Source organism: Sandarakinorhabdus sp. (assembly GCF_987265915.1).
In genome coordinates this window covers 2,252,018-2,306,864 of the sequence record NZ_OZ503948.1, presented here as the reverse complement: position 1 = coordinate 2,306,864, position 54,847 = coordinate 2,252,018, and the positions used below count along the sequence as shown (strand labels likewise).

The 54,847-nt window shown below is 65.2% G+C and carries 58 protein-coding genes and 2 tRNA genes (2 of these 60 cut by a window edge); 28 read left to right on the top strand and 32 right to left on the bottom strand.

All coding sequences use genetic code 11. The features are described 5' to 3' along the window. Positions 1–32 carry the start of a transglutaminase-like domain-containing protein gene (locus tag AC6UUM_RS11395; protein WP_500802395.1) on the bottom strand. 817 nt of this gene lie to the left of the window's left edge, so 32 of the gene's 849 nt are visible here — the first part of the coding sequence; it begins with the start codon at positions 30–32; its stop codon lies off the left edge, out of view. 348 nt (positions 33–380) lie between these two features. Here AC6UUM_RS11395 and AC6UUM_RS11390 point away from each other — a divergent pair, with 348 nt between their 5' ends. Both AC6UUM_RS11390 and AC6UUM_RS11385 read left to right on the top strand, forming a co-directional pair. Continuing rightward, positions 381–569: a CsbD family protein gene (locus AC6UUM_RS11390; RefSeq protein WP_500802394.1), complete on the top strand. Its 189-nt coding sequence runs from the start codon at positions 381–383 to the stop codon at positions 567–569. Between the two features lie 115 nt (positions 570–684). After that, the gene (locus AC6UUM_RS11385) at positions 685–4,731 is read left to right on the top strand and encodes a CheR family methyltransferase (RefSeq protein WP_500802393.1); all 4,047 of its coding nucleotides are present in this window, start codon (positions 685–687) and stop codon (positions 4,729–4,731) included. Positions 4,732–4,978: 247 nt separating this feature from the next. Here the strand turns inward: AC6UUM_RS11385 and AC6UUM_RS11380 are convergent, their stop codons facing one another. Both AC6UUM_RS11380 and AC6UUM_RS11375 read right to left on the bottom strand, forming a co-directional pair. Then, positions 4,979–6,556, bottom strand: coding sequence for a hypothetical protein (locus AC6UUM_RS11380; protein ID WP_500802392.1), 1,578 nt, complete (start codon positions 6,554–6,556; stop codon positions 4,979–4,981). A 173-nt stretch (positions 6,557–6,729) separates the two neighbouring features. After that, positions 6,730–6,803, bottom strand: a tRNA-Gln gene (locus AC6UUM_RS11375). Positions 6,804–6,992: 189 nt separating this feature from the next. Here AC6UUM_RS11375 and AC6UUM_RS11370 point away from each other — a divergent pair. From AC6UUM_RS11370 to aac(3), 6 genes are all read left to right on the top strand, one after another. Next, the gene (locus AC6UUM_RS11370; protein WP_500802391.1) at positions 6,993–8,090 is read left to right on the top strand and encodes a Ppx/GppA phosphatase family protein; all 1,098 of its coding nucleotides are present in this window, start codon (positions 6,993–6,995) and stop codon (positions 8,088–8,090) included. Next, a complete protein-coding gene (locus AC6UUM_RS11365) occupies positions 8,087–8,788 on the top strand; it encodes an RlmE family RNA methyltransferase (protein WP_500802390.1) in 702 nt (233 codons plus the stop codon). The genes AC6UUM_RS11370 and AC6UUM_RS11365 overlap by 4 nt, the downstream gene beginning before the upstream one ends. Positions 8,789–8,825: 37 nt before the next feature. Further along, the gene (locus AC6UUM_RS11360; protein ID WP_500802389.1) at positions 8,826–10,472 is read left to right on the top strand and encodes a M28 family peptidase; all 1,647 of its coding nucleotides are present in this window, start codon (positions 8,826–8,828) and stop codon (positions 10,470–10,472) included. Positions 10,473–10,561: 89 nt separating this feature from the next. Continuing rightward, entirely contained in the window at positions 10,562–11,536 is a 975-nt protein-coding gene (locus AC6UUM_RS11355; RefSeq protein WP_500802388.1) for an agmatine deiminase family protein, read from the top strand. Positions 11,537–11,954: 418 nt separating this feature from the next. Next, positions 11,955–12,821 carry an N-carbamoylputrescine amidase gene (gene aguB, locus AC6UUM_RS11350; RefSeq protein ID WP_500802387.1) on the top strand — a complete coding sequence of 289 codons (867 nt, stop codon included), beginning with the start codon at positions 11,955–11,957 and terminating at the stop codon, positions 12,819–12,821. Then, entirely contained in the window at positions 12,821–13,645 is an 825-nt protein-coding gene (gene aac(3) / locus AC6UUM_RS11345; protein ID WP_500802386.1) for an aminoglycoside 3-N-acetyltransferase, read from the top strand. Before aguB ends, aac(3) begins: the two co-directional genes overlap by 1 nt. On the opposite strand, the gene AC6UUM_RS11340 is transcribed toward aac(3), so the two are convergent. From AC6UUM_RS11340 to AC6UUM_RS11330, 3 genes are read right to left on the bottom strand one after another with little or no spacing between them, the layout of a single operon-like run. Beyond that, positions 13,636–13,992, bottom strand: coding sequence for a PIN domain-containing protein (locus AC6UUM_RS11340; RefSeq protein ID WP_500804960.1), 357 nt, complete (start codon positions 13,990–13,992; stop codon positions 13,636–13,638). The genes aac(3) and AC6UUM_RS11340 overlap by 10 nt on opposite strands. 20 nt (positions 13,993–14,012) lie before the next feature. Next, on the bottom strand, positions 14,013–14,309 hold the full coding sequence (locus AC6UUM_RS11335; RefSeq protein ID WP_500802385.1) for a hypothetical protein: 297 nt from the start codon (positions 14,307–14,309) through the stop codon (positions 14,013–14,015). A gap of 10 nt (positions 14,310–14,319) precedes the next feature. Continuing rightward, a complete protein-coding gene (locus AC6UUM_RS11330) occupies positions 14,320–15,000 on the bottom strand; it encodes a uracil-DNA glycosylase (protein WP_500802384.1) in 681 nt (226 codons plus the stop codon). A gap of 29 nt (positions 15,001–15,029) precedes the next feature. On the opposite strand from AC6UUM_RS11330, the gene folK reads away from it, so the two are divergent. The 10 genes from folK (at position 15,030) to AC6UUM_RS11280 (ending at position 24,056) form a co-directional block, all read left to right on the top strand. Beyond that, positions 15,030–15,518: a 2-amino-4-hydroxy-6-hydroxymethyldihydropteridine diphosphokinase gene (gene folK, locus AC6UUM_RS11325; protein ID WP_500802383.1), complete on the top strand. Its 489-nt coding sequence runs from the start codon at positions 15,030–15,032 to the stop codon at positions 15,516–15,518. 19 nt (positions 15,519–15,537) lie between these two features. Beyond that, positions 15,538–15,614 (top strand) — tRNA-Lys (locus AC6UUM_RS11320). Positions 15,615–15,686: 72 nt separating this feature from the next. Continuing rightward, the gene (locus tag AC6UUM_RS11315) at positions 15,687–17,096 is read left to right on the top strand and encodes an amidohydrolase family protein (RefSeq protein ID WP_500802382.1); all 1,410 of its coding nucleotides are present in this window, start codon (positions 15,687–15,689) and stop codon (positions 17,094–17,096) included. A 14-nt stretch (positions 17,097–17,110) separates the two neighbouring features. Continuing rightward, a complete protein-coding gene (locus AC6UUM_RS11310; RefSeq protein WP_500802381.1) occupies positions 17,111–17,899 on the top strand; it encodes a dienelactone hydrolase family protein in 789 nt (262 codons plus the stop codon). A gap of 29 nt (positions 17,900–17,928) precedes the next feature. After that, the gene (locus AC6UUM_RS11305; protein WP_500802380.1) at positions 17,929–18,366 is read left to right on the top strand and encodes an FKBP-type peptidyl-prolyl cis-trans isomerase; all 438 of its coding nucleotides are present in this window, start codon (positions 17,929–17,931) and stop codon (positions 18,364–18,366) included. Positions 18,367–18,392: 26 nt separating this feature from the next. After that, positions 18,393–19,535 carry a patatin-like phospholipase family protein gene (locus AC6UUM_RS11300; RefSeq protein WP_500802379.1) on the top strand — a complete coding sequence of 381 codons (1,143 nt, stop codon included), beginning with the start codon at positions 18,393–18,395 and terminating at the stop codon, positions 19,533–19,535. Positions 19,536–19,647: 112 nt separating this feature from the next. Further along, positions 19,648–21,006: an NADP-specific glutamate dehydrogenase gene (gene gdhA / locus AC6UUM_RS11295; RefSeq protein WP_500802378.1), complete on the top strand. Its 1,359-nt coding sequence runs from the start codon at positions 19,648–19,650 to the stop codon at positions 21,004–21,006. Between the two features lie 25 nt (positions 21,007–21,031). After that, positions 21,032–21,520: a DUF4188 domain-containing protein gene (locus AC6UUM_RS11290; protein ID WP_500802377.1), complete on the top strand. Its 489-nt coding sequence runs from the start codon at positions 21,032–21,034 to the stop codon at positions 21,518–21,520. A gap of 3 nt (positions 21,521–21,523) precedes the next feature. Then, complete coding sequence (locus AC6UUM_RS11285; protein ID WP_500802376.1) at positions 21,524–23,170, top strand: acetolactate synthase large subunit; 1,647 nt, start codon at positions 21,524–21,526, stop codon at positions 23,168–23,170. 43 nt (positions 23,171–23,213) lie between these two features. Beyond that, the gene (locus AC6UUM_RS11280; RefSeq protein WP_500802375.1) at positions 23,214–24,056 is read left to right on the top strand and encodes a diacylglycerol/lipid kinase family protein; all 843 of its coding nucleotides are present in this window, start codon (positions 23,214–23,216) and stop codon (positions 24,054–24,056) included. Here AC6UUM_RS11280 and AC6UUM_RS11275 read toward each other — a convergent pair. The 12 genes from AC6UUM_RS11275 to pgsA all read right to left on the bottom strand — a co-directional run bounded on the left by AC6UUM_RS11275 (position 24,053) and on the right by pgsA (position 31,301). Continuing rightward, complete coding sequence (locus tag AC6UUM_RS11275; protein ID WP_500802374.1) at positions 24,053–24,628, bottom strand: NAD(P)H-dependent oxidoreductase; 576 nt, start codon at positions 24,626–24,628, stop codon at positions 24,053–24,055. The genes AC6UUM_RS11280 and AC6UUM_RS11275 overlap by 4 nt on opposite strands. Then, positions 24,625–24,816, bottom strand: a complete 192-nt coding sequence (locus tag AC6UUM_RS11270) for a hypothetical protein (RefSeq protein ID WP_500802373.1) — start codon at positions 24,814–24,816, stop codon at positions 24,625–24,627. The genes AC6UUM_RS11275 and AC6UUM_RS11270 overlap by 4 nt, the downstream gene beginning before the upstream one ends. 17 nt (positions 24,817–24,833) lie before the next feature. Beyond that, the gene (locus AC6UUM_RS11265) at positions 24,834–25,250 is read right to left on the bottom strand and encodes a type II toxin-antitoxin system HicB family antitoxin (protein ID WP_500802372.1); all 417 of its coding nucleotides are present in this window, start codon (positions 25,248–25,250) and stop codon (positions 24,834–24,836) included. A gap of 31 nt (positions 25,251–25,281) precedes the next feature. After that, entirely contained in the window at positions 25,282–25,470 is a 189-nt protein-coding gene (locus AC6UUM_RS11260; protein ID WP_500802371.1) for a type II toxin-antitoxin system HicA family toxin, read from the bottom strand. Between the two features lie 60 nt (positions 25,471–25,530). Then, the gene (locus AC6UUM_RS11255; protein WP_500802370.1) at positions 25,531–25,746 is read right to left on the bottom strand and encodes a hypothetical protein; all 216 of its coding nucleotides are present in this window, start codon (positions 25,744–25,746) and stop codon (positions 25,531–25,533) included. Positions 25,747–25,794: 48 nt separating this feature from the next. Then, positions 25,795–26,067, bottom strand: coding sequence for a hypothetical protein (locus AC6UUM_RS11250; protein ID WP_500802369.1), 273 nt, complete (start codon positions 26,065–26,067; stop codon positions 25,795–25,797). A gap of 82 nt (positions 26,068–26,149) precedes the next feature. Then, positions 26,150–29,143 carry an Eco57I restriction-modification methylase domain-containing protein gene (locus AC6UUM_RS11245; protein WP_500802368.1) on the bottom strand — a complete coding sequence of 998 codons (2,994 nt, stop codon included), beginning with the start codon at positions 29,141–29,143 and terminating at the stop codon, positions 26,150–26,152. A gap of 164 nt (positions 29,144–29,307) precedes the next feature. Then, on the bottom strand, positions 29,308–29,694 hold the full coding sequence (locus AC6UUM_RS11240; protein WP_500802367.1) for a type II toxin-antitoxin system VapC family toxin: 387 nt from the start codon (positions 29,692–29,694) through the stop codon (positions 29,308–29,310). A gap of 3 nt (positions 29,695–29,697) precedes the next feature. After that, entirely contained in the window at positions 29,698–29,961 is a 264-nt protein-coding gene (locus AC6UUM_RS11235; protein ID WP_500802366.1) for an AbrB/MazE/SpoVT family DNA-binding domain-containing protein, read from the bottom strand. Positions 29,962–30,037: 76 nt separating this feature from the next. After that, entirely contained in the window at positions 30,038–30,502 is a 465-nt protein-coding gene (locus tag AC6UUM_RS11230; RefSeq protein ID WP_500802365.1) for a molybdenum cofactor biosynthesis protein MoaE, read from the bottom strand. Next, positions 30,499–30,753, bottom strand: a complete 255-nt coding sequence (gene moaD / locus AC6UUM_RS11225) for a molybdopterin converting factor subunit 1 (protein WP_500802364.1) — start codon at positions 30,751–30,753, stop codon at positions 30,499–30,501. The genes AC6UUM_RS11230 and moaD overlap by 4 nt, the downstream gene beginning before the upstream one ends. Beyond that, positions 30,750–31,301 (bottom strand): CDP-diacylglycerol--glycerol-3-phosphate 3-phosphatidyltransferase, encoded by a 552-nt coding sequence (pgsA, locus tag AC6UUM_RS11220; RefSeq protein ID WP_500804959.1) that lies wholly within the window; start codon positions 31,299–31,301, stop codon positions 30,750–30,752. The genes moaD and pgsA overlap by 4 nt, the downstream gene beginning before the upstream one ends. A gap of 45 nt (positions 31,302–31,346) precedes the next feature. Here pgsA and AC6UUM_RS11215 point away from each other — a divergent pair, with 45 nt between their 5' ends. From AC6UUM_RS11215 to AC6UUM_RS11205, 3 genes are all read left to right on the top strand, one after another. Next, positions 31,347–31,934: a hypothetical protein gene (locus AC6UUM_RS11215; protein ID WP_500802363.1), complete on the top strand. Its 588-nt coding sequence runs from the start codon at positions 31,347–31,349 to the stop codon at positions 31,932–31,934. A 97-nt stretch (positions 31,935–32,031) separates the two neighbouring features. Beyond that, entirely contained in the window at positions 32,032–32,703 is a 672-nt protein-coding gene (locus tag AC6UUM_RS11210; RefSeq protein ID WP_500802362.1) for a nitroreductase, read from the top strand. Next, positions 32,700–33,548 carry an EamA family transporter gene (locus AC6UUM_RS11205; RefSeq protein WP_500802361.1) on the top strand — a complete coding sequence of 283 codons (849 nt, stop codon included), beginning with the start codon at positions 32,700–32,702 and terminating at the stop codon, positions 33,546–33,548. The genes AC6UUM_RS11210 and AC6UUM_RS11205 overlap by 4 nt, the downstream gene beginning before the upstream one ends. Here the strand turns inward: AC6UUM_RS11205 and AC6UUM_RS11200 are convergent. From AC6UUM_RS11200 to uvrC, 4 genes are all read right to left on the bottom strand, one after another. Beyond that, complete coding sequence (locus AC6UUM_RS11200; RefSeq protein WP_500802360.1) at positions 33,538–35,427, bottom strand: energy transducer TonB; 1,890 nt, start codon at positions 35,425–35,427, stop codon at positions 33,538–33,540. The genes AC6UUM_RS11205 and AC6UUM_RS11200 overlap by 11 nt on opposite strands. 126 nt (positions 35,428–35,553) lie before the next feature. Continuing rightward, a complete protein-coding gene (locus AC6UUM_RS11195) occupies positions 35,554–36,258 on the bottom strand; it encodes a glutathione S-transferase family protein (protein WP_500802359.1) in 705 nt (234 codons plus the stop codon). After that, a complete protein-coding gene (locus AC6UUM_RS11190) occupies positions 36,255–36,764 on the bottom strand; it encodes a DUF29 domain-containing protein (RefSeq protein WP_500802357.1) in 510 nt (169 codons plus the stop codon). Before AC6UUM_RS11190 ends, AC6UUM_RS11195 begins: the two co-directional genes overlap by 4 nt. Before the next feature lie 17 nt (positions 36,765–36,781). After that, positions 36,782–38,704: an excinuclease ABC subunit UvrC gene (gene uvrC / locus AC6UUM_RS11185; protein WP_500802356.1), complete on the bottom strand. Its 1,923-nt coding sequence runs from the start codon at positions 38,702–38,704 to the stop codon at positions 36,782–36,784. Between the two features lie 62 nt (positions 38,705–38,766). Between uvrC and AC6UUM_RS11180 the strand changes: the two genes are divergently transcribed. From AC6UUM_RS11180 to AC6UUM_RS11170, 3 genes are read left to right on the top strand one after another with little or no spacing between them, the layout of a single operon-like run. Further along, positions 38,767–39,999, top strand: coding sequence for an alkaline phosphatase family protein (locus AC6UUM_RS11180; protein WP_500802355.1), 1,233 nt, complete (start codon positions 38,767–38,769; stop codon positions 39,997–39,999). 47 nt (positions 40,000–40,046) lie between these two features. Next, positions 40,047–40,817 carry an SDR family NAD(P)-dependent oxidoreductase gene (locus AC6UUM_RS11175; RefSeq protein ID WP_500802354.1) on the top strand — a complete coding sequence of 257 codons (771 nt, stop codon included), beginning with the start codon at positions 40,047–40,049 and terminating at the stop codon, positions 40,815–40,817. Then, positions 40,817–41,242, top strand: a complete 426-nt coding sequence (locus AC6UUM_RS11170) for a dihydroneopterin aldolase (protein WP_500802353.1) — start codon at positions 40,817–40,819, stop codon at positions 41,240–41,242. Before AC6UUM_RS11175 ends, AC6UUM_RS11170 begins: the two co-directional genes overlap by 1 nt. A 63-nt stretch (positions 41,243–41,305) precedes the next feature. Here the strand turns inward: AC6UUM_RS11170 and AC6UUM_RS11165 are convergent, their stop codons facing one another. Then, the gene (locus AC6UUM_RS11165) at positions 41,306–43,333 is read right to left on the bottom strand and encodes a S9 family peptidase (protein ID WP_500802352.1); all 2,028 of its coding nucleotides are present in this window, start codon (positions 43,331–43,333) and stop codon (positions 41,306–41,308) included. Positions 43,334–43,416: 83 nt separating this feature from the next. Between AC6UUM_RS11165 and AC6UUM_RS11160 the strand changes: the two genes are divergently transcribed. Continuing rightward, positions 43,417–44,589, top strand: a complete 1,173-nt coding sequence (locus tag AC6UUM_RS11160; protein ID WP_500802351.1) for an acyl-CoA dehydrogenase family protein — start codon at positions 43,417–43,419, stop codon at positions 44,587–44,589. Between the two features lie 20 nt (positions 44,590–44,609). On the opposite strand, the gene AC6UUM_RS11155 is transcribed toward AC6UUM_RS11160, so the two are convergent. Together AC6UUM_RS11155 and pyrC are read right to left on the bottom strand one after the other, a co-directional pair. Beyond that, positions 44,610–45,431, bottom strand: a complete 822-nt coding sequence (locus AC6UUM_RS11155) for a DUF6671 family protein (protein WP_500802350.1) — start codon at positions 45,429–45,431, stop codon at positions 44,610–44,612. After that, positions 45,424–46,464, bottom strand: coding sequence for a dihydroorotase (gene pyrC, locus AC6UUM_RS11150; RefSeq protein WP_500802349.1), 1,041 nt, complete (start codon positions 46,462–46,464; stop codon positions 45,424–45,426). Before pyrC ends, AC6UUM_RS11155 begins: the two co-directional genes overlap by 8 nt. A 196-nt stretch (positions 46,465–46,660) precedes the next feature. On the opposite strand from pyrC, the gene AC6UUM_RS11145 reads away from it, so the two are divergent. From AC6UUM_RS11145 to AC6UUM_RS11135, 3 genes are read left to right on the top strand one after another with little or no spacing between them, the layout of a single operon-like run. Beyond that, a complete protein-coding gene (locus tag AC6UUM_RS11145) occupies positions 46,661–47,473 on the top strand; it encodes a universal stress protein (RefSeq protein ID WP_500802348.1) in 813 nt (270 codons plus the stop codon). Positions 47,474–47,528: 55 nt separating this feature from the next. Continuing rightward, on the top strand, positions 47,529–48,710 hold the full coding sequence (locus AC6UUM_RS11140; protein WP_500802347.1) for a sensor histidine kinase: 1,182 nt from the start codon (positions 47,529–47,531) through the stop codon (positions 48,708–48,710). Continuing rightward, entirely contained in the window at positions 48,703–49,368 is a 666-nt protein-coding gene (locus tag AC6UUM_RS11135; protein ID WP_500802346.1) for a response regulator transcription factor, read from the top strand. Before AC6UUM_RS11140 ends, AC6UUM_RS11135 begins: the two co-directional genes overlap by 8 nt. On the opposite strand, the gene AC6UUM_RS11130 is transcribed toward AC6UUM_RS11135, so the two are convergent. The 7 genes in view from AC6UUM_RS11130 to AC6UUM_RS11100 are tightly spaced (at most 12 nt apart) and all read right to left on the bottom strand, a layout consistent with a single transcriptional unit that may run on beyond the window. Then, on the bottom strand, positions 49,354–49,584 hold the full coding sequence (locus AC6UUM_RS11130) for a hypothetical protein (RefSeq protein WP_500802345.1): 231 nt from the start codon (positions 49,582–49,584) through the stop codon (positions 49,354–49,356). The genes AC6UUM_RS11135 and AC6UUM_RS11130 overlap by 15 nt on opposite strands. After that, positions 49,574–49,780 (bottom strand): cbb3-type cytochrome oxidase assembly protein CcoS, encoded by a 207-nt coding sequence (ccoS, locus tag AC6UUM_RS11125; RefSeq protein WP_500802344.1) that lies wholly within the window; start codon positions 49,778–49,780, stop codon positions 49,574–49,576. Before ccoS ends, AC6UUM_RS11130 begins: the two co-directional genes overlap by 11 nt. Continuing rightward, complete coding sequence (locus tag AC6UUM_RS11120) at positions 49,777–51,903, bottom strand: heavy metal translocating P-type ATPase (RefSeq protein ID WP_500802343.1); 2,127 nt, start codon at positions 51,901–51,903, stop codon at positions 49,777–49,779. The genes ccoS and AC6UUM_RS11120 overlap by 4 nt, the downstream gene beginning before the upstream one ends. Beyond that, the gene (locus AC6UUM_RS11115) at positions 51,900–52,346 is read right to left on the bottom strand and encodes a FixH family protein (RefSeq protein ID WP_500802342.1); all 447 of its coding nucleotides are present in this window, start codon (positions 52,344–52,346) and stop codon (positions 51,900–51,902) included. The genes AC6UUM_RS11120 and AC6UUM_RS11115 overlap by 4 nt, the downstream gene beginning before the upstream one ends. A gap of 12 nt (positions 52,347–52,358) precedes the next feature. Further along, entirely contained in the window at positions 52,359–53,819 is a 1,461-nt protein-coding gene (gene ccoG / locus AC6UUM_RS11110; RefSeq protein WP_500802341.1) for a cytochrome c oxidase accessory protein CcoG, read from the bottom strand. Then, positions 53,806–54,717, bottom strand: a complete 912-nt coding sequence (gene ccoP, locus AC6UUM_RS11105) for a cytochrome-c oxidase, cbb3-type subunit III (protein WP_500802340.1) — start codon at positions 54,715–54,717, stop codon at positions 53,806–53,808. Before ccoP ends, ccoG begins: the two co-directional genes overlap by 14 nt. Next, positions 54,710–54,847, bottom strand: the 3' portion of a protein-coding gene (locus tag AC6UUM_RS11100) for a cbb3-type cytochrome c oxidase subunit 3 (protein WP_500802339.1). 24 nt of this gene lie beyond the right edge of the window; the window shows 138 of its 162 coding nt (coding positions 25–162); its start codon lies off the right edge, out of view; the stop codon is at positions 54,710–54,712. The genes ccoP and AC6UUM_RS11100 overlap by 8 nt, the downstream gene beginning before the upstream one ends.

Sequence of the window (54,847 nt, the reverse complement as noted above, 5' to 3'; positions counted from 1 at the left end):
ATGGCGATCCTGTACCCGCAGCGGATCAGCATGGGGTAAGCGCTGCCATGGTCAGGCACAGGGTGCCGGGCAGGCATGGAGGATCGCTTCGTGTTTGCAACATTTCACTCCCGACGCTTCGAACCACGCCAAACTGCTTCATTCACCCATATCCGGCCTGGCGGCACTGCGGGCGAGGTTCGGAATCCACGTCCGCCTGGCCCCCGGCCGGGCAGGGCCATGGGCAAATGCCTGCGTAGAAGCCGAAGCTGCCGGGCAATACTCATGGCGGTTAATGAGGATATGCTGCTCCGGCCATTTCCAGCGGGTCCCGATCCAGACCCTTGGCCGGGGCAGCACCGTGCCAACCCCCAGGCGCGGTTCCGCACAGGAGAACCACCATGAGCATTGACAAGAACCGCGTCGAAGGCGCGGGCAAGCAAGTTGTCGGCAGCGTCAAGGAAGCCACGGGCAAATTATTTGACAACAAGGGCCTTGAAATCGAAGGCAAGATCGAAAAGACCGAAGGCAAGATCCAGAGCGCGGTCGGCAAGGCCAGCGACAAGGTCAAGCACGCGCTCGACGATTGATTCAGGCGTTTGCCGGTTCAGGCCGGGCCAATATGGTCCGGCCTGAACCGCGCCTTGTGGATCGTCTTGCACCACGCAAGACGCGACCCCGCCGATCTGCTACCATATCTGATTGTTGGAGCACCAATCGCTGAAACCCGATCAAACTGATGCGCAAGGCGCCCCGATCGAAGGCCCGTCTGGCGGCGCGGGCCAGTTCGTGGTTGCCATCGGCGGTTCTGCGGGCGGGCTGGAGGCGTTTCGCGGCCTGATCAGTGGCCTGCCGGCGGTAAGCGGCATTGCCTATGTGCTGGTTCAGCATCTCGATCCCGATCACAATTCGATCCTTGCCGAACTGCTGGGCGCGGGCACGCCGATTCCGGTGGTGGAAGTGCGCCAGGATATGCCGTTGCTGCCGGATCGGGTGCATGTGATCCCGGCCGGCGGCCGCATCGCCGTGAAGGATGGCGTGCTGCACTTGTCGGCAGCGCTCAAGAATCGCGGGCCGCGGTTGCCGATCGATTTCCTGTTCGCGTCTCTGGCGCATGAGCCCGGCTTGCGCGTTGTGGCCATTGTTCTGTCGGGCAATGGCGTCGATGGCGCCGAAGGCGTGCGCGCCATCCACGCCGCCGGCGGCCACGTGATCGTGCAGGAGCCGACCGAAGCCGGCTATGACAGCATGCCGCTGGCGACGATCGCCACGGGCTGCGTCGATGAAGTCTTGCCGGTGGCGGCGATGGGCGCCGCCATCATGGCCCGGCATGATATTGCGGCCGGCCCCGACCAGAAATCTGTTGCCGGCAAAGCCGCTGCAACGCCGAAACCGGATCAGGATTGGGTGCAGCCGGTGTTGGCCCGGTTGAAAAGCAGCGGGCATGATTTCAGCGGCTACAAGACCGGCACCATGCAGCGCCGCGTCGAACGCCGCGCCCGGCTGGCGGGCTATGCCGGCGATGATGCCATATCCCGATATGCCGCGCGGCTGGAAAATGATCCGATCGAGATCAAGGCGCTGGCCAATGATCTGCTGATCAACGTCACCAGCTTTTTCCGGGACGAAGCCGTGTTTGCGGCACTGGGCGCGCAATCCATCCCGGAACTGGTGCGCACCCATAGCGGGGACGGGCCGCTGCGGCTGTGGAGCGCCGGCTGCAGCAGTGGTGAAGAGGCCTGGTCGCTGGCGATGCTGGTGCAGGAAGAGCTGTCGCGCAGCAAATCCACCCTGAAATTGCAATTGTTTGCCACCGATCTTGATCCCGATGTGATCGCCACGGCGCGGCGCGGCCTGTATCCCGGCAGCATAGCGGCCGATATCAGCGAGGAACGGCTCAAGCGCTTCTTCACCGCCGAAGACGATGGCTGGCGGATCGGCCCGGGGTTGCAGGCGTCGGTGGTGTTTGCCGTCCATGATCTGCTCACCGATCCGCCCTTTTCGCGCATCGACATGGTGGTCTGTCGCAACCTGCTGATCTATCTGCAGCCAGCCGCCCAGGCCCGCACCTTCAGCCTGTTCCATTTCGCATTGCGGCCCGGCGGTCTGCTGCTGCTCGGCAGCGCCGAAGCCGTACCCAATGCCTGGCCGGTCGCCGGGCGCGCTGCGGTGGCCCCCTTCACCCAGATCGCCAAGGATGCGCAATTGTATCGGCGCAATCCCGGCAACTGGCCAGTTGTGCCGGCAACAGCGGCCGGTGCCACGCCGGCCGGCTTTCCCGGTGTGGCGATGTTGCCCGCGACACGGCCGTTGCCGGCACTGCCGTCGGCGCGGCTGCAGGCGCTGGAAGCGGAACTGGCGAGCATTCGCGCCGACCTGATTGTCAGCAGCCTGCATCCCGAACAGGCCGATGTCGAACGCATGGCCATCCATGCCGACACCTTGCTGCGCAACCAGGATTTCCAGGCCGCAAACGAAGAACTGATCACCTCGCAGGAAGAGCTGCAATCCCTGAACGAGGAACTGGTCGCGCTGAACGGCCAGTTGCAGGAAACCATCGACCGCCAGCGCACCACGGCCGACGATTTGCAGAACATCCTGTACAGCACCGATGTCGCGACCATCTTCCTCGACATGACGGGCCAGATCCGGTTTTTCACGCCGGCCACGCGCGCGCTGTTCAACATGCTGCCGGCCGACATCGGCCGGCCGCTGGCCGATCTGGCGCCGTTCACGCCCGATCCGCTGCTCGATAGCGACATGGCCCGCGTGAAGGACGGCGCCCCGCCCGTGGACAGGGAGGTCGAATCGGCGGCCGGCATTTGTTATTGCCGGCGCGTGCTGGCGTATCGCAGCCACGATCAGCAGATCGAAGGCGTGATCATCACCTATACCGACATCACCGATCGCAAGCGCAGTTCGGCCGCCTTGCAAGAGGCGCGGCAGGTGGCCGAGGCCGCCAATCTCGCCAAGTCACGCTTCCTGGCGGCGGCCAGCCACGATCTGCGCCAGCCGCTGCAAGCCCTGGTGCTGATGCAGGAACTCCTGTCGCAGAAAGTCTCGGATCCGGAATGCCGGAGCTTGCTCTCCCGCGTTGATCGCACGCTCGATGCCATGGCGGCGATGCTGGACAGCATGCTGGACATCAATCGCATCGAAGCCGGCGCCGTTACCATCGATGCGGGCAGCGTTGTGCTGGATGATCTGCTGCGCGAAACTGTGCAGGGGCTGGCGTTGCAGGCCGATGCGACGGGGCTGAGGCTGCGCTGGGTGCGATCGGGTCTGACCATCGTGTCCGACGCGCGGCATCTGGCGACCATCTTGCAGAATCTGGTGGTCAACGCGCTGAAATACACGGCGCGCGGCGGGGTGTTGGTGGGCGCCCGGCGGCGCGGCCACCAGGTGATGATCGAAGTATGGGACAGCGGCATCGGCATCCCGCCCGAAAAATTCGAAGCGGTGTTCCAGCCCTATCACCAGCTCGGTCCGGCCGCCGATGATCGCGGCCGTGGTCTTGGCCTTGGCCTGGCGATCGTGCGCAGCATGGCGGAGTTGCTGGGCCATCATGTCAGCCTGCGGTCCCGCGTTGGCCGCGGATCGGTGTTCAGCATCAGCGTGCCGCTGGCGCCAACCGCTGCGGGTGCCGTTCCGGCCTGTGGCGCGGATAGCGCGCCGGCGGCGGCGGCGCTGCCGCCACCTCCGCCGGCCGGTTCGCGCATTCTGGTGATCGATGACGACCCGCAGCTGCTGGAGCTGCTCGAACAGATGCTGCACGACGACGGCCACAAGGTGACGACGGCGCGCGATCAGGCCGAGGCGCTGGCCGCGCTGCTGCCGACGGCGCCAGATCTGATCATTTCGGATTTCCGTCTGGCCGACGGTCGTGACGGGCTGGAACTGGCACAGATCCTGCGCACGTCGGCTCACCAGATCAGTGGCCGCAACCTGCCGGTAATCATCCTGACTGGCGATATCTCCATCGACACGCTGGTGCGGTTCGTGGCGCATGATGTGGTCCGCCTGTCAAAACCGGTGCGGCCGACCGAGCTGCGCAGCGCCATCGCCGGGCTGTTGGGCCAGCGGGAACCGGATGCCGTGCCCGATGCCCTTGCTGTGCCGACCAACCCGGCCACGCTGAATATCGTGCATGTGATCGATGATGATCCCTCGCTGCTGCGCGCCTTGGGGTTGTTGTTATCGGCGGCCGACCTGCCGATCCGGCTGCACGCGTCGGCGGAGGCGTTTCGGGCCAACTGGCAGCCGGACAAGGCAGGATGCCTGCTGATCGATGTGCGCCTGCCGGGCGAAAACGGCATGGACCTGCTGAAGAGCCTCAAGGCCGCCGGCACGCTGCCACCCACCATCTTGATGACGGGGCGCGGCGACATCGGCACCGCCGTGGCGGCGATGCGCGCCGGCGCGATCGATTTCATCGAAAAGCCGGTGAGCGGGACGCAGATCGTTGACAGCATCCGCCGTGCCCTGGCCAGCGGCGAAGGCCGCCACGCCGCCGATGCCGAACGGGCCGCGGCGCTGGGCAGGCTCGCCAAGCTTACGGTGCGGCAGCGTCAGGTGATGGCCATGGTGCTGCAAGGCCACCCCAGCAAGAACATCGCTGCTGATCTGAACCTCAGCCAGCGCACCGTGGAAAATCACCGCGCCGAAATCATGCGGCGCAGCGAGTGTCGTTCCCTGCCGGAACTGGCGCGCCTGGTGATGTTTGCCGATCCGGCCGCAGTCAGCTTTCGCTGAGGCGACGAAAAAGGAACCAGGTGAGCGCCGCCGATGCAATTGGGCATCCGGCATTGGCGCGGGGGGGACCGGCAATGCCGCGATCGCGGGGGGCGATGATGGGCGAGCCCACCTGGCCCGATTTGTCTAGCCTTGTTGGCCGCCGCCATGCGAGGCACGGAATCTACCCAAAATAACGCCGGCCCCGTTCGCCACATACCCAAGGCTGGAGCGGGTCAGGGATGAAACTGGCGGGGCCGGCGCCCGATCAGCGTTTGGCGGCGTAGGCGCCAATGTCGGGCGGGGTGCCGCGCCGCGTACCGGAATAATCCTGCGCGGGGGCATCGGCCGGATTGCCGGCCGCCCTTGCCTTGGCGCCGGGCCGCAACCGCACGTCAAACTGGTATTTCTCGGGTGCGTAGTTGATGAACATGCCCTTGGTGCCAGCACCATCCACCCTGTTCTTGGCGATGGCTTTACCATTCGAATAGGTGCCTTCGCGGTTGTTGTAGATGGTTTTGCCATCGATGTCATAGGCCATGAGGCAGTGGCCATCGTTGGCGAGACAGATGTTGTGATCCATGGCCATGTTGCGATTGGGCGCTTTGCTTTGCAGAACCAGGCCGGTGGCGATGTTGTTGCGGACCAGCACGTCATTGGACGGGCTGCCTTCATGGCTGGAGCCGCCGACCCTGATCCAGGACTGACACATGACATTGCCATTGGGATGGCGTGTGCCAATCGTGGAGCCATCGTCGAGCACGGTGTTGTTGATGATCTTGGCGCCGTGCAAACTGGCAAACGACATGCCATGACAGGTTGATGAGATCACGACATTGTTGGAAACGGTGACGTTGAACCAGTCTGAATTGAAGGCGCTGATGCCCTGGACCATGCCGGGAAAGCGGACGCTGTTGGCTGAAGTCTGGCGGATGGCAAGGTTCCCGTCGATCAGTATGTTGCGATACTGGTTTGATGGGATATCGGGGAACTTCCGGCCGATCTGGCCCTGCATGAAATCATTGTGATTGCCATCGCCCAACGTGTTGCTGTTGGTGAGGATATTGTGGCTGATGATCAGATTGCTGGCTGCAAAGGCCAGGAAATCGCCGCCGACATTGTCGATGCGATTGTTGGTGAACAAGCTGTTCTCGGCCATCAGGCCGGCACCATGGCGCAGGTTGCGGAACACGCTGTTCCGCACCGTGAGACATTTGATTCCGCCGAAACTGCCGTCTGAGCGCAAGCCTTGGAAGCGGGCCTTGGCCAGCCAATCAGCCTTTGACCAGTCATCCACATCGTCGGCAGAGGAAATCTCAACCCCATCGAGGATGATGTCCTCGGCCTGCTCACCCTTGCGATCGGTAAAGTTGACCAGTGGGTTGAACCCATCGGCGGTGGACTGGATCTTCAGGCCGCGCACGATGATCCGGTTGGCATTGAAGAATTGCAGCGTTGTGGCGTGCGGTGTTTGTCCGGGCGCGGCGGCAATCGTCAGGAAGGCGTTGCTTGCGGTGGGCTGCCGGCGGAAATTGATGCGGATATTGCCATGGTTGCCGCTCATCAGCAGGATGGTGTCGCCGGGATTGATCCCGGAGGGGCGCAGCGCTTGCAGCGCCGAATTCAAAAATCCTGAGCGATAGGGGCGATCAAGGACCGCTTGCAGGCTTTGCCATGGCCGTGCTGCCGAGCCATCGCCATCCGGGCTGCCCTTGACCGGATCGACCACCCAGACCCGGCCATTGGCAAGCGATGGCATGGTGCAGTTCGAATGGACCGCCAGCGACGGCGCCGCCACAGCTGCGGTAGTCGTGGTGCACGCCAGCGCGAGAGCCAACAAGTGCATGTGGGAGGGCAAGCGCAACACCATGATCCATCCAGACATCGCTGCGGCCGCCTTCGCGGCGACACGCATCGCGCGGAACGCTACACCAGAAACCCGGTTTGGGCCATGCGCCCCGAAGGCCCGATAGCACTGGAAACGACCGGCAGACACGGCAACACGCCCGGAACCAGCGCTGGATGCCCCGCGAGGATTCGAACCTCGATTAACGGTGTCAGAGACCGGAGTCTTACCTTTAGACGACAGGGCAGTGGCCAGAAGGAGGGCATTAGCGCCGGGTGGACTTTCGGTCAACACCTGCACGATGCCACCGGCATTGGGACGGATTTGCGTTTGTGGGATGAAGCGGTTAGCTTGGCAACAGGTTCCGTTGCGGTGCGCTGGCCATCTATCAGGATGGTTATTGGCCAAGGCGGGGAAATTTTGACTGGACTTGCCGATGCCGGCCCGAAGTGATTTTGCCGCGGTTGATCCCGGCCCGTCCGCCCCACCCCGCGGCGGACAAGCGGCAGCGCCGCGCAGCGGGCCGCTGCCGCGCAACACCGCGGCGGCGGGCAAGCGCGGCCGATCCTATGGCGCGCTCGATCTGGGCACCAACAATTGCCGGTTGTTGATCGCGCGCCCGTCGCCGGATGGCTTTACCGTGGTGGACGCCTACAGCCGGGTGGTGCGGCTGGGCGAGGGCCTTATGGAGGCCGGGCGCCTGTCTGATGCGGCCATGGATCGCACGGTGGCCGCGCTGGCCGCCTGTGCGGAAAAGCTGGCGCGGCGGGACGTCCGCCTTACCCGAAATGTCGCCACCGAAGCCTGCCGCCGCGCCAGCAACGGCCTGGCCTTTGTGGAGCGTGTCTATGCCGAAACCGGGATCGCGCTGGATGTGATCAGCCCGGCCGAGGAGGCGCGGCTTGCGGTGCTGGGCTGCCATGTGCTGATCGATCCCGATGGCCCGCCGGCGCTGGTGTTCGATATCGGCGGCGGATCGACCGAGCTGATGCTGGTCGGCGATGCCACCGACGGCGGCGGCCCGCCGGAGATCATCGACTGGATCTCGATGCCGTGGGGCGTTGTCAGCTTGGCCGAAACCGAACCGCAATGGCCGGACGCCCACGACCGCCTTTCCGCCTATGAACGCATGCTGGGCGAAGTGCAGCCGTTGCTGGCCAGCTTTGCCAAACGCCTCACCGCACGTGGGGTGGGCACGGTGCAGTTGCTGGGCACATCGGGCACCATCACCACCCTGGCCAGTGTGCAACTCGGCCTGCCCGGCTATGATCGGCGCCGGGTGGATGGGTGCGCGGTGGGGAACAGCGAATTGTCGGCGCTGTGCCGGTCAATCGGGCTGCGCAGCGTCGCCGATCGGGCCCGCATCGCCTGTGTGGGGCCGGACCGCGCCGAACTGATCGTTGCCGGCTGCGCCATTCTCGAGGCGATCCTGACGCGCTGGCCGGGCGGCGAGGTCAAGGTGGCGGATCGCGGCATCCGCGAAGGCATCTTGCGCACGCTGATGACCCGCGATGGCGTCTGGATGCCACGATGAGCGGGCAGCCAACCGGCGGCGATGGCCGTTCGCGCGGCGGCAAGGTGCGGGTGAAGACCGCGCGGCGCCGCAGCCCGCAATCGACCCGCTGGCTGGAACGCCAGCTCAATGATCCTTATGTCGCGGCGGCCAAGGCGCAAGGCTATCGCAGCCGCGCTGCCTTCAAGCTGAAGGAGCTTGATGCGCAATTCGATATGCTGGCCGGGGTGGAGCGTGTGGTCGATCTGGGTGCAGCGCCAGGCGGCTGGTGCCAGGTGGTGAAGGAGCGCCGTCCAAGGGCCAAGGTGGTGGGCATGGACCTGCTCGCCATCGAGCCGCTGGTCGGGGTCGATCTGTTCCAGAAGGACATCACCGATGATGACAGCGAGGCACTGATCCTGGCGACCTTGGGCGGCCCGGCCGATGTGGTGATGAGCGACATGGCCGCCAATACCGTCGGCCACAAGATGACCGACCATCTGCGCACCATGGGCCTGATCGAGGCGGCGCTCGACATGGCGACCCGGCTGCTCAGGCCGGGCGGCAGCTTTGTCGCCAAGGTGCTGGCCGGCGGCGGCGACGGGCAGCTTACGGCGGCACTGCGGCAGCATTTCACCGTGGTCAAGCATGTGAAGCCGCCAGCCAGCCGCAAGGGATCGAGCGAATGGTATGTGGTGGCGCAAGGTTTCAAGGGCGACGCACCGATCCCGCCCGGATGATATTGCGCCCGACCGGCAGGGCTGGCAGACTTTGCCGATGCGCACCTTGATCCCACTCCTGGCTTTGCTCACCGCCGCAGCGCCACCGCCCCCGACTGCACCGGCCATCGATGTCGAGCAGATGAAGCGCGATCTCGCGACCCTGGCTTCTGACGAATATGAAGGCCGTGCGCCGGCCACCGCCGGGGAGGCCAAGACCATCGCCTATCTGGCCCAGCGCATGGCCGCGATCGGCCTGAAGCCCGGCAACAACGGCAAATGGCTGCAACCGGTGCCGCTGGTGGCGATCACCACCGATCCCGCCGCACCCATCCGCATCGCAGGCGGCGCGTCGCCACTGACGCTGGCGATGAACAGTGATGTAGCGGTGAAGACCCTGCGACCGCAGCCGCAGATTGCGCTCGAAGCCTCCCAAATCGTGTTTGTCGGCTATGGCATTGTCGCGCCGGAACGCGGCTGGAACGACTATGCCGGGCTGGATGTGCGCGGCAAGACCGTGCTCGTGCTGGTCAATGATCCGGATTGGCAGACGCCGGCTGCCGGCAAGGATGCGGGGCCATTCGAAGGCCGCGCCATCACTTATTATGGCCGCTTCACCTACAAATATGAGGAAGCGCTGCGCCAGGGCGCGGCGGCCGTGCTGGTCATCCATGATGAGGAACCGGCCGGCTACCCCTGGGGTGTGATCGGCACCAGCGTCGGCAAACCGGCGCTGGGTCTGGACCAGGGGGCGAAGGCGGCTTCGGCGCTGCAATTTGAAGGCTGGATCACCAAGGCGGCTGCGGCGCGCCTGCTGGCCAGCGGAGGCCTTGATCTTGGCACGCTGGAGGCTGCGGCGAAGTTCCAGGGCTTCCGTGCCGTGCCGACCAGGCTGACCGCGTCGCTGACGGCAGAGAACAAGGTGGAACGGTCGGTTTCGTACAATGTGATGGGTATATTGCCGGGCACGAAGCGCCCCGATGAAGTGGTGCTGTTTTCAGGCCATTGGGATCATGTCGGTCGCTGCAAGGCCGACGCGACCGGCGACGATATCTGCAACGGTGCGCTCGACAACGCGTCGGGCACCGCCGGCGTGCTGGCGTTGGCCGGGGCGCTGGCCAAGGCCCCGCGGACGGAGCGGTCCATGCTGTTCGTTTCCTGGACTCTGGAAGAGGCCGGCCTGCTCGGCTCGCGATACTATGCCGAACATCCGCTGTTTCCGCTCGGCAAGACGGTGGGCGGCGTCAACATGGATGTCCTCGGCATGTATGGCGCCCATGATGGCCTTACGATTGCCGGGGCCGGGAAATCGGAACTGGAGGCCAGGGCCGCCCGCCTGGCCGCAGCGCAGGGCCGCCGGCTGGTGCCGGAAGCCTCGCCGGAAAAGGGCCGCTATTTCCGGTCAGACCATTTCAGCCTGGCCAAGTTGGGGGTGCCGATGCTGATGGCGACCGGCGGTGGCGAGTTGATCGGCAAGCCGAAGGGCGCCGCTGCGGCTGCCGCCAATGATTATGTCGATCATCGTTACCACCAGCCATCCGATGAATATGATCCGAACTGGGATTGGGGCGGCGTGGTGCAGGATCTGACGTTGTTTGCGCAATTCGGCCGCGAACTGGCCGATGGCAAGGATTGGCCGAACTGGCTGCCGGGCAGTGAGTTCCGCAGCATCCGGGACCAGAGCCGGGCGGGGTTCAAGGAATAGCATCTGCCCGGCGCTTGATGCTCCCAAAATGCTGCCGTTGCGCAGCGCCGCGGGTTCCGGCAATCAGCGTTCATGATGAGATCGCCCCAATGACCGCCCGCCAACCCGCCGAATGGATGCCGCACGCCGCCACCTGGACGGCATTCCCCAGCGCTGCCGATTTGTGGCAGGACGATCTCGCCCCGGCGCAGGAGGAAGTCGCCGCCATGGTCCGTGCCGTGGCGCGCGGCGAGCGGGTGGAATTGCTGGTGGCCACGCCCGAAGCCCGGGCGCGCGCCGAGGACCTGCTCGCCGGTGCCGACGTGCGCATCCATGATTATGGCTTTGGCGACATCTGGCTGCGCGATACCGGGCCTTTGTTCATGGCCTCTCCGGTCGGCGCGGCGGCGGCGGGCTTCCGCTTCAACGGCTGGGGCGGCAAATATGATCTGCCCGGCGATGATGGCGTTGCGGCCTTTGTCGCCAAGGCCGCCGGGGTGCCGTTGGCGCGCCATGGCTGGGTGCTGGAAGGCGGCGCCATCGATTGCGATGGCACCGGGCTGGCGGTGACCACCGAACAATGCCTGCTCAACCCCAACCGCAACCCGCGGATGGACCGGATCGAGGTGGAAAGCCATTTGCGCCGCGACCTGGGAATCACCTCCGTGCTGTGGCTGGGCGAGGGGCTGCTCAACGATCATACCGACGGCCATGTCGACAATCTGGCGCGCTTCGTGGCGCCGGGCCGGCTGGCGCTGCCGGTGGCGGCCGGGCGGGATGATCCGAACGCCGATGTGTATGAAGATGCCGCCGATCGCGCCCGCGATTTCGGGCTGGAGGTTGTGCCCATCCCGTCGCCGGGGCGGGTGGAGGCCGACGGCAAGATCGTGCCGGCCAGCCACATGAATTTCTACATCGCCAATGCCGTGGTGGTGGTCCCGCTCTATGGCACCGCCAGCGACGCCGATGCGGTCAAGGCGATTGCCGCGCTGTTCCCGGACCGTGAGGTGCTGGGGATGCGGGCGGATCATATCCTGACCGGCGGCGGCAGCTTCCACTGCATCACCCAGCAGCAGCCGAAGTAACCCCTCTCCCCTTGGGGGAGAGGGAGGGGCCCGCCGCGCAGCGGTGGGAGGGTGAGGGTGGGCAAGCGTTGCCACACGCGCACCCGATTGCGCCGGCTTGCTTCAATCCATTCGATTGAGAAAGAGCCACCGGATGCAAGAACTCCGGCCTTCAGTTTTTCCACATTGGACGAATTGGGTGGGATACAGCCTTGAAATTGCGCGACTCTTAAAAAACGCGCCGTCTGCCCATGATCATCCAACAGGGGCATCATGACAGGTGCAGGCCGTGTAGGACAGGCCCGGACGGCAATTGCGGACAAGCAACCCGAGCACGCCCTCACCCTCCCTCGCCTGCGGCGTGGGCCCCTCCCTCTCCCCCAAGGGGAGAGGGGTTTCGCGTCTTTCCCACGCCACAATCGCACGCTAAATCGCCGGCATGACCCGTCTCATCACTATCGCCGGCCTGCAACTGGCCTTTTCCGGCCAGCGTGACGCCGATATCGCCATGACCGCTGCCGCCGCGCGCGAAGCCGCCGCGACTGGCGCGCAGGTGGTGCTGCCGCCGGAATTGTTCGAAGGCCATTATTTCTGCCGGCACGAGGATGAAGGCCTGTTCGCCAATGCCCTGCCGCTGGATCGGCATCCGGCCGTCGCCGCAATGCGCGAAGTGGCGCTGGAAACGCGCACTTACATTCCCTGCTCCTTCTTCGAGAAGGACGGCCCGCACCATTACAACAGCCTGGCGATGATTGACGATGGCGGCAATGTCATGGGCGTCTATCGCAAGAGCCACATCCCCGATGGGCCGGGTTATGAAGAGAAATTCTATTTCCGGCCCGGCAACACCGGTTTCAAGGTGTGGCCGACGAAGCATGGCGTGATCGGTGTCGGCATCTGTTGGGACCAATGGTATCCCGAAACCGCGCGCGCAATGATGCTGATGGGCGCCGACGTGCTGCTCTACCCCACCGCCATTGGCACCGAGCCCCATGATCCCTCGCTGGACACACGGCGGCTGTGGCGCCGGGCGATGGTCGGCCATGCCGTATCGAATGTCGTGCCGGTGCTGGCCTGCAACCGCATCGGCACCGAAGAAGCCGGCACGCCGCATGCGCAGACCTTCTATGGCACCAGCTTTGCCTGTGACCAGCGCGGCGACATTGTTCATGATCTGGATGATGCGACGCCGGGCGTGGTGCAGGCGACCTTCGATCTCGATCTGGCTGCCCGCCACCGCGCCGCGTTCGGGTTTTTCCGCGATCGCCGGCCCGATCTGTACGGCCGCATTTCGCAGGATATCTGATGCGGCGGGTGCGGCTTGGCGAGGAAGCCTATTGGACTCGCGAAGCCATTGCCGATGATCTGGCCGCGCTGGGGCTGGGCGCCGGCGATGCGGTGATGGTGCATGCCAGCCTGCGCCGTGTGGGCGCCGTGCTCGGCGGTGCGGATGGCGTGATTGTGGCGCTGCGCAGCGTGGTGGGGCCGCAGGGCAACATCCTGGCCTACACGAGTTGGGATGAACAATATGAAGACGCTTTGAATGATGATGGCCGGCTGCCCGATGATGTGAAGCCGCACATCCCGGCGTTCGATCCAGCGGCGTCGCGGGCCAATCGCGATCATGGCGTGCTGGCCGAAGCCATCCGCTCCACGCCCGGTGCGCAGCGCAGCGGCAATCCCGGTGCGTCGGTAGCGGCGCTGGGGCCGCGGGCCGCGTGGTTCACCGCCGATCATCCGATGCATTATGGCTATGGCGCGCAATCGCCGTTTGCGCGGTTGGTAACATCGCAGGGCCTGGTGCTGATGCTGGGCGCGCCGTGGGACACGATGAGCATACTGCACCACGCCGAGCATCTCGCCGAAATTCCCGGCAAGCGTATGAGACGGCTGGAGGTGCCGCTCGCCGTGCCGGCCGGCGTGATCTGGCAGGCCATCGAGGAATATGACACCTCCGACCCGGTGGTGGATGGCCTGCACGATGATTATTTTGCCGATCTCGTCAGCGAATTCCTGAACAGCGGCCAGGGCCGCCAAGGCCGCGTAGGCGATGCGCCGGCCGTGCTGGTGCCGGCGGCGGCGATCACGGCGTTTGCGGTGGCGTGGCTGGAAGCGCGGGTTCAGGCCTGAAGCGTTTCGACCGGCACCGGCGCGCCATCAGCGAATGGCGCGATGCCGCGATCAAAGGTGTTGAACACGTCGGCGCCGCCCGACAGCGCCAGGTGCAGCATGTCGGCAAAGTCGGCGCCCTGGGCGGCCATGGTGAGGGCGAATTGCACTGCCCATGGCTCCGCGAATGACAACGTGGGCCAGTTGGTCAGTTTTCGTATGGCATTGATTGCAGCGGGCTTCGGCATCCGCCCTACCGAAACCAGAACCCAATAAAGTTCGAGGCAAACCGTTATTGGTACCAGGCAGGCATCAGCCAAAAGTCTGGCTGCGCGCGCACATTGATCGGGTTCGTCTTGGAGGATCACCCTCGCAAGGACGTTCGTGTCTAGAGACCGCACGAGCGCATGTAACTTTCGGCTGCGCCAAGCGGCCCTGCCATTGCAATTTCCTCGTCGGAGATTGGCGGTCCAGTATAATTTGAAATCGCTTTCAGCTCTGCCAGCAGCGCTGCAATATCCCCGTTCGTAATCGTCTGAGTTTCAGCGACTGCGGGTTGCAGTCTGACCGTATCACCCTCTTCAACCAACTCCAGACGGGCGCCAGAATGCCAACCGTGCCGATTGCGCAGCTCAGCCGGCACGGCAATTTGACCTTCATCGGACAAGACGACGACCGTTTTCATGCGACGGAGTTTAGTCTTTCGCGCGTCCAGCCGCAACTGCCGCCGCCAGCACATCGCGCAACATCTCCGGCGTGATGGTGCCGGTGTTCAGGTTCAATCGGCTGGGGTGGTAGCTGTCCACCAGCACCACACCCGATGGCAGCTTGTGCACCGCGCCGTGCCCGAAGCGATATTTGGGCAATTTGCCGCCGATGGCTTTGATGGCGGCCTGGTGCGCGGTTTCGCCCAGCGCAACCACCACCTTCAGGCCGGGCAGGGCGGCAAGTTGTTCGGCCAGGAACGCCCGGCAGGCGTGTTTCTCGGCCGTTTCGGGCAGGTTGCCCGGCGGCGCGCAGGCGACGGCGTTGGTGATGAACAGGCCGGGCGCGCGCCAGCCTTCGGGGGTTTCGCTGGCCAGCCCCAGTTCGGCGAGGGTGGCGAACAGCAATTTGCCGGCATCATCGCCGTGGAAGGGCTGGCCGGTGCGATTGGCGCCCTTCAGGCCGGGGGCCAGGCCGACAATCGCCAGGCTGGCCTGCGCGTCGCCCAATGGCGGCACCGGCGCGTTCCACCAGCCGGGGTGGCGCTGCCGCTGTTCGGCGCGATAGGCGACCAGGCGCGGGCACAACGGGCAATCGATGGGCGGCGTGCCGGGGAAGGGGGGATCGCCAGAGGGTTCGCCAAAATTCCCGCCAAAATTCTCGTCAGTCATGCCCGCAGCCTGTAGGGGATGGGGCGCATATGGCAATCGTGCATATCGCTATCGGATCAAACCGCTGCCACGGCCGTTTCGGCCGCCCGGCCGGCGTGGTGCGGGCGGCGCTGGCCGCGCTGGCGGGGCTGGGCCCGGTGGCGCGCCGGTCACCGCTGTTTGATACCGCGCCCATCGGCCCGGGCAGCCGCCGCTATGTCAATGCAGTGGCCGCGATCGACTGGCTGGGCAGCCTGCCCGAACTGTTGGCGGCGCTGAAACATATCGAGCATGACTTTGGCCGTCGCCGTGGCCGACGCTGGGGCGATCGGGTGCTTGATCTGGATATCATTGCCGCAGGCGATGTGCGGCTGAAGGCGCCCGGCTTGTCCGTTCCGCACCCGCGCCTGGCTGAACGGCGCTTCGTGCTCGATCCGCTGGTGACGGTGGCGCCGGCCTGGCGACACCCGGTCCACAATCTCAGCGCAAGACAGTTGCACGCCCGTGCGCTTCGCCCTAAAAGCCGGCCCCGCGCTTGACGCGCACACCCTGTTTTGGGGGTCCTTAGCTCAATCGGTCAGAGCGCCCGCCTTTTAAGCGGTAGGTTTCGGGTTCAAGTCCCGAAGGACCCACCAACCCGCAGTTGTCAGCCCCCCCGTACCCGCCTAGCATCGGGGTCAAAGCCAGGTGCGGCCTTGGGGGGATTGATGGCAAGGCGGCTGAAATATCAGAATCCTGTGCTCGCCCTTGCCGTGGCTTTGCTGGCGGTGCCGGCGGCGGCAGCGCCAACACCGGCCACGATCATCTCCCATGTGACCGTGCTGCCGATGACGCCGGGCGGCGCGGTGCTGCGCGATGCCGATGTCGTGATCGAAAATGGCCGGATCAGCGCCATCGGTGGCCCGCTTCCCAAAGGCGCACGCCGGATCGATGGCCGCGGCAAATGGCTCATTCCCGGCCTTGCCGATTTGCATGTGCATGTGCCGGTCGATGGCCTGCCGCGCCCGCCCCGGTACCCGACCGAACCGGCCACGATCCAGTTCAACACCCAGGATCAGATGACGCCCTATATTGCCAATGGCGTGACCCAGATCCTGAACATGGATGCGGTGCCGGCATCGGTGGGCCAGCGCAATCAGGTCGATCGCGGCGAGGTGATCGGCCCGCACATCGCACTGGCGGCAGTGATCGATGCCGGAAAGCCCATGGGCCGCATTGCCGCCACGCCGGTCGATGCCCGCCAGGCCGTGCGCGGGGTGAAGGCCGAAGGCTATGATTACATCAAGGTCTATTCCGGGCTGAGCCAGGAAAGTTTCGCGGCCATCATCGAGGAAGCGGGCAAGCAGCAGATGAAGGTGCTGGGCCATATTCCCGATGCCTTTCGCGGCAGCCTGGAAAAGGCGCTGGTGCCGGGCTTTGCCATGGTGGCCCATGCCGAGGAGTTTTCCAAACATTCGGCCAATTTCAGCGATGAAGATGCGCTGCGCTTTGCCCAGCTGGCCAAACAGAGCGGCACCTGGCTGACCCCCACGCTCGCAGCGATCCGCTGGATTGCCAGCGAGACGCGCTCGCTCGACGAGATGAAGGCATCGTCCCATCTGCAATATGTCCATCCGCTGCTGCAGAGCCGGTGGATCACGGCAAACCGCTACAACCGCAATTCCACGCCAAAGAATATTGCCTATTTTGAATCCATGTTGGCATTCCAGCGGCGAATGGTGGCGGCCTTCCGGGCGCAGGGCGTGCCGATGGTGGCCGGCACCGATGTGCTGGTTTCGGGGGTCATCCCCGGCTTTTCCCTGCACGAGGAACTGGAACTGCTGGTGGGGGCCGGCCTGACGCCGCTGGAAGCGCTGGAGTCGGCGACGCGGTTGCCGGCGCAGTTTCTGGGGGTGGAGGCTGATCGTGGCACCATCGCAGCCGGCCAGCGCGCCGATCTGGTGTTGCTGGATGCCGATCCGCTGGCCGATATCCGCAACACGCGCCGCATTGCCGGTGTGATGATCGGTGGACGCTGGCTGGATGCGGCGCAGCTGCGGGCCATGCTGGCCGATCTGGCCCGGCGCAACACCGCCGCCCGCCCGGAATTTGACTGGAAGACCGTGACCAGCCGTTGACGCACGAGGGACAGATGCCAATTTCCGATTACAGCTTGGCCGACTTCACCGCCGGCCCCTATACCCGCCCCGTCTATCGGCGCGGCAGTGGCCCGGCGGTGATCGTCATCCACGAAGTGCCGGCCCTGCACACGCTGGTGATTGATTTCGCCGACCGGCTGGCGGCGGCCGGGATGACGGTGTTTTGCCCCAGCCTGTTCGGCACCCCGGGTTCGGTGCCAACCAAGGCGGCGGCGGTGAAGCAATTGTTCCTCAACATCTGCATCCGCCGCGAGTTTTCGGCGTGGGAATCCGGTCGCTCCTCCCCGATTGTCGATTGGTTGCGGGCGCTGGCGGCGCAGGTGCATGCCGATTGCGGCGGGCCGGGGGTGGGCGCGCTCGGCATGTGCTTCACCGGCGGCTTTGCGTTGGCAATGATGACGGAACCCGCCGTGATCGCGCCGGTGCTCAGCCAGCCCAGCCTGCCGATCCGCGGCGCCAAGGCCGGCAGCCTTGATTGCACGGCGGCCGAGATCGCCTGTGCGCGACGGCGGTTCGAGGCGGAGGATCTGTCGCTGCTGGCGCTGCGCTACAAATCCGACAAATTGGTGCCCAATGCCCGGTTTCGCCGTTACGAACGCGAATTTCCCGGCCGGGTGGAGACCATCGAGCTGGAGGATGAAGATGCCCGCGCCGGCACCGGCATGGCGCCGCATTCGGTGCTCACCGTGCATCTGCCCGATGCAGGCCCCGGCAAGGATGCCGAACGGCGGGTGATCAGCTTCCTGCGGCATCGCCTGGGGCTTGCACCGCTCCCCGCCTGACGGCAGGAAGGCGCCAAGAGGACCCTCTGATGAAATCCATGACCGCCTTCGTGATGCTTGCCCTGTTTGCCGCCGCGACGGCAAGCCCGGTTCTGGCGCAGGCGCCGGCACCCACTGCCGCTGTACTGCCCGGCGGCACCCGCACCATCGACCGCAAGATCGGTACGGGCCCGGTGGCGGAACCCGGCCGCATGATCGCGGTGCATTACACCGGCTGGCTGTATATCGATGGCGGCAAGGGCAAGAAGTTCGACAGTTCGCGCGACACCGGCCAGCCCTTTGTGTTCACGCTGGGCGCCAGTGAGGTGATATTGGGCTGGGATGAAGGCGTGGCCGGCATGAAGGTGGGCGGCACCCGCACGTTGATCGTGCCGCCGCAGGCCGGCTATGGCGAGGCGGGCGGCGGCGATGTCATCCCGCCGAATTCCACCTTGCTGTTCGAGGTGGAATTGCTGGCAGTACGCTGACCGGCAGCTGCGAAAGGACAAAGATGATGGCTGCTGCGCCCGGGGTTCTAGCCCTAACTGGTGAACGGGTGCTGGTGCTGCAAGGCGGCGGCGCGCTCGGCAGTTATCAGGCCGGCGTGTTCGCGGCGTTGGACGCTGCGGGCTATGTCATGCAGGCCGTCGCCGGCATTTCGATCGGCGCCATCAATGGCGCGATCATTGCCGGCAATCCGCCCGAACGCCGCGGCGAACGGCTGTCGCAGTTCTGGGAGCGCGTGACCGGCAGCCCGGCTCTGGCCTGTTTGGGCGGCCTTGATGAAGGCGGCAGCAACTGGGCGCAAAGCCTGCGCCACCAGCTTTCGGCGGCGACCACGGTGATGGTGGGCGCACCGGGCTTTTTCCGGCCGCAGCTGCCGTGGTGGCCGGCGTGGTGGCCTGGGCAGACCCATCTCTATGACACTGCACCCTTACGCGACACGCTGAACGAACTGGTGGATTGGGACGTGCTGAACAGCGGCGCGGTGCGCCTGGCGGTGGGGGCCGTCAATGTCGAAACCGGCAATTTCCGCTATTTCTGCACCGCGCAGGAACGGCTGGACGTGCGCCACATCATGGCATCGGGCGCTTTGCCGCCGGGCCTGCCCCCGGTGGAAATCGATGGCCAATGGTGGTGGGATGGCGGGCTGGTGTCCAACACACCGCTCGATCAAGTTCTGGATGATGATGACGGCAATGATCTGGCGATCTTTCAGGTCGATCTGTTTCCGGCGCGCGGCCGGTTGCCCAGCAGCCTGAGCGAAGTGGAAGAGCGCACCTCCGATATCCGCTTTTCCAGCCGCACCCGCTTCACCACCGATGCACAGGCGCGCTTGAATGGCCCGCGTGAGGCGTGGGCGCGGCTGGCTGCCCGCCTGCCGCCGGACCTGCGGGGCAGCGAGGAGGCGCAGTTGTTCGATCGCCTGACCCGCGGCCGCCGGGCCGTGGTCGCGCAGCTGATTTATCGCGACCAACCGTGGCAGGGGGCCGCAAAGGGCCGGGAATTCAGCCGGGCCACCATGACGCTGAACTGGCGCCGGGGGGAGGCGGATGTGGCGACGATGCTGGCGCGCTGCGGCTGGGCCGCCCTGCCGGATGGACCCGGCGTCTGGAGCTTTGACGCTACGGGAAACGATAGCAACTTGCCGGTATAATCCCGCTTTTGTGCCTGCGACATTCTGTTACACTGCCTGAGTCTGGCCGCCCTGGGGACGGCGGCCCGGATTGTGACGAGCAGGCAAAACCGAGTTGCAAAGGGGGAAGACCATGGCAAGCAGTGAACATGTCGATCTGGAAGGCTTTATTTCGGGCGTGAAGCGGCGCAATCCCGGCCAGCCGGAATTCGTGCAGGCCGTCACCGAAGTCGCCGAGGATATTTTCGAGTTCATGGCCGACAAGGTGAAGTATCACGAAGCGCAGATCCTGCGCCGCATTGCCGAACCGGATCGGGTGATCAGCTTCCGGGTGTGCTGGGAAGACGACAAGGGCAATGTGCGCGTGCAGCGCGGCTGGCGTGTGCAAAACAACAACGCCATCGGCCCGTACAAGGGCGGCATCCGCTTCCACCCGTCGGTCACTGAAAGCGTGCTGAAATTCCTGGCCTTTGAACAGACGTTCAAGAATGCCCTCACCGGCCTGCCGATGGGCGGCGGCAAGGGTGGCAGCAATTTCAATCCCAAGGGCAAAAGCAGCAACGAAATCATGCGCTTCTGCCAGAGCTTCATGACCGAGCTGTACCGCCACATCGGCGCCGATGTTGACGTTCCGGCCGGCGATATCGGCGTGGGCGGCCGCGAGATCGGCTTCATGTTCGGCCAATACAAGCGCATCACCAACCAGTTCACCGGCGTGTTGACCGGCAAGGGCCTGGAATGGGGCGGCAGCCTGATCCGCACCGAAGCCACCGGTTATGGCGCGGTGTATTTCCTGCAGAACATGCTGAAATCCAAGGGCAATGATGTTGACGGCAAGAGCGCGGTGATATCCGGTTCGGGCAATGTTGCGACGCATGCCGCCGAAAAGATCGTGCAACTGGGCGGCAAGGTGCTGACGCTTTCGGATTCCGAAGGCTTCATCCATGATCCCGATGGCATCACCCAGGAAAAGATCGATTGGGTGAAGCATCTGAAGAACGTGAAACGCGGCCGGATTTCGGAATATGTGAACGAATTCACCGGTGCGACCTTCCATGGCGGCGGCGCGCGGCCGTGGGGCGTGGCCTGCGATGTGGCGCTGCCCTGCGCCACCCAGAATGAGCTGAATGGCGAGGAAGCCAAGACCCTGCTGTCCAACGGCTGCATCGCGGTGGCCGAAGGCGCCAACATGCCCACCGATCTTGATGGCGTGCATGTCTTCAAGGCGGCGCGCATCCTCTATGCGCCCGGCAAGGCATCGAATGCCGGCGGCGTGGCGGTGTCTGGCCTCGAAATGAGCCAGAACAGCGCCCGCATGGCCTGGAAAGAGGCCGAGCTGCAGGAAATGTTGAAGGACATCATGAAGGGCATTCACGATCGCTGCCTGGAATATGGCCGCGGCGCCGATGGCCACACCGATTATGTGAAGGGCGCCAACATCGGCGGCTTCAAGAAGGTGGCCGACGCCATGCTCGCTTTCGGCGTGGTGTAAGCGGAGCCAGGCGGGGGAAGCTGCCATGAACGGGATCATCGATCGACGCGTGTGCGCGGAGATCGATGGCCCGTTCGTGCTGTTCTTGATCGGCATTCGCATCAACCGGCTGACGAAAATCGGCAGCTGGTGGCCGACATTCGCGGCGATGGGGCCGATGATCGCCGAACTGTCGCGGCGGCCGGAACTGGGCCTGTTGCACAACCGAACGCATTTTGGCTTTCCCGGCACCATGCTGGTGCAATATTGGCGCAGCCACGATCATCTGCAGGCCTTTGCCACCGCGCGCGAACAACTGCACCTGCCGGCCTGGCAACGTTTCAACAAGGCGGTTGGATCAAATGGCGATGTCGGCATCTGGCACGAAACTTACCTGATCGATCCGGGCCAGTATGAGAATGTCTACAGCAACATGCCGGCCTGGGGCGTGGGCCGCGCCGGCACCATCCACGATGCCACGGGCCCGCGTGCCCGCGCCGAAGGGCGGCGGCAGATTCAACGCAACGGGGAATGAACCATGACCAAAGCCTCTGACCTGCTCGTGCAATGCCTGGAACAGGAGGGCTGCGAATATGTGTTCGGCGTGCCCGGCGAGGAAAATCTCGATTTCCTCGACAGCTTGCAGCGCTCCACCAAGATCCGCCTGATCCTCACCCGCCACGAACAGGGCGCCGGCTTCATGGCTGCCACCTATGGCCGCCACACCGGCAAGGCCGGGGTGTGCGTCGCGACACTGGGGCCGGGTGCCACCAATTTCGTCACCGCGGCCGCCTATGCCTTTCTGGGCGGCATGCCGATGCTGATGATCACCGGCCAGAAGCCGATCAAGAAATCCAAGCAGGGCCGTTTCCAGATCCTCGACGTCGTGGACATGATGCGGCCGATCACCAAATACACGCACCAGCTGGCATCAGCCGATAATATCCCGGCGCGCACCCGTGAGGCCTTTCGGTTGGCGCAGGAGGAAAAGCCCGGTGCCACCCACCTCGAACTGCCGGAAGATATCGCTCACGATCCCACCGATGCGGTGCCGTTCAAGCCGAGCTATGCCCGCCGGCCGCTGGCCGATGCCAAATCCATCCTGGCCGCCGTGCGCGCCATCGAGGGGGCCAAGTCACCGATCCTGGTGATCGGCGCCGGCGCCAACCGCACCATGACCGGCAAGATGCTGCTGGAATTCGTTGAAAAGACCGGCATTCCGTTCCTGACCACACAGCTGGGCAAGGGCGTGATCGATGAACGCCACCCGCAGTTCCTCGGCTGCGCGGCGCTTTCGGCCGGCGATTTCGTCCATGCCGCCATCCGCCGCGCCGATGTGATCGTCAATGTCGGCCACGATGTCATCGAAAAGCCGCCCTTCTTCATGTCGGGTGACGCCACCACGGTGATCCACATGTCGTTCCGCTCGGCCGAAGTCGATCCGGTCTATTATCCGCAGATCGAAGTGATCGGCGATATCGCCAACGCGGTGTGGCAATTGAAAGAGGCGATCATGGTGCAGCCGCACTGGGATTTCGTCGCCATGCACACCGCCCGCGCCGCCGAAGTCGCACATCGTGATGCTGCCGTCGATGATGCGCGCTTCCCGATCTATCCGCAGTATCTGGTCAGCGAAATCCGCAAGGCGATGCCCGACACCGGCATCATCGCGCTCGATAACGGCGTGTACAAAATCTGGTTCGCCCGCAACTATACCGCCTATCACAGCAACACCGTGCTGCTCGACAATGCGCTGGCCACCATGGGCGCCGGCCTGCCATCGGCGATGGCCAGCAACATGGTCTATCCCGATCGCAAGGTGATGGCGATCTGCGGCGACGGCGGCTTCATGATGAACAGCCAGGAAATGGAGACGGCGGTTCGCCTGAATCTCAACATCACCGTGCTGATCCTCAACGATGGCAGCTATGGCATGATCCGCTGGAAACAGGCCAACATGGGCTTCAAGGATTGGGGCCTGGAATATGGCAACCCGGATTTCGTCGCCTATGCCGAAGCCTATGGTGCCAAGGGCCACCGCGTCACCAGCGCCGAAATGCTGCCCGGTTTGCTGCAACACTGCCTCGATACGCCCGGCGTGCACCTGATCGACTGCCCGGTGGATTACAGCGACAACGACCGAATCCTGAATAAGGAAATCAAGGAGCTGAGCGCGAAGCTCTGAGCCATGATTGACCTCTGCCCTGCCAGCCGGCAGGGCAGGGGCCATGGACGCTGCCCCCCGCCCATCCGAATCGGCTCGCCCGCTGGGGCGGGTATGGCTGGTGGCCAACCGCACCAGCCGCGCCACCGATGAAGGCCGCATCGCGGCGCTGGAGGCTGCTTTGCTGGCCGCCGGCGCAAGCATCGCCGGCACCAGTGATTTCCCCAGCGACCCCGCCCCGGATGCCGCCGCCCTGGCTGGCATCGACACGCTGGTCGTGATGGGCGGCGACGGCACGCTGGGCGCGGCCAGTAGCGCCGCGAAGGGCTGGGATGGCCAGTTCCTCGCCATTCCCGGCGGCACCATGAACCTGCTGCCCAAGGCGCTGCACGGCGATGCCACATCCGAAGCCATCGTTGCGGCGGCGGCCACGGGCACGCTGGCGCATGTGCCGGTGGTGCGCGCGGCCGGGCACACCAGCTATTGCCGGATCATCATCGGGCCGCTCACCCGCTGGGCGCGAGCGCGGGAAAATGCCCGCCATGGCCGGCTGTGGCGGGTGGTGCAGGCGGTGCGGCTGTCGCTGGCGCGCGGCTTTGTGGGCGGTGTGCGCGTGGCCGGCCATCCCGGCCGCCATCCCGGCGTGCTGCTGCTGCCCGGCGAACAAGGCCTTGAAGTGGCGTTGTTTTCCGGAAGCGGGCTGGCCGATGCCATGGCGGTGGCGGTGAACTGGCTGCTGAACGATTGGCGGAGTGCCGCCAGCGTCACCAGCTTCACCGCGCCCACCTTGCTGGTCGGCCGCCGCCGCACCGTGCGCTGCCTGTTCGATGGCGAACTGCGCCGGCTGGCGCCGCCGGTGCGTTTTGAGCCCGGATGGTCCGACCTGCGCTATATAAGGACGCGCTAACCCGCCAACTTGCGCGCCACCGCGAAGAATCCCTCGATCTGCGCCGGCGTCGCATCGCGGATGGTGCCCACCACCTTCAGATGCGTCACCTTCAGCCCGACAAAATCCAAGATCTGCCGGCGCAGCACATTGGGCCAGCCGTTGCGATAGCCCAGCCACAGATACCAGGGCGGCGTATCGGCGGTGATCAGCACCCGGGCGGTGCGGCCTTCGAACAGCTTTTTCGGGAAATGCCCGTCGCCTTCATAGGCAAAGGCGATGCCGGGCAGGAACACCCGGTCGATCAACCCCTTCAACTTGGCCGGCGCCGCGCCCCACCACAACGGGTGGACCAGGATGAACGTGTCGCACCAGCGCACGGCCTCCAGAAACGCCGCCAGGTCCGGCTCATGCTCCATGCGGCTCTTGTAGCCATGGGCGAGGTTGGGATCGAAATTCATCGCCGAAAGCTGCATCAACCGCACCTCCGCCCCGCGCGCCTTTGCGGTTTCGGCGGCGGCAGTGGCCAGCCCCGCACACAAGGACGCGCCATCGGGATGGCCGTCGATAACGAGGACGCGCGTGTTATTCATGATGGCGAACATCCTTGCACCGGCGGGCGCCGGGCCATGCAGTTTTGACGGTTTTGCCAAATCGGGCGGGATATGGCCTTGAACGGGCGGGGTTTTTCCAAAAAACGCCAGGTCTTTTGCAGATCAGGCAAGTTGATGACCATATGCCATTCTAGGCCAGCAGCCACAGTGTAGGACAGCGTCATCATTCCGCGCGCCTGCCCGTTCACACCAGCGCGAACCGCGCCTCCCGCTCCATGGCCTTCAGGGCTGATTCGAGTTGCGGCACGGGCGAGGCGTGATTCAACTTGAAAAGCCGATCGATCTGGCGCGGATTCTGCGCCAATGCCCGTGCCAGATCGGCCTTGCGCCACCCGCGTTCCAGCATCGCCTGATAAATGGCCAGCTTCATCGATCCCAGCAGACCCAGCGAAAGCGCCATGCCTTCTTCTCGCATCGACACTGTGGGCGGCAGTGGTCGGCGTTCAGCCATATAGACCTCCAACACCGTCCGCAGGGCATCTTCGGCGCGGGCCAAAGCGTCTTCATCGGCTTCGGCAAAGGTGATGGCTTCCGGCACATCGGGAAAGCGCACCAACGTGGTGCCATTGTCATCGGGTTCGAGTTCAACGCGGAAAAACATCTGTCCTGCTCCTGCTGGTCCTTCGCCGGCCTCAATCAAGGTCGAGTTGCTTCCTGATGGCCTTCATCAATCCGGTTCCCAACTGCTTGGCGCCGCCATGCTGCGGCACCACCGCGAACCGATCACCGCGGCGCACGACCACATGGCCGCCCTTGCCCTGCGCGCGATCAACGGTGCAGCCGTTCGCCTTCAGAAAGCGGAGGAACTGGCTGCTGTTCATGGATTTATATAGACACTATTGTCTATCCGGCGCAATCGAAAATAGACATGAATGTCTATATCACGCCGCATATCGCCCATCGGCCAGCCGCCGTGCCATGCCGATGCCGGCCAGGGCGTCGAGCACGGGTTTGACCGTGGCGGCGCGTTTGGACTTGAAGGCGCGGGCGACGTCGGTGACGGCGAGCGGGGCGGGGGCGGCGGACAGGATGGAATGCACGGCGCTGACCTGTTCGGGGAGGGTGGCGGGCCAGGGGATGATGTTGCTGGGCAGCACGGGCTGCACCTCGCCCAGATCGAGCGCTTGTGTGACCGGCGCCTGCCTTCAGGCCGCGAGCATCAGCGCAATTCTATCAAGCTCCAGAACAAACTGCCGGCGCAGGAATTCCGCCTCATCGGGCGGCAAGATCTTGGATTTCTCCAGAAACATCGTGCGGTGCTTGCCGTGGGTGTCTGCGTCCCACGGCGCGCCCGTAGTAGCCGACTTGGCTGTTTCCAGCAGAGCATTCAATTCAAGGCGGATGGCGTGTGGGCTGATCTGCCGTGGTGCGGCCTCCATGCCCGGCACGGAAAATCCAAGTTGCTCTGGTTGTGTCATTGCAGCCATCCTCTGCCGCAGGAGAATAGCGGAGGCGATCTGCCGCAATCAAGGCCGGGGCTTGAAATAACTGTGGGCAACCTCAATGCACCCGCCGCTTCTTGCTTCCCGAAATGGACGGTTCGGCTGCCAGCTTGCGCCGCAACAGTGCCAGCGGCCCGTCTGCTGCAAAATACGCTGCGGGCAGCCCGAGCACATCACCAAGGAAAGCCCGATCAAGCTCCGCCCGCGCCTCGTCCAGATCGATCTCGTTGAACGGGCGTAGCGGCAGTTGGCCCAGCGTTGCCAGCAACGCAGTTGATGCATCGAGCTGTGCCCGGCTCAATTGCGAGGGATCGAGGCACAGGAATTTGGCCAGTGCCGTCTTTCCGATGTTGCCGCGCCCGGCCTGTTGCTTGTTGGCCTGCCACCAATGCAGCAGCAGGCCCAGCGACGTGTTTCCCCAAAGAGCCACGGCGGCCTCCATGTCGGCCGCCGGAAAGCGCAAGGTCATCCACGCCCGCCCGCCGATGGTGCGCCGCTGCGTATACTGCATCGCCGTGGATTGGCTGTTGAACCGGAAATTCTGGTTGAAATGCAGGTGCGATGCGGTGGCGACCACGGCATTGACCTTTTCCAGAATGCGCGCTGCCTCGTCGGCCGTCTTGCCAGGGCGTGCCACCCCTTCATTGTCGGCTTCGAAACAGATGGTCCGTTCCCGATCCGCATCATGCGCCCACAGAATCGGATAGGTCACGCTGCCCGGCGCCTTGGTCGCTTTCAGCGCGAACGGCCCGCGGATGGACCCACCCGAACCATTCCAGTTGATATCTGCGTGGTAGGGACCGATGAAGGCAATCATGTCGCCCACGCGCTTCAACGGCAGTGGCGCCGGATGCGGGCTTGGCATGCCTGGCAACCACAATTCTGCGTTGGCCGTCAATCGCCATGCCGATTGCGCCAACGCCAGATCAGCAATTCGGCAAATTTCCCAACTCTGATCGCTGGGCAACGGGGCGTCGATGGCATGGCCAACCACGTCGTCACCCACCATGATGGTGCTGCCGCCCAGCGGCGGGTCCTCGATCCGGCGCATGGTGCCGGTGGCCAATGTGGCGCGGATGGCATCGGCAACTGCATAGCCATCCAGCGGCATGGTCGGGCGATCATCCAGAATCACGAACTTTGCGCGTGCGTCATTGGTCTCACGGGCAGATGCGCGTTTGACGCCCACTGTCATAGCCTCAGCGATACCAGTATCGGCGGAGAAGGACATTTCGTTCAGCCGTTTGCCGGTGATGCTCAGCAAAATGATGTTGTCATAGTTCTCGGCAAGCTTCTTGCGGGCGGCATCCCACGCTTCGCCTGACATCAGACTGAGCGGCGTGATGAGGCCCAGAGTACCACCTGGCTTGAGTTTGCGATGTCCCAGTTCGATGAAGCCACTGGCTTCACCGGCTTGCCCGTCATAGCAATGCGTGCCCGTCAGTTTGCTCAGCAAGCGGTCGAAAGCGGTTTTCATTGCTCGCTGCTCTGCGTCGTCAGCCGAAAAGGCGGCGAACATCGGATTTGGCACACCGACTTTGCTCGCCTCCTGCCCGGTTGGACGGGTGAACGGCGGATTCATGATAACCAGATCAAAGCTTTCGTGAGCGACGCTGACGAAAACATCCTTCTTCGTCGCACCTTTGGCACCCAGGCCGACTGCGGCAATGGCATCGATGGTGCCTTCATTGGCCAGCAGGTCCAGCGATCCCAAGGCATAGCGGTCCCCACCCTGCGCGCCATATGGCACGGTCATGATATGACTGTCGGTGTAGGTGGTTTGGGGATGCGCGCCAGACAGCATGGCCGCCGTCAGATGGGCGGCTGCGGGCAGCACATCGGCACCCACCAACACATCGCCCATCATCGCCGGGTGCAATTGTTCGGCATTGCCGCCCGCCAGCTCGAAATATTGTCCCAGCCGCGAATAGGCGGTTGAAAGCAGGGTGCCTGTGCCGCAGGCAAAATCACCGACCTTCAGTTTCTCCAGCCCAATGCGTTCAGACCAGGGGTGGCCGTTAGGGGCCTGCGACCGGTTCAGCGCCAAACCGATCATCAAAGCCGCCGACGCCGGGGTGGTGTAATAGGCTGCGAGAAATTTCCGATCGACGATCAGTTTCTGAAACACTGCGCCGGTCAGGTCGTGGCTGCGGGTCAGGCTGTTTTCCACCAGTTGGGCTGCGGTGCGGGCCAGTGTATGCGCCAGTGTTCGCGCTGTCTCCGGCGGCACAACTTCGAATATCTTGCAGGCAATGTCGAAAATTGGCCAGTAATTGACCTTCAAGATACTGCGCCACTCGGCCAGCACATAATCGCGTGTGAGTTGGCCAGCGCCTTCAAGTTCGGCAAGGTTCTTGATGTTTTTCAGATCGCCAGGGCCATGGGCGAGATTTTCATGGAACATGAATGCGTTGGCAAGGATTGTGGTTGCCATGCGCCGCGTCTGTTCACCGTCTTCCTGGCAAAGCGCCTGGGCAATGAGCGTGAGGACTCCTGGGTGCCTGGCTTGAATGGTGGCCAGTTGACCGGCGGCGTGCTGCACACCAACCATTAACTGGTCGGCGGCCTTTTCCACGACGGCGGGCGGGACTGCGGCGGCCTGGATCAGGATGGACAATTCAGGGATTGAGCCTTTGATCCAGCCTTGCTGGGGCCAGCGTATGGCTGATACCGGATGCTCGCCGGTAAACAGGGCAAACTCAAAATCTTCCGAGATTGCGATTTCGTTCGCCAGCCTTTCCCCGGACATCGCGCGCATGCCAAACTTTGATCGAACAGCAATGGACGAAAGAATCCGCCTGCCATCGGTGCGCAGCGCTTGGCCAAGACGCTCCCTGGCTTCGGATTCCACCGTAAGCGCGGGCATTATCTCGGTTTCCACCACGACAGGCGAAACACCTGGTTCCATGATGAGAATGTCTGGTCGCTTGTTGCTGCCCGTCAACAGCGCCGTGTTCTCTGAACGCACAACATCTGTCGCCGCCCAAACATGGCGGGTTTTTCGCAGCGCAGCCGCAATGGCATCGTTAACGGTATGTTCGGTCGTTCCCACTATTGATTGCCCATACAAAAATGACAGCCGATGATGAAGCTTTCCGTGTTGGCCAGTTCCGACCCGCCGGTATCGCGCCAATTGGCGATGAAATCTTCGATTGTTGCCGCGGCGTGCATATTGGATTGTGTAGCCGGTTTGGTTCTGTCCGCCTAGGCGGGGGGTCATCGCGCCAGGACGACCTGCAGGCCGGGAATGGCAAGTTCCTGCCAGGCTTTGTCGGTGGTGATGGCCGGCACACCCTGCGAAATGGCCAGTGCCATGCAGGTGCGGTCGCCCAGGCCGCTGCCTTTGGCTTTGGTGGCGTCCCACAACAAGGCAGCGCTCCACGCATCGTCGGCGTCGTGCGGTTTGATTTCCAGGCTGAGCGCATCGATCATTTCGCGCACGATATCGGGCGTAAAGCCGCGCACCAGCATGGCCTTGATCACGTCTTGCAGGGTGACGGTGGAGATCAGCGCATCGCCCAGGCAGGCGGCGACAACATCGGCACCGGGCTCGTCACGCAGCAAGGCGATGATCGCCGATGCATCCAGCACGGCCGATGCCATGGTTCAGCGGCCCGCCAACCGATCACGCTCGGCTTCCTGCCGTCGTTCGGCAAGCAGATCATCGCTGGCAAGGTCATTCGTCACATGCTGCCGATACAGCGCCTGCGCTTGTTTGACCCGGCTCGCCATCGAGGTGAGCTTGACCTCATCGCCGTCAACCGAAAGCGCGATCACGCCAGCGCCGGTCACGCCCAGCGCCGCTCGGACGGCCTTGGGCAGGACGAGGCGGCCATTGGCGGCGATGCGGGTGTTGATCACATGCTGCATGTTTGGCATTTCCTGATCTGTGCCATTCCGGGGCACTATGCCATATTCTGTCCGCACATGCACGATCAAGGATTGTTCAGTTTCGCTGCCAGCGGGCCGCCGCGGCATCGTCATGCGCCTTGGCTTCCACCCAGCGGGCCGTGCCATCGGCGCGCTCTTCGCGTTTCCAGAAGGGGGCCTTGGTTTTCAGCCAGTCCATGAGGAATTCGGCCGCCGCAAACGCGTCGGCGCGGTGGGGGCTGGCGGTGAGGACGAGGACGATGGGGTCTGCGGGCGTGAGGCGGCCGTGGCGGTGGATGATGGTGCCGTTTGTGCCGGGCCAGCGGGTGGCGGCTTCATCGGCGATGGCCTGCATCTGGGGCAGGGTCATCGCCGGGTAGTGTTCGAGGGTGAGGGCGATGAGGCCATCGTCGGCACGGACCAGGCCGGTGAAGCTGACGACCGCGCCGAGATCGGTGCGGGGGCCGATGAGCGCGATTTGTTCGGCGGCGGCATCGAAGGCTTCGGTTTGCAGCCTGGCCCCAATGGCTGGGATCGTCATCCGCCGGTGACCGGGGGGAAGATGGCGATTTCGCGGGCGCCGGTGATAGGTGTTTGGGGCTGCGCGAAGTTCTGGTCCACCGCGACATGGATGCGGCTGCGGTCGGCGAGGGCGGTGGCGTGGCCAGGGCTGCGGGTTGCCAGATAATCGAGCAGGGCTGCGACGGTGGTCACGGCTTCGGGTGGGGTGATCTGTTCGGAATCGACGCCGACCGCTTCGCGCACCCAGGCAAAATAAACGAGCGTGATCACATGTGCCTCAGGCCGGTGCGGAGATAATCATAGCCGGTGATCAGTGTGAGGATGGCGGCGCCCCACAGCGTGACCAGGCCGATTTCCTGCGCCGGCAGCCAGGGCAGCAGCGGCTCGACGCCGACCAGGATCAACGCGCCCAGCGCCACCAGTTGCGCGGCGGTTTTCCATTTGGCCAGTTTGCTGACCGGCATGGAGACCGCCAGCGTGGCGAGATATTCGCGCAGGCCCGACACGATGATCTCCCGCAGCAGGATGATCAGGCCGGCCACCACGCTGAGGCCGTGCAGCACCTGCGCATCGACCAGCATGACGATGACGGCAGCGACCATGATCTTGTCGGCAATCGGATCGAGGAACTGGCCGATTTTCGAGACCGTGCCCCACGACCGCGCCAGATAGCCATCGAGATAATCGGTGACCGCCGCCAGCGTATAAAGCCCGAACGCCGCCAGCCATTCCCAGGGGTTGCGACCCCACATCAGCCATACCAGGCCAGGCACGGCGAGGATGCGGCTGAGGGTGAGCAGATTGGGGAGGCTGGACAACACCGGGCCTTCATAGGCAATCCGGGGCCAAGTGGAAAGTTGCTGATGCGACAGGGGATCAAGGTTTCTGATGCCGTGCCCGGCCGCCGCAAGGTGCGCTGGTTGTTGCCGATGCTTGTCCTTGCCGCTTGCGCGCCCACGCTCAACCGCTTCGAACGCACGCTCGCCGCAAACGACAGCGCCACGGCCGCGCTTGGCCAGTGGTGCGCCGCCCGCGGCATCGCAGCGCCGGCCAACATTGTCGCCATCGCCGACCGCAGCGCCGTTCAGGCGCCGTCTGCCGCAACCCGAACCGCGCTGGGCATCGGCGCCGACGAGCCTGTGGCCTTCCGCCAGGTCCGCCTGCGCTGCGGGCCAGCCATATTGTCGGAGGCGAAGAACTGGTATGTGCCGACCCGGCTCACCCCCGCGATGAACGCGGCGCTGCTGGCCACCGATACCCCTTTTGGCACGGTGGTGCGCCCGCTCGGTTTCCGGCGGGAGCGGTTGGAAAGCCGCCGGGGCCGTGCGGCGGAATGCCCGGCGGGCACCGTGTTGTCGCACAAGGCGGTCTTGCGGCTGGCCGACGGGCGCGGCATCAGCCTGGTGATCGAATGCTATACGCCGGCCAATCTGCGCAAACCGGGCCAATGATGAGCCGCATGCGGCTGCGCAGATTGGGGAGGCTGGACAGCGGCTGCCCTTCACAGGCAATCCGGTGGACACGGGAAAACTGCCGAAAGGGTTTGTGATGAAGGTTTCTGATGCCGTGCTCAGCCGCCGTTCGGTGCGGGGCTTTTTGCCGACGCCAGTGGACGGCGACGTCATCCGCCGCGTGGTCGAGCGGGCGGCGTGGGCGCCATCGGGTGGCAATCTGCAACCCTGGCATATCGATGTGGTCGGCGGCGTGCGGCTCGATGAACTGAAGCGCATCATGATGGGCAAGTTGATGGCCGGCGGCGGGCCGGAGCCGACCGAATATGACATCTACCCCAAGATACTGCCGGAGCCGTACAACTCGTATCGCTTTGCGGTGGGGGAGGAGCTTTATGCCAGGCTCGGCATTCCGCGCGAGGACAAGGCCGGGCGCCGCATGTGGTTCGCGCGCAATTTCCAGTTTTTCGGCGCGCCGGTGGCGTTGTTCTGCAGCGTGGCGCGCACCATGGGGCCGCCGCAGTGGAGCGATCTCGGCATGTATCTGCAAACGCTGATGCTGCTGTTGAAGGAAGAAGGGCTGGATAGCTGCCCGCAGGAATGCTGGGCGGTATATCCGCAGACCATCGGGGACTTCATCGGGATTCCGCCGGAACGCATGCTGTTCACCGGCATGGCGATCGGCTTCCTCGATCCCGACGACAAGGCCAATGCCGTCCGCCCGGCGCGTGCGCCTGTGGCGGATTGGGCGCAGTTCCACGGGATGTGATCCCGTTTGCTGCCCTGGTTGCGACGTTGCTGTCGGCGTTGATCCATGCCGGCTGGAATCTGTTTCTGAAAGGGAGTGCCGGCGATCGCATGATCGATCTGGCGGTGCTGGGCCTGGGCGGCACGGTGTTTGGATGCGGGCTGATCGCGCTGTTCGGTGCGCCGGCGGCAGGGGCCTGGCCCTATGTGCTGGCGTCCAGCGCCATCCACCTTGTCTATTGGACGGCGTTGACCAAGGGTTATGCGGCGGGCGACATGAGCCATGTCTATACCATCGCGCGCGGCACCGCGCCGGCGCTGGTCACGCTGGGCGCGGTGATCTTTGCGGCCGAAGTGCCGAGCCTGGGCGAGGGCCTGGGTATCGCAGCGATCAGTGTGGGCGTTATGCTGGTGGGGGTGAATCGCACGGCGCCGCCGGCCGCGACAGGTTGGGCGCTGCTGACCGGCGTGGCGATCGCTGGATACAGCCTCGTCGATGCGCTGGGCGTGCGGGTGAATGGCGATGTGTTCAGCTACAAGGGCTGGGGGGCGGTGTTCACCTTCCTGCCGATCAGCCTGTTCGTGATTATGCGGCGCGGCGTGGGCAGCTTTCGGGTGGCGGCGGCGGGGCGCTGGCGGGCGGGCATGCTGGCCGGTGCGGTGTCCAGCGCCGGCTTCATGCTGGTGCTGTGGGCGCAATTGCAGGCCCCCATCGGCGCGATCACCGCGCTGCGCGAAACGAGCGTGCTGTTCGGCGCGGCGCTGGCGGCGCTGTTGTTGAAAGAGGCCGTAAATGCCCGGCGCTGGGCCGGTGCGCTGGTGGTGTGCGTGGGCGCTGTGCTGATCGGGTTGGGTGTCAGTCGGTAAGGCTCCAGCGGACCGGGGCGCTGTTGTTGGCGCAGGCGAACGGCTGGGCGGCACGGCGCGGCACCGTCTGGGTGGCACGGTTGGCGGCAGCCAGTGTTGGCGCATCGAACAGCAGCGGCGGGTGAGCAGCGACCATGCGGCTGGATACGGTGTTGCCATCCGCACCGGTCTGCCGTTCAACGACAACCTGTCCCGAAACATTGGCCTTGCGTGCCGCGATCGGAAAATCGCCGGTGCCGATGGTGAAGCCGCTGATGACGGGCGGGCTGTCGCCCAGCCGGCACAGATCGGTGATCAGCCCGGCCTCCCGGCGCAGCGTGGCGGCAAGTTCGCGCTGGCCGATGCGTTCGGCGCGCTGCGATTGCGCCACTCGGGCAGATCGGCGCATGTCATCGTCCGCCGGCAGCAGCGTGAACGGCAAGGCCAGGATGCGTGCGGCGGCAACATCCAGCGCGGTGAGGGCGGGATCCTGAGCCGTTGCGGCTTCGGCGGCGCGCCCGCGGGCGGCAAAAAGGCTCATGGCGGTGGCCAGCCATGGCCATTTGCCGCGTTCGGCCGCTGGAAAGCGATCGAGGGTCTGTTCCAGCACTTGCGCAGCGGCGGGCAGTGAATCCGGTTCGATCCACGGACCCCAGCGCCAAGCCGTGATCAACGCGATCACCGCATATGGCGCCTGGTTGGCGGTGGCGATGGCCAGCGCCCGATCCAGCGCGACCGTGCGGGCGGTGGACGGCGATACGCTGGCGAGCAGCATGTAATCCTGCACCAGCACCGGCGCGTTGCGGTCGCCGGCCTCGGTGCTGTCGATGCGGGCCTGCAGAATGTTGCGAGGGTTGCCTTGCGGATCCATCGGCGGCTGGCGCCGGGCGGCTGGCACGCCTTTGCTGTCCAGCCAGTTGCCAATTTCTCTGGCGATGTTGCTGTCGCGCAGCCGGCTTTGCACCACGTTGACGCGCATGCTGCCGCTGCTGCAACCCAGCATGATACGGGTGCTGCGATCATTGGCGCTTTCCCAGCGCCAGTCCGCCAATGTGATGCGCAACTGGCCCAGCGCCAGCGGCGTGATTGGCCCGCGGCTCCAGACCAGCGACGGCATGGTGGTGCCATTGCCAATGCGGACGATGCGCAAGATCGCCTGGGTTTGCGGCGTCAGGCCTATGGCCGGCATGCAGGCGGGTACGCTGTTGGCCGGCAGGCCCGTGGCCGGCCGGCCGGCTTCGGCCACAGCGGCGTGCACGGTGGCCAGCGCCGTGCGACCGGCAAGGCCGTGGGCGATGCCGATATCGGCCTGCACTTCACCGATCAGCGCCGCCATGCCGGGATCTTGGCTGGTGGCCGCGGCAGCCAACGCTGCGGCAAACTGATCAAGTGCGGGTTCGACCTTGCCGGCCTGAAGGGCGATGCGGCCGCGCAACTGGGCGATGGCGGCGCGCGCCTCGGGCAGGGTGGTGGTGATGCCGTTCAACCGGGTGGTGGCGGCGGCCGGATCGTGCGGCCAGAGCAGGTTGGCGATGGCGATCTCGGCCGCCAATTGCTGGCGCGCCATGTCGCCGCCGTTTGCAGCCGCAATGGCGGCTTCGAAGGCGGCGAGGGCCGCGGCCCGGCCGGCGACCGTTTCCAGTTCGGCGGCCAGCAGACGGCCGCGCAGCCAGTGTTTCTGCCAGGCAAGATCGGATGGCGCCTGATCGACAATCGGGAGCATCCAGCTGACGCCGTTGAGATCGGCGGACGGTATCGGCAAAAGATCAAAACTGGGCTGCGCCAGCGTGTCCAGCACGGTAATCAGGCGCCGGGCCTGGCTGGCGCTATCTTCTTCGGCTCCCGCAGCAGGCTGGGCGATGGCCGGCGCCAGCGCGATCCAAGTGACTAAAAAAAGCAAGCGGTGAACTGCGCGCATGATGTAAAACAACGCATGACGAACGGAAAGTCAAGTCACGGTCATAAGTAGCGACAATATTCGTTGTTGGAGCCGGACCCAGTGTCGGGCATTCGACCATGCCTATCGTCAAGCCTCTCGCGGACCCAACCCCATCAGCTTGCGGGTGCGTTCGATGAAGGCGCGATTGTCGGTGCTGTTGCCGTCCCCGGATTTGACCGGGTATTTCACCGGCGAGGTTTCCGGCACCAGCAGTCCGCGCTCCACGGCCGGGCGCGCTGCGATGCGCTCTTTCCACCGCAGCAGATTGGGGAAGGGGGCCACTTCGACGCCGCTCCAGGTGGCGGTGCGCACCCAGCAGAAATGCGCGATGTCGGCGATGCTGTAGTCGCCGGCCAGATAGTCGGATTTGGCCAGCCGGGCATCGAGGATGGCGAACAGGCGGCGCACTTCGTTCTGATAGCGGGAGACGACGGCGGGCAGTTTTTCCGGCCAATAATGCACGAACAGATTGGCCTGGCCCATCATCGGGCCGACGCCGCCGACTTGCAGCATCAGCCATTGCAGGGCTTCGGAACGGGCGCGGGGATCGGCGGGCAGCAATTGCCCGGTCTTTTCGGCCAGCCAGATCAGGATCGCACCCGATTCCATGATGGCGTGGCCATCATCCACCAGGGCCGGCACCTTGCCGTTGGGGTTCAGCTTCAGGAATTCGGCGCGTTTCTGTTCGCCGCCGGCCAGATCGAGGGTGCGCACGTCATAGGCCAGGCCAAGTTCCTCCAGCGCGATGGAGATCTTGTAGCCATCGGGCGTCGGTGCGGTGAACAATATCATGGGTCGAGTGTCTCGCCATCCAGGATGTGGCGGCGGGTCATCAGATCGGCCCAGCCGTAGGGGCATTCATCAGGGAAGGTCGCCAGCGGCAGCTTGGTTTGCGCATAGGCTTCTCGCCGGCCGCTGCGATAAGCATTTTGAACCGCATCGTCGCGACGGGACTTGAAGCTTGGATTCGCCTCAAGCAGGCGCCTGGCGCGATCCCGGATGTTCGCGATCGTCAATTGCCAGTTGCGCGAACGCCGCTCCGGCTGATGATCCCATTTCAGCATATGCGCCAGGATCAGCCGCAGCGCGGATTCGAACTTGTCATATTGTTCATGCGCCACGTCTTCCAGTTCCTCGGCAATCAGCGCTGCATCGGCAAGGTGGAGCTGGCCGGACCGCAGCAGCATGGCCTGATGGAAGGCCCAACCGGCAAGATCCGCATCCTGCTCCGGCCCGCGCGCGATCGACGGCGCGGCACCATCCATCCCATCGTCCGGCGATTTCAGCTGTGTTGCCATGCGCGCATCCTACCCCCTCAACCGTTCGGGTGGAAGTGGTGCCAGATCGCCAGCGCCATCTGGCTGGAGATGCCGGGGGCCTTTTCCAGATCGGCCAGAGTGGCACCTTTCACCGATCGGCTGGTGCCGAAATGCATCAGCAGCGCTTTCTTGCGGGCCGGGCCGATGCCGGGCACGTCGTCCAGCAGGCTTTGAGTGATGGCCTTGCTACGCTTGGCGCGGTGGGCGCCGATGGCGAACCGATGCGCTTCGTCGCGCAGGCGTTGCAGGAAATACAGCACCGGCGCGTTCGGCGGCAGCGTCATTTCGCGCCCCGAGGGCAGGTGGAAAATCTCGCGGCCGGCGTTGCGATCCGGGCCCTTGGCCACCCCGACAATGGCGACGTCAGCCACGCCCAATTCCTCCAAAGCCGCCAGCACCGCCGACACCTGGCCCTTGCCGCCGTCGATCAGGCACAGATCGGGCCAATTGCCGGTTTCCCGATCGGGGTCTTCGCGATCGAGGCGGGCGAAGCGGCGGGACAGCATCGCCTTCATCATGGCGAAATCATCGCCGGGGGTGATCGCTTCGTCCTTCATGTTGAACTTGCGATACTCGCCTTTCCGAAACCCTTCCGGCCCGGCAACGATCATGGCGCCCAGTGCGTTCGTGCCCTGGATATGGCTGTTGTCATAGACTTCGATGCGGGTTGGCGGCGCATCGAGATCGAAAATCTCGGCCAGTTCGCGCAGCAATTTCGCCTGGGTGGTGGTTTCGGCGCGGCGGCGCTGAATGGCCTCCTCGGCATTGCGCTGCGCCTGTTCGACCAGGCGCTTGCCCGGCCCGCGCTGGGCATGGCGGATGGTTACCTTGCGCTCCGCCTTCACGCTCAACGCCTCGGCGAGCAGCGCGGCTTCGGGCAGGGCGCGATCGAGCAGCAGCTCCCGCGGTGGCGGCAGATCCTCATACAATTGCGCCAGGAAGCTCTGCAGCACTTCGGCCTCATCGACGCCATCGGTGTGGCTGGGGAAGAAGCTGCGATGGCCCCAGTTCTGGCCGCCGCGGATGAAGAACACCTGCACGCACACGGCGCCACCATCCACCGCCATGGCGATCACATCGGCTTCGCTGGTATCATCGCTGGCGTGGACCGCCTGGCTGCCCTGGATGAAGGTCAGCGCCTTCAGCCGGTCACGAATGACGGCGGCGCGTTCATAATCCATGGTCTCGGCGGCAGCCTGCATGGCGCTGGCCAGCTTCTTTTGCGCCTCCTGCGTGCGGCCAGACAGGAAGCCCTTCGCGTCGGCCACCAGCTCGGCATAGGATTCGGCATCGATGCGGCCGGTGCAGGGGGCGGAACAACGCTTGATCTGATGCAGCAGGCAGGGGCGGGAGCGGTTGGCGAAGAAACTGTCTGTACAGCTGCGCAGCAGGAACACTTTTTGCAGGGCATTCAGCGTGGCGTTGACCGCGCCGGCGCTGGCGAATGGGCCGTAATAGGTGCCCTTGGCCACCCGCGCGCCGCGATGTTTGGAGATGCGCGCAAATTCATGATCGTCGCGCAGCAGGATGAACGGGAAGCTTTTGTCATCGCGCAGCAGCACATTATAGGGCGGGCGGTAGCGCTTGATGAGCTGGGCTTCCAGCAGCAGCGCTTCGGATTCGCTGTTGGTGGTGACGATCTCCATGGACCGCGTTTGCGACACCATGCGTTGCAGGCGGCGGGGCAGGCGGGTGACCTGAGTGTAATTGGTGACGCGGTTTTTCAGGGCGCGCGCCTTGCCGACATAGAGCACCTCGCCGCCGGCATCGAGCATGCGATAGACGCCGGGCTTGATCGGCAGCGTCTTCACCACGGCGCGGATGGTTTCCACACCACGATCGAGATCGGGCACGTCCTTGCCGCGCACGGCAAAGGTGGCGCTTTCTTCGGAAAACCGGTCGGGGGGCAGCTCGCTCATTGTCGTGCCCGCCCTACAGGCCCTGTCATTGCAAATCCATATGCGGGTGGTATCGCGCAGGGATGACCATTTCCCGCATCCTCCTGGCTGGCCTCGCCCTGCTGCTCGCCGCCTGTGCCGGCAAGACCCCGGCCCCGGCATCCGTCGCGGCGGCAGCGCCAGCGCACCCGGTGATCCTGATTTCGGTCGATGGCCTGCGCGCCGATTATCTGGGGCGCGGTCTCACCCCCAATATCAGCGCGCTCGCGGCGCGCGGCGTGACCACGCCGGCGATGCGGCCGAGCTTTCCGTCGCTCACCTTTCCAAATCACTACACGCTGGTGACGGGCCTGCGGCCCGACCGCCACGGCATCGTCAACAACAACATGGACGATGCGGTGCTCGGCCGTTTCGCGATGTCGATCAAGGACGCCGTGGGCGATGCGCGCTGGTGGAATGAAGGCGAACCGATCTGGGTGACGGCCGAGCGCGCCGGCATCGCCACCGCCACCATGTTCTGGCCGGGCAGCGATGCCGCCATCCGCGGCGTGCGCCCGCGCAACTGGCTGCCCTTCGATGGCGCCAAGCCGGAAGGCGAGCGCGTCGATCAGGTGCTGGCCTGGCTGGACATCAAGCCGCAGGCGGGCTTTGCCACGCTGTATTTCGACACGGTCGATCATGAAGGCCACAGCTTTGGCCCGGATTCGCGCGAGGTGAACACGGCGCTGGCCGAGGTGGATCGGCAGATCGGCCGGCTGCTGGCCGGGCTGCAGGCGCGCGGGATCGACGCCAATATCGTGCTGGTTGCCGATCATGGCATGGCGCAGGTGTCGGACGATCGCCGGGTGTTCCTGAACGAACTGATCGATACTGCCAAGCTGAAGCTTGTTTCCAGTGGCGCCATCGCCGCCATCAACCCGCTGCCGGGGCAAGAGGCGGCGGTGCGCGCCGCGCTGCTGAAACCGCATCCGCACATGAACTGCTGGGACAAGGCCGCCATTCCCGCCGCGCTGCATTATGGCCGCAACCCGCGCGTGCCGGCGATCGTGTGCGCGGCCCAGCCGGGCTGGATGGTCTATGCGGTCCCGCTGCGGCCCGATCCCGCGCGTGGGCCCCTGGGCGGCATGCATGGCTACGATCCGGCCGACCCCAGCATGGCGGCGGCGTTCGTGGCGGCCGGGCCGGCCTTCCGCAACGGTGTCGTGTTGCCGCCGTTCGACAATGTCGATGTGCACCCGTTGTTGCTGCGCCTGTTGGGTCTGCCGCCGATGGCCACCGATGGCAATGCGCGCACCCTGGCCAAGGCCCTGCGCTGATACGGACATTGCGTTGGCGCCGCCAAGGGCTTAGGCGGCGCGCGACCATGAGCGATCAACCGACCCGCACTGCAATCGTCACCGGCGGCGCCAGGCGCATCGGCGGGGCGATCACGCGCGCGCTGGCGGCCGATGGCTGGCATGTGCTGATCCATTGCCACAGCAGCCGCACCGATGCCGACGAAGTGGCGGCGGAACTTGCCGCGCTGGGTCAAAGCGCCAGCGTCGTGGCCGCCGATCTGGCTGATCCGGCCGCGGCCGACATCATCATGGCGGCGACCGCCGGCCTGCCGCCGCCGCGCCTGCTGGTCAACAGCGCCAGCCGGTTCGTTTATGATCGCATCGAGGATTTCGCCGCCGCGGATTTCGATCATCACATGGCGGTCAATCTGCGCGCCCCGGCGCTGCTGACACGGGCCTTTGCCGCTGCGATTCCCGAAGGTGGCGAACCGGCGCTGGTGGTCAATCTGCTCGATGCCAAGCTGGCCAGCCTGAACCCGGATTATTTCACCTACACGCTGTCAAAGATCGGCTTTGAAGGCCTGACCGAGTTGACCGCGCGCAGCTATGCGCCGCGGCTGCGCTGTGTGGGCATCGCGCCGGCGGTCACGCTGGTATCGGGGCCGCAGACGCGCGAGAATTTCGAAGCCGTGCACGCCATGAACCCGTTGCAGCGCGGGGTGACGGTGGACGATATCGTCACCGCGCTGCGCTTTGTTATTGCCACCCCCGTTTTCAACGCGCAGACGATCGTGCTCGATGGTGGGCAGCGCCTGCTTGGCCTGCCCCGCGACGTTGCCCATATGCTGGAAATCTGATGCCCGAATCCGTGCCGCCTGCAACCTTCATCGAGCCATCGGCCCACGGCCTGGTGCCGAACCGCCTGGGCGCGAGCACCCGCAAGCTGTTCCTCGAAGGCTTTGATCTGCACGTCGATATCGGCTTTCACGATTTCGAAGTCGGTTCGCCGCAGATCCTGCGCGTCGGCATCGAAGTGTGGGTGGACGCCGATCATTTCCCGCGCTGTGACACGGTGGCCAAGGCCTGGGATTATGATTTCCTGCGCCAGGCGGTGCTGCGGTTGGTGGAAGGCCGCCGCTTCAACCTGCAGGAAACGGTCGCGCACGCCATCTACGACATGATCGCGGCGCGCGCCGGCGTGGTGGGTTTGAAGGTGAGCACCCGCAAGCCGGATGTGTACCCTGATTGCCAGGCGGTGGGCGTGGAACTTTCCAGCTTTTGACCTCTTCTCCCCTCCCCTGAGCCGCAGGCGAGCGAAGCTCAACGGGAGGGGAGATGTTTCGTGCTACCTCCTGAACCGATTATACCAGTTGATCACCGCCAGATTGGATTGCAGCCATTGCGATGGCCGGCCCATGCCGTGGTTGGCTTCGGGCAGGCGCACCATCATCGTCGGCACGCCGCGCACCTGCAGCGCCTGGTAATAGGCCTCGGTCTGCGCAATCGGCGTGCGGAAATCGGCTTCGCCGGTGATCAGCAGGGTCGGCGTCTTCACCTTGTCGACAAGTGAGAACGTCGAACGTTTCCAATACAGCTCGCGATTGTCCCACGGGTTGCCCACCACCCAATTGCCCAGCGTCAGCGCGCTGAGATCGCTGGTGAGCGCCTGGATCGACCAGTCCGTCACCGGGCGCAGTGCGGCGGCGGCCTTGAAGCGGTCGGTCTTGCCGATGGCGAAGGTGGTCAGCACGCCGCCGCCGCTGCCGCCGCCGATATACTGGTTGCCGGCATCGGCCCACGGCCGTTTCAGCACTTCGTCCATGCCGGCCATCAGATCATCATGATCGGGGCCGGGATATTCGCCGCCATATTCCGGCGTGATGCCATTTGCGAACTTTTCGCCATAACCCGTTGAACCGCGTGGGTTTGACCACAGCACGACATAGCCGGCGGCGGCATAGAGCTGGTGGGTGATGGAGAAATAAGGGCCGTAATCGCCGTTCGGCCCGCCATGGATTTCCAGCGCGACCGGCCATTTCTTCGCCGGATCGAAATTCGGCGGATATTGCAGCCAGCCTTCGATGGTCAGGCCGTCGGGGGCTTTCCAGGTCAGCCGCTCCATGGCGCCGATCTGCTTGTCGGCGCGCCATTGTTCGTTGAAATCGATTCTGCCGATCAGCTTGCCGGCCCGCATCACGCCCAGCGCCGCCGGGCGGTCCGCCTCCACTGTGGTGAAGGCGTGGGTGTCGCCATCCATATCCCAGGCACCGCCGGAGGAGGGCAGGTACAGGCGGGTGCCACCGATCTGCGGCACGATCACCTTGGCCGCGCCGCCGGTGACCGGGATGCTGGCCACGCGGTACAGCCCGACATCGCCATAGGAGACCAGCAGGGCCTTGCTATCGGGCGACCATTTGAAATCATTCACCGGCCGGTCGAGTGTGGCGGTCAGATGCACCGGATCGCCGCCGGCCACGCGGCGCAGATACAGGCCGGGCTGGGCATAGAATTTGCTGGTTTTCGGCTGCCCGATCCAGGCCAGCCACTGGCCATCGGGGGACAGGCTGGGCCGGCCTTCGCCGCCGTCGATGTTGGTCAATTGCTGCGGCGCGCCGCCGGTGGCCGCGATGCGGTAAAGATCGGTTTCGCCGGCGATGCGATCATTGCCGGGGCGCACGGCGGCGGCATAGACCAGAAATTGGCCATCCGGCGCCCATTCGGCGCTGCCTTCGATCTGGTCGGTATCGCCCCTGGTCAACTGCGTCGGTGCGCCACCGGCCGCGGTGACCACGAACAGCTGGTCGGCACCGGCCCGGATATAGCCGCCGTCGTTGGTGCGGTAGCGGAAATCGCTGATCACCCGCGGGTCGGGCGCCCAGGTCGCGCCAGCCGGCTTTTCGGGCATGCCGGCGATCTTCGGCATCGGTGCTTCGACGCGGGCGGTGAAGGCGATGCGGGTGCCATCCGGGCTCCATTGCGGTGCGCGCGGGGCGATGCTGCCGCTGGTGATCGGCTTGCCGACGCCTTCGGCCAGATCCATCACCCACAATTGCGGCTTGCCCAGCCAGGCCGCGACATAGGCGATGCGCTTGCCGTCTGGCGCCCAGCTGATGCCGGAGGCGCCGGCCTGCGCCGGGATCAGCAGTTGCTTGCTCAGGCCGGTCTTGCCGACGGTGGCCAGCCACCATTCGGCGGTGCGGCGGTCGGTCTGGATATCGAACTGCTGCCGGGTGAACAGCACATGGCTGCCATCGGGCGAGACGGCGACGGCGTCGGTCATGCTGATGCGGTAGAGATCGGCCGGTTCCACCGGACTGGCCGCGAAGCTTGCGGTGCTGGCCAACAAGGCGAGAGCGAAAATCGCGGTTTTCATGGGCCGTCCTGTTCTTTTCAAAAGGCTGTGTCGCAACGCTAGCAAGCGCACCATGGCAACACCAGACGCAGGATATTGACAGCATGACCATCAGTTTTGACGCATGGCGCAGCCGATCACCCTATTACAACGAAACCCACGAAGCCGTGGCGATGAGCGTGCGCGGGTTCATGGCCGCCGAAGTGCTGCCCCATATCGACCAGTGGGAGGCTGAGGGCGAGCTGCCGCGCGCGTTGCACAAGAAGGCGGCGGCGGCGGGCATCTTGGGCCTGAATTATCCGGAGGAATATGGCGGGCACAGCGAAGGTTTCGATGTGTTCCACGGCCTGGCGCAATCCGAGGAACTGGCCGCGGCCGGTGCGGGCGGCCTGGGCGCCAGCCTGATGACTCATGGCATCGGCCTGCCGCCCATTTTGGCGCTGGGCAGCGCGGAGATGAAGCAGCGGATCGCGCCCGAAGTGCTGTCGGGGGACAAGATCATCAGCCTCGCGATCACCGAGCCATCGGGCGGATCGGATGTGGCGCAGTTGAAAACCCGCGCCGAAAAAGTCGGCAACAAATATGTGGTGAACGGGCAGAAGATGTTCATCACCAGCGGCATGCGCGCCGATTACATGACCGTGGCGGTGCGCACCGGTGGCGCGGGCATGGGCGGCATTTCGCTGATGCTGATCGAAACCGACCGGCCGGGCGTGTCGCGTACCCGGCTCGACAAGATGGGCTGGCGCTGTTCCGATACGGCGGCGGTGTATTTCGACAATGTCGAGGTGCCGCCCGAAAACATGATCGGGCCGGAAAATGGCGGCTTCATCGGCATCATGCGCAATTTCAACAGCGAGCGGCTGGGCATGGCGCATGGCTGCTGCGCGATGGCGCGCGTCGCGCTGAAGGAAGCGATGGACTGGTCGATGCAGCGCGAGACCTTCGGCAAGAAGCTCGCAGCGCACCAGTCGATCCGCATCAAGCTGGCCGATTGCGCCCGCCAGATCGCCACCACCCAGGCCTGGGTCGATCTGTGTGCCTGGCAGCACACCAAGGGCATCGGCGTGCCGGCGGATTATGCCATGTTGAAGGTGCAGGCGACGCGCATGCTGGAACAGGTGGTGCGTGAAGCCGCGCAGGTGCTGGGCGGCGCGAGCTACATCACCGGCAGCAAAGTGGAGCGCATCTACCGCGAAGTGCGGGTGAACGCGATCGGCGGCGGATCGGAGGAGATCATGCTCGATCTGGCTGGGCGGCAGATGGGGCTGGGGTGACGGGGCTGGGGGTGGGAATTTCAGGGATTGCACCAATCGCAGTTGGCTGGGCCGGTTGACGTCACGCCATCGGGCCGTGGGCGGCTTTGCTGGTGGCCGCAGGCGCTGCAACCCTCGATGATCGCCAGCACCCCCTGCGTGGCATTCCCGCACAACGAACAGGGCAGGCCGCGCAGCACATCTACTTCACCAAAGCCCGGGCAGGCGCAGGCCGGGCATTGGCAAGCCAGCCGCACCGCCAGCCGGCCGGCGAGCGCGCGGATCGCCGCCATGCGGGTAGGGTTCATATGGGCGCGCATGTCGGTTTCCAGCCTGGTGCCAGGCGCGGCCAGTCGCGACAGCGCCGCCATGTCCGTCACGCCGCTGGCCAATATGCTGCCGTCGCTACCCCTGACCACCAGCGCATGGGCCGGAAAGCCGACGCGAACCAGGAACGGTGCGAGATCATCGCCCGCCTGCACCTCATGCTGCGCGAAATTGGTGCGGCGCGAGACGCTGGCAACACTGAGCGCCAGACCGCGCGCGGCATCGATGAAGGCCAGCGTCTCCACGCCGCCCGCGCCGAACGGCAGCCACGGGTGCGGGCCGAAACTGCCTTCGCTGGCGATGCCCAACGTCAGCCCGGCGGCGGCCATGCCGGCGCGCGCCTTGGCCAGCGCGGTTTCGGCGGCGGTGCCGGTGCGCGCGATGCTGCCGGTGAAGGTGCCGAATGCGTCGGTGTCGATGGCGACGGGTTCGACGATCAACCCCAGCCGGCGCCGCAGCGGCGGGGCCAGCGCCTGCGCCTTGCCGTGCAGCGTGGCCAGCGCCGCGCGCTGCCCGCGATAGGGGTGATCAGCCAACGAACCGCCACGCCAGCGTCTCGCCAGCATGGAAGGGCACGATCTCGCTGCCAGCGGCGGGCAGGCGGGCCGGCACCGGTGTCGGTTCGCGCACCAGCGTGATGAAATCCGGGTTCAGCGGCAGGCCATAGAAGGCCGGGCCAAATTCGCTGGCAAAGCCTTCCAGGCGCGCCAATGCGCCGTCTTCTTCAAAGATCTTGGCATAAGCTTCGATGGCGAAGGGCGCGTTGTAGATGCCGGCGCAGCCGCAGTCGCTTTCCTTGGTCTCGACGGCATGCGGGGCACTGTCGGTGCCGAGGAAGAACTTCGGATTGCCGCTGGTCGCCGCGCTGCGCAGCGCCAGACGATGCACTTCACGCTTGGCCACCGGCAGGCAGTAGAAATGCGGGCGCATGCCGCCTTCGAACATGGCGTTGCGGCTGAAGGCCAGGTGATGCGGGGTGATGGTGGCGGCGATGTTGGGGCCGGCATCGCGCACGAAATCGACGGCATTCTTGGTGGTGATATGTTCGAATACGATCCGCAGGTCCGGGAAATCCCGCACCACCCCCGACAGGATGCGATCGATGAACACCGCCTCGCGATCGAAAATGTCCACCGTGTGATCGGTGACCTCGCCGTGGATCAGCAACGGCATGCCGATGCGCTGCATCGCCTCCAGCGCGGCATGGATATGGCGCACATCGGTAACGCCATGCGCGCTGTTGGTGGTGGCATGCGCCGGATACAGCTTGGCGGCGGTGAACACACCCTCGCCGTGCCCGCGCACCAACTTGTCCGGATCGATGCCATCCACCAGATAGCAGGTCATCAACGGTTCGAAGCTCAAACCCGGCGACACCGCGGCGCGGATACGATCCCGATAGGCCGCCGCCGCGGCCACCGTGGTCACCGGCGGCTTCAGATTGGGCATGACGATGGCGCGGGCAAATTGCCGGGCCGTGGCGTCGGCCACCGCGGCCAGCATGGCGCCGTCGCGCAAATGGACATGCCAATCATCGGGGCGGCGCAGGCGGAGCGTTTCACTGGTCATGGCGCGTTCGATACAGGCTTGGCCGTGCGGCGCAAAGCCCCTCTCGTCGTGGGGCAGGCTCCGGCAAAACCCTGTCCGTATTCTTGCGTAATGGCTTGCCACTGCGCGGCGCGCCATAATCCACCAAAGGGCGAAGGTCCGCGGGGTGAAGATCGGCGCGATTTGTCTGGTCCCCCGGCTGGGTGGGTGCATTGTCATGAAGAATATCCTGCTCCACATCCACGACGACGATGAACAGCCAGGCCGGCTGGATCTGGCCCTTGATCTGGTGGCGCAAACCGGTGGCCACCTTACCTGCGTGCAGGTCACGCCGATGGAGGCCTTTGCCGGCGAGCCTTATGGCGGGCTGTTCGGCATGGCGGCGTTGATCGACACGATCCATTCGTCTGAACGAGTGCTGCGCCTTGCCACCGAAGCCCGGTTGGCGCGCGCCGGGCTGGGCTGGCAGTGGCATAGTTGCGACGGCAATGTGGTGGAATGCCTGATCAGCCAGGCGATGCTGGCCGATCTGGTGGTGCTGAGCCAGCCGGCCAGCGCCGATCGCCGCCCGGCGCGGCAACCGCTGGCCATTGTCGGCGATGTGGTGATGTACACGCGCTGCCCGGTGCTGGTGGTGCCCCATGGCGCCGATCGCATGTCGCTGGCTGCACCGGTGGTGGTGGCGTGGAACGGATCGGCCGAAGCGGCGCATGGGCTGCGCGTGGCGCTGCCGCTGCTGAAACGCGCCAGCGCCGTGCATATCGTGGAGGTGAGCGACGACCAGCCGGGCGTCAGCGCGTGTGACGCAGCGCTGTTCCTGTCGCGCCATGGCATCGCCGCCGATGTGCATGAGTGGCCCGCCAAGGGGCGCCGCGTTTCGGTGGCCCTGCTGCACGCCGCAGCAGAGCTTTCGGCAGCCTGGATGGTGATGGGAGCCTATGGCCACAGCCGGCTGCGTGAAACGGTGCTGGGCGGGGTGACGCGTGAGCTGATTGCCACGACCACATTGCCGCTTTTGCTGGCCCATTGAAACCTCCGGCAATTTCATCGTTGAAACTGCGGGTGTTTGCGGCACTATCGATGTGATGTGTCCCTTTCTCGACAGCAAATCCGCGCAGCACGACGCCCAGCACGGCGCGCTGCTCGACAGCAGCGATGCCTTGCAGCGCACCATCCTGGCAACCGTGCCGGATGCGATGATCGTCATCGACGAGGCCGGCACCATCCTGCTGTTCAGCGATGCGGCTTGCCGGATGTTCGGCTATGATGCCGGCGAAGCGATCGGCCAGAATGTCCGCGGGCTGATGCCCAATCCGGATCGCGATCGCCATGATGCATATATGCGTCACTATATGGAAACCGGCGAAGCCCATGTGATCGGGGTCGGGCGGTTGACCAATGCCCGGCGCCGCGATGGCAGCACCTTTCCGATCGAACTGGCGGTGGGCGAAGTGCTGGGCGAAACCGGCCGGCTGTTCACTGGCTTCATCCGTGATCTGACCGAAATCCAGCGCGCCGAGCGCCGGCTTGCCGATCTACAGGCGGAATTGTCGCACATCAGCCGGATTTCGGCGATGGGCAGCCTGGCCAGCGCGCTTGCCCATGAACTGAATCAGCCGCTCACTGCCATTGCCAGCTATGCCGAGGGCGCGCGCTGCCTGCTCGGCGAACAGGGCATCCCTTCGGAAGCCAATATCGCCATGGTGCGCGAGGCCTTGTCCGACGCCAGTGATCAGGCGCTGCGCGCCGGGCAGATCGTGCGCCGGCTGCGCGAATTCATCAGCCGCGGCGAAACCGAACGACGGATCGAGCGCCTGCACCGCCTGGTGACCGAGGCGGCAGCGCTGGCGCTGACCGGCACCGGCCCCAATGGCATCGAGTTCGAAATCCGCCTCGATCCCGCCGTGGACAAGGTGCTGGTCGACCGTATCCAGATCCAGCAGGTGCTGCTCAATCTGATCCGCAATGCCGTCGAAGCCATGCAGCATCGCCCGCGCCAGCAACTGGAAATCCGCAGCCGCCCCGATGGTCGCGGCCTGGTCGTCGTCACCGTGGCCGACAGCGGGCCCGGCCTTGCCCCCGATGTGGCGGCCGTGCTGTTCCAGCCGTTCAACAGCACGAAGGAACGCGGCATGGGGCTGGGCCTGTCGATCTGCCGCACCATCGTGGAAGCGCACGGCGGGCGAATCTGGGCCGAGCCCTCGGCATTTGGCGGCACCGCCTTTCATTTCACCCTCGAACTTGGCGAGGCACCGCAGGATGGCTGAAATCGACGCTTCGCTCCGGGTCTATCTGGTCGATGATGAAGCCGCGGTGCGGCGCTCGGTGGGCTTCATGCTGAAAACCGCCGGCCATGATGTGGAGGCGTTTGAATCGGGCGAAGCCTTTCTGAAGGTGGCGGCCGGGCTGGCGCCGGGTTGTGTGCTGCTGGATGTGCGACTGGCCGGCATGGATGGGCTGGCGGTGCAGGAAGCCTTGACAGCCCGCGGCATCATGTTGCCGGTGATCGTCATCACCGGCCATGGCGATGTCGGCCTGGCGGTGCGGGCCATGAAGGCCGGCGCCGTGGATTTTCTGGAAAAGCCGTTTGAGAAAGCGGCGTTGTTGGCGGCGATCGAACAGGCCCAGGTGCGCAGCCAGGGCCGCGCCGCGCTGGACCAGATGGCCGATCAGGCGCGCGCGCAACTGAACCGGCTGACACCGCGCGAACGCGATGTGCTGAACGGCTTGGTGGAAGGCCATTCCAACAAGGTGATCGCCTATGATCTGGGCATATCCCCGCGCACCGTGGAAATCCACCGCGCCAATCTGATGACGAAACTGGCAGTGAACTCGCTGTCCGATGCGCTGAAGATCGCCTTCACCGCCCGCATGGCCGATCTGGCCACCACCAATGGCAGCGCGGCGCGATCAGAGCCCGTGTGACGCGCCGGGACGTTTCTGGCGGGTGCAGCCGGCGTGGCAGGCGATGTCACAATCGGGCCGCTTCCCGGGGAGCGGGATTAACGGCGCCTGGCCGCCGCTGCACAGGCTGATCAATTGAGCGTTGGCGCGCGCCGGCAGGCTGATGCCGGCCAGCGCCAGGGCCACCAGTGCCGGCAGACAGGCCAAGGGTTCGTTGCGCAGCCGTTCAATCGCCATCGCGGGCCTCCGGCATTGGGCCATCGCTATCGCGGGCCTCTGGCGTGCGACTGTCACCAGCCTCATCAATGAAAATGCGCAGCGCGGCGCCATCCAGATCATCGAACTGGCCGCGCCCTACCGCCCAGAAGAAGGCGAACAGGCCGAGCAGCCCCAAGCCCAGCGCCACCGGGATCAGCAACAAGATGCCGTTCATCGAGCAGCGCCCTTCAGGCGCAGCGCGTTGGCCACCACGATGATCGACGATCCCGACATGGCGAGCGCCGCGATCAACGGCGTGACCTGCCCGGCCATGGCCAGCGGCACGGCGATGACATTATAGCCGATGGCCAGCGCGAAATTCTGCTTCACCACGCGCCTTGTGGCGCGTGCGGCGCGAATGGCGATGGCCACCGGCGCCAGGCTGCTGCCCAGAAACACCGCGTCGGCCGCCGTCTGGCTGGCATCGGCGGCCGACGCCGGTGCCATCGAGACATGCCCCGCGGCCAGCGCCGGGCCGTCGTTTAGGCCATCGCCAACCATCAGCACGCGGGCGCCTCTGGTGGCCATTGCCTTGATGCGCGCCAGCTTGGCCGCCGGATCGAGGCCGCCTTCACCGGTTATGCCGAGTTCGGCTGCCACCATCGCCACCGGCGCGGCGGCATCGCCGGACAGGATCCGCGATTGAAGGCCCAGTTGCTGCAGGTCCGCGATGGTCTGCGCCGCTTGTGGCCGCAGCGGATCGACAAAGCCGATGATCTGTTCGGGCATGTCACCGATCACCAGCGCGGTCGCCATCTGGCCGCCCGCATCGCCGGCCGGCCGGCGGAGCCGCACCAACTGCCCGCGCCAAACGCCGCGCAGGCCTTCGCCGGGGGTTTCGCTGATCGACGTCACCGTCTGCATCGTGGTGCCAGCCGCCACCAAGGCGCTGCGCAGGGCTTCGGACAGCGGGTGGCGGCTGCATTGGGCCAGCGCCAGCGCGACCCCAGCAGCGTCGGGATCGAGCCGCGCCAGGTCGATCGGTTCGGGCCGGCCCATGGTGAGCGTGCCGGTCTTGTCGAATACCGCTGCATCGGCTTCGGCCAGGCGTTCGAGCGCGCTGCCATCCTTGACGAGCACACCGGCGCGCATCAGGGCGCCGCTGGCGACAATCTGCGCCGCCGGCACCGCCAGGCCCAGCGCGCAGGGGCAAGTGATGATCAGCACGGCCACGGCGATGATCAGGCTTTCATGCCAGCCGGCCCCGGCCAGCATCCAGCCAATGAACGACAGCAGCGCCAGCGTGTGCACCGCTGGCGCATAGAGCCGGGCGGCGCGATCGGCGATGCGCACGTAGCGCGACCGGCCTTGCGCGGCATCCTGCATCAGCCGGGCAATGTCGGCGATGCCGGTGTCGGCACCGGCCGCCGTCACCGTCACCTGCACGGCGTCTCCGATATTCAGCGTGCCGGCCAGCACCTTGCCGCCGGGGCCGATGGCGACCGGCATGGCTTCGCCGGTGATCAACGATTGGTCGAAATGGCTGCGGCCATCGAGGATGACGCCATCGGCCGCCAGCCGCTCACCGCTGGCCACCAACAGGATCATGCCGGGGCGCAGCGCTTCGGCCTTGTGCCACTGGCTGCTGCCATCATCGGCCAGCACCAGCGCGCCCGGCGCCATGTGCTTCAACAGCGCCGACACACCGTCGCGGGCACGATCGCGCATCACCGCATCCAGCCAGCGCCCGGCCAGCAGGAAGAACATCAACATCACCGCACTGTCGAAATAGGCGTGGGCGCCGTGGGTGACGCTTTCATACAGCGACAGCGCGGTGGCCAGGCTGACCCCGATGGAAATCGGCACATCCATGTTGCTGTGTCCGGCCCGCAGCGCGCGCCAGGCCGAACGATAGAAGGGCTGGCCGGCATAGGCGATGGTCGGCAGGGCGATCAGGGCCGACAGGAAATGGAACAGATCGCGGGTCACCCCGCCGGCGCCGGACCAGACCGACACCGACAGCAGCATGATGTTCATCGCGGCAAAGCCCGCCACCGCCAGCGCCTTGACCAGCGCGCGGGCTTCGCTGTCGGGCGCGTCCAGCGCATCCTGGATCGGGTTGGCTTCAAAGCCCAGGGCGGCAAAGGTCTGCACCAGATCCGGCAGGGCCAGCACCGGATCATGGCTGACCAGCACCTGCCGGGCGGTGAAGTTGACGCGCGCGGCGGCGACTCCGGTGATGGCCGAGAGGCCGGTCTCCAGCTTGGCGATGCAACCGGCGCAGCGCATGCCGGGCACGGCAAAGCGGCTGGTGACCAGCGCGGCTTCTGCGGCCGGCACGCGGATCGGACGGTTCATGCCAGCGTGTCCAGCAGGCGCTTGGTTTCGCCGCCGCGGCGGATTTCCAGCCTGACCTGCCAGCGCCCGGCGGGCAGGGGGGTGGTGGAGCGCAGCCGGCTGTTGCCCGCGCTTTGGAAGGTCAAGGGCACATCGGCGGCACCGCCCAGCGGATGGTGGGCGGTGCCGGTGGCGACGAAACCGGCGCCGGGCACGCCCAGAATCACACGCCGCTGTACATCCAGGCGGATCGGCGTTGCCCAGCCCAGCCGGTCCTGCGCGCGGGCCTGGGCCAGCCAGCCATTGTATTTCTGGCTGGCGACATAGCTGTTGTCGACGACGGTGCCGCCAAATGTGCCGAGGGCCAGCCGCGCCATGGTGATGTTCACCGCCACCACCACGCCGAAGAAGCCGACGATGATGACGGCGAAGCTGCGTCCGGTAAGTGCCTTGCTGGTGGCCATGATCGCGCGTCCTTATTGACGGATGAATTTCACATCGCGGGCGGCCGCGCGGGCTTCCCGGCTGCCGGCCACATCATCCAGCGGCGTGGCGGTCAGCGTGAACGGCGTTTCGCCGGCCGGGCCGCCGGGCGCGATGACATAGAGATGCAGCACGTTGGTGGCATCGGGCGCCAGTTGCAGGGTGATGCTGCGGGTGGCGTCGCGGCGGTCCATGGCATCGCTCCACAGCCGGCCACCGGGCAGGCCAGCCATGGCCAAGGTCACCCGGCGCGGCCGATGTTCCATGTTACGCAGCTTCAGCGTCCAGCCGTTGCGCACTTCGCCGTCCGACATGGTGACCACCATCGGGTTGCGATCCTGCGCGCTGTCGATCGCCAGCCGGGCGCGCTCGCCCAGGGTGAACAGCATGACCAGGCCGATGCTGCCCCACAGCGCGAAATAGATCAGGGTGCGCGGGCGCAGCAGCGTCTTCAGCACGGGCACGGGTTTGGCACCGGCGCGTTCATTGGCCTGATCATCGAGGTTCAGGAAATCGATGAGGCCGCGCGGGCGGTTCAGCTTGCCCATCACCTCGTCGCAGGCATCGACACACAGGGCGCAATTGATGCAGCCCAGTTGCGGCCCCTGGCGGATGTCGACGCCGGTGGGGCAGACGGCGACACAGGCGTTGCAATCGATGCAGTCACCCACCTTGCCACCAGCGCTCGCGGCCTTTTTCACCCCTTGCGTGCGCGGCTCGCCGCGCCAGTCGCGATAGGTGACGATCAGCGATTTTTCATCGAGCATCGCCGTCTGGATGCGCGGCCACGGGCACATGTAGATGCACACCTGCTCGCGCATGAAGCCGCCAAGCGTGAAGGTGGTGAGGGTGAGCACGCCCACGGTGGCATAGGCAACAAACGGCGCATCGCCCGCGGCGAACTGGCTGGCCAGCGTGGGCGCATCGGCGAAATAGAAAATCCACGCCCCGCCGGTGGCTACGGCAATCAGCAGCCAGGCGCTCCATTTGCCGAGGCGGCGGCCAAGCTTGGCCGCGCCCCATGGCGCAGCGTTCAGCCGGAGCTGCGCATTGCGGTCACCATCGATCCAGCGTTCGACATGTTGGTAAAGATCGGTCCACACCGTCTGCGGGCAGGCAAAGCCGCACCAGGCGCGACCCACCGCGGACGTGACCAGGAACAGCCCAATGCCGGCCATGATCAGCAGGCCGGCGATGTAATAGAATTCCTGTGGCCAGATTTCGATATCGAACATGTAGAAGCGCCGGTTGGCCAGATCGATCAGCACTGCCTGATCGGGGGCATATTGGCCGCGATCCCACCGGATCCACGGCGTGATGTAATAAACCGCCAGGCACACCAGCATCACCAGCCACTTCAACCGGCGGAAACGGCCGTTCACCACACGCGGGAACACCGGTTCACGCTTGGCATACAGCGCGCTGCCGGGGTTGATGAAATCAAGTGCGGACATTGGTTTCGCCTGTCGGGGCCGGGGCCGGGCTGGCTTCGCCGCCACCCAGCGAATGGACATAGGCCGCCAGCATCTTGATGGTCACCGCGTCCAGCCGCTTTTCCCAATGCGGCATCACGCCATAACGGGCCTTGGCGATGGTGGTGGTCAGGGTGGCGCGTGTCCCGCCATACAGCCAGATCGCGTCGGTCAGGTTGGGCGCGCCCAGCGCGCGGTTGCCCTTGCCGGCATCGCCGTGGCAGCTGGCGCAGTTTTCGGCAAATAGCGCGGCACCGGCTTGCGACGCGCGGCTGGGCCCATCCTGCCGGGAAATCACCCGCACATGGCTGACCAGCTGGCTGATCTGGCCCTTTGTCAGGATTTCGGCAAAGGCCGGCATCTGGCTGAAACGGGTTTCATCTTCGCCGGGGCTGCGGATGCCGTGGATCAGCGTGGTCTGGATGGCTGCAATGTCGCCGCCCCACAGCCAATCATCGTCGTTCAGATTGGGATAGCCCTTTGATCCGGCCGCACCCGCGCCGTGGCATTGCACGCAATTGACCTTGAATGCCGCGCGCCCACCTTCGATGGCGATGCGCATCAACTGCGGATTGCCGGCCAGCGCTTCGATCGGGGTGGCGGAAATGGCCTTCAGCTTGGGCGCGCGCGCCGCGGTTTCGGCCTTCAGCATCGCCGCCAGATCGCCACGGCTCGACCAGCCGGCGGTGCCTTCCGTATCGGGGATGGCCGGATAGACCACGACATAGCCGGCGGCAAACACCACGCAGGCGGCAAAGAGATACACCCACCAGCGCGGTAACGGCGTGTCGAGTTCCTCGATGCCATCCCATTCATGGCCGACCAGGTTGGTGCCGGTGGCTTCATCGACGCGTTTGGGGCCTGCAGGGTGATCAGTCATCGCTGTCGCTCCGGAAGATGCTGTTGGCGGCGTCATCGAGGTGGCGGCGCGCGCCGGGGCGGAAGGTCCAGCCGACAAGGCAAAGGAACAGCGCGGTCATGGCCACCAGGCCCCAGCTGTCGGCGAAATG

Excerpts from the sequence above, each read along its gene's own strand:
- ccoS (WP_500802344.1), bottom strand. The coding sequence starts at position 49,780 with ATGAACGGCATCTTGTTGCTGATCCCGGTGGCGCTGGGCTTGGGGCTG.
- AC6UUM_RS11195 (WP_500802359.1), bottom strand. The coding sequence starts at position 36,258 with ATGATATTGTTCACCGCACCGACGCCCGATGGCTACAAGATCTCCATC.
- AC6UUM_RS11160 (WP_500802351.1), top strand. The coding sequence starts at position 43,417 with ATGACCATCAGTTTTGACGCATGGCGCAGCCGATCACCCTATTACAAC.
- AC6UUM_RS11275 (WP_500802374.1), bottom strand. The coding sequence starts at position 24,628 with ATGAATAACACGCGCGTCCTCGTTATCGACGGCCATCCCGATGGCGCG.
- AC6UUM_RS11290 (WP_500802377.1), top strand. The coding sequence starts at position 21,032 with ATGAACGGGATCATCGATCGACGCGTGTGCGCGGAGATCGATGGCCCG.
- AC6UUM_RS11285 (WP_500802376.1), top strand. The coding sequence starts at position 21,524 with ATGACCAAAGCCTCTGACCTGCTCGTGCAATGCCTGGAACAGGAGGGC.
- AC6UUM_RS11250 (WP_500802369.1), bottom strand. The coding sequence starts at position 26,067 with ATGACACAACCAGAGCAACTTGGATTTTCCGTGCCGGGCATGGAGGCC.
- uvrC (WP_500802356.1), bottom strand. The coding sequence starts at position 38,704 with ATGAGCGAGCTGCCCCCCGACCGGTTTTCCGAAGAAAGCGCCACCTTT.
- pyrC (WP_500802349.1), bottom strand. The coding sequence starts at position 46,464 with ATGACCAGTGAAACGCTCCGCCTGCGCCGCCCCGATGATTGGCATGTC.
- AC6UUM_RS11280 (WP_500802375.1), top strand. The coding sequence starts at position 23,214 with ATGGACGCTGCCCCCCGCCCATCCGAATCGGCTCGCCCGCTGGGGCGG.
- AC6UUM_RS11335 (WP_500802385.1), bottom strand. The coding sequence starts at position 14,309 with ATGAAAACGGTCGTCGTCTTGTCCGATGAAGGTCAAATTGCCGTGCCG.
- AC6UUM_RS11365 (WP_500802390.1), top strand. The coding sequence starts at position 8,087 with ATGAGCGGGCAGCCAACCGGCGGCGATGGCCGTTCGCGCGGCGGCAAG.
- AC6UUM_RS11305 (WP_500802380.1), top strand. The coding sequence starts at position 17,929 with ATGAAATCCATGACCGCCTTCGTGATGCTTGCCCTGTTTGCCGCCGCG.
- AC6UUM_RS11260 (WP_500802371.1), bottom strand. The coding sequence starts at position 25,470 with ATGAACAGCAGCCAGTTCCTCCGCTTTCTGAAGGCGAACGGCTGCACC.
- ccoG (WP_500802341.1), bottom strand. The coding sequence starts at position 53,819 with ATGTCCGCACTTGATTTCATCAACCCCGGCAGCGCGCTGTATGCCAAG.
- aguB (WP_500802387.1), top strand. The coding sequence starts at position 11,955 with ATGACCCGTCTCATCACTATCGCCGGCCTGCAACTGGCCTTTTCCGGC.
- AC6UUM_RS11140 (WP_500802347.1), top strand. The coding sequence starts at position 47,529 with ATGTGTCCCTTTCTCGACAGCAAATCCGCGCAGCACGACGCCCAGCAC.
- AC6UUM_RS11360 (WP_500802389.1), top strand. The coding sequence starts at position 8,826 with ATGCGCACCTTGATCCCACTCCTGGCTTTGCTCACCGCCGCAGCGCCA.
- AC6UUM_RS11270 (WP_500802373.1), bottom strand. The coding sequence starts at position 24,816 with ATGATGACGCTGTCCTACACTGTGGCTGCTGGCCTAGAATGGCATATG.
- AC6UUM_RS11115 (WP_500802342.1), bottom strand. The coding sequence starts at position 52,346 with ATGGCCACCAGCAAGGCACTTACCGGACGCAGCTTCGCCGTCATCATC.
- AC6UUM_RS11315 (WP_500802382.1), top strand. The coding sequence starts at position 15,687 with ATGGCAAGGCGGCTGAAATATCAGAATCCTGTGCTCGCCCTTGCCGTG.
- AC6UUM_RS11170 (WP_500802353.1), top strand. The coding sequence starts at position 40,817 with ATGCCCGAATCCGTGCCGCCTGCAACCTTCATCGAGCCATCGGCCCAC.
- AC6UUM_RS11130 (WP_500802345.1), bottom strand. The coding sequence starts at position 49,584 with ATGGCGATTGAACGGCTGCGCAACGAACCCTTGGCCTGTCTGCCGGCA.
- AC6UUM_RS11380 (WP_500802392.1), bottom strand. The coding sequence starts at position 6,556 with ATGCACTTGTTGGCTCTCGCGCTGGCGTGCACCACGACTACCGCAGCT.
- AC6UUM_RS11145 (WP_500802348.1), top strand. The coding sequence starts at position 46,661 with ATGAAGAATATCCTGCTCCACATCCACGACGACGATGAACAGCCAGGC.
- gdhA (WP_500802378.1), top strand. The coding sequence starts at position 19,648 with ATGGCAAGCAGTGAACATGTCGATCTGGAAGGCTTTATTTCGGGCGTG.
- AC6UUM_RS11265 (WP_500802372.1), bottom strand. The coding sequence starts at position 25,250 with ATGTTTTTCCGCGTTGAACTCGAACCCGATGACAATGGCACCACGTTG.
- AC6UUM_RS11175 (WP_500802354.1), top strand. The coding sequence starts at position 40,047 with ATGAGCGATCAACCGACCCGCACTGCAATCGTCACCGGCGGCGCCAGG.
- AC6UUM_RS11330 (WP_500802384.1), bottom strand. The coding sequence starts at position 15,000 with ATGACTGACGAGAATTTTGGCGGGAATTTTGGCGAACCCTCTGGCGAT.
- AC6UUM_RS11300 (WP_500802379.1), top strand. The coding sequence starts at position 18,393 with ATGGCTGCTGCGCCCGGGGTTCTAGCCCTAACTGGTGAACGGGTGCTG.
- AC6UUM_RS11370 (WP_500802391.1), top strand. The coding sequence starts at position 6,993 with ATGCCGGCCCGAAGTGATTTTGCCGCGGTTGATCCCGGCCCGTCCGCC.
- AC6UUM_RS11165 (WP_500802352.1), bottom strand. The coding sequence starts at position 43,333 with ATGAAAACCGCGATTTTCGCTCTCGCCTTGTTGGCCAGCACCGCAAGC.
- AC6UUM_RS11210 (WP_500802362.1), top strand. The coding sequence starts at position 32,032 with ATGAAGGTTTCTGATGCCGTGCTCAGCCGCCGTTCGGTGCGGGGCTTT.
- AC6UUM_RS11390 (WP_500802394.1), top strand. The coding sequence starts at position 381 with ATGAGCATTGACAAGAACCGCGTCGAAGGCGCGGGCAAGCAAGTTGTC.
- AC6UUM_RS11215 (WP_500802363.1), top strand. The coding sequence starts at position 31,347 with ATGCGACAGGGGATCAAGGTTTCTGATGCCGTGCCCGGCCGCCGCAAG.
- AC6UUM_RS11240 (WP_500802367.1), bottom strand. The coding sequence starts at position 29,694 with ATGGCATCGGCCGTGCTGGATGCATCGGCGATCATCGCCTTGCTGCGT.
- AC6UUM_RS11355 (WP_500802388.1), top strand. The coding sequence starts at position 10,562 with ATGACCGCCCGCCAACCCGCCGAATGGATGCCGCACGCCGCCACCTGG.
- AC6UUM_RS11235 (WP_500802366.1), bottom strand. The coding sequence starts at position 29,961 with ATGCAGCATGTGATCAACACCCGCATCGCCGCCAATGGCCGCCTCGTC.
- AC6UUM_RS11135 (WP_500802346.1), top strand. The coding sequence starts at position 48,703 with ATGGCTGAAATCGACGCTTCGCTCCGGGTCTATCTGGTCGATGATGAA.
- AC6UUM_RS11310 (WP_500802381.1), top strand. The coding sequence starts at position 17,111 with ATGCCAATTTCCGATTACAGCTTGGCCGACTTCACCGCCGGCCCCTAT.
- ccoP (WP_500802340.1), bottom strand. The coding sequence starts at position 54,717 with ATGACTGATCACCCTGCAGGCCCCAAACGCGTCGATGAAGCCACCGGC.
- folK (WP_500802383.1), top strand. The coding sequence starts at position 15,030 with ATGGCAATCGTGCATATCGCTATCGGATCAAACCGCTGCCACGGCCGT.
- AC6UUM_RS11120 (WP_500802343.1), bottom strand. The coding sequence starts at position 51,903 with ATGAACCGTCCGATCCGCGTGCCGGCCGCAGAAGCCGCGCTGGTCACC.
- AC6UUM_RS11230 (WP_500802365.1), bottom strand. The coding sequence starts at position 30,502 with ATGACGATCCCAGCCATTGGGGCCAGGCTGCAAACCGAAGCCTTCGAT.
- AC6UUM_RS11180 (WP_500802355.1), top strand. The coding sequence starts at position 38,767 with ATGACCATTTCCCGCATCCTCCTGGCTGGCCTCGCCCTGCTGCTCGCC.
- AC6UUM_RS11190 (WP_500802357.1), bottom strand. The coding sequence starts at position 36,764 with ATGGCAACACAGCTGAAATCGCCGGACGATGGGATGGATGGTGCCGCG.